Source organism: Actinophytocola sediminis (assembly GCF_054779715.1).
This window is the reverse complement of the sequence record NZ_BAAGXS010000091.1, coordinates 57,672-113,371: the sequence shown is the minus strand read 5'-3', so window position 1 is coordinate 113,371 and position 55,700 is coordinate 57,672. Positions and strand designations below refer to the sequence as shown.

General features: G+C 71.1%; 53 protein-coding genes (1 of these 53 only partly in view). 20 read left to right on the top strand and 33 right to left on the bottom strand.

Going from position 1 to position 55,700, the window contains the following annotated elements:
- The 4 genes from ACYVIP_RS40710 to ACYVIP_RS40695 all read right to left on the bottom strand — a co-directional run.
- Window positions 1-2,412, bottom strand: a 2,412-nt coding sequence (locus ACYVIP_RS40710) for an ATP-binding protein (RefSeq protein WP_460406432.1), incomplete at its 3' end; no start/stop codon positions are given.
- An 11-nt stretch (window positions 2,413-2,423) separates the two neighbouring features.
- Window positions 2,424-2,609 (bottom strand): hypothetical protein, encoded by a 186-nt coding sequence (locus ACYVIP_RS40705; RefSeq protein WP_460406431.1) that lies wholly within the window; start codon window positions 2,607-2,609, stop codon window positions 2,424-2,426.
- A 255-nt stretch (window positions 2,610-2,864) separates the two neighbouring features.
- Window positions 2,865-3,068, bottom strand: a complete 204-nt coding sequence (locus ACYVIP_RS40700; RefSeq protein WP_460406430.1) for a DUF397 domain-containing protein — start codon at window positions 3,066-3,068, stop codon at window positions 2,865-2,867.
- Window positions 3,069-3,092: 24 nt separating this feature from the next.
- Window positions 3,093-3,941: a helix-turn-helix domain-containing protein gene (locus tag ACYVIP_RS40695; protein ID WP_460406429.1), complete on the bottom strand. Its 849-nt coding sequence runs from the start codon at window positions 3,939-3,941 to the stop codon at window positions 3,093-3,095.
- Window positions 3,942-4,232: 291 nt separating this feature from the next.
- Here ACYVIP_RS40695 and ACYVIP_RS40690 point away from each other — a divergent pair, with 291 nt between their 5' ends.
- Window positions 4,233-4,592: a hypothetical protein gene (locus tag ACYVIP_RS40690; RefSeq protein ID WP_460406428.1), complete on the top strand. Its 360-nt coding sequence runs from the start codon at window positions 4,233-4,235 to the stop codon at window positions 4,590-4,592.
- A 149-nt stretch (window positions 4,593-4,741) separates the two neighbouring features.
- Here the strand turns inward: ACYVIP_RS40690 and dacB are convergent, their stop codons facing one another.
- The 6 genes from dacB to ACYVIP_RS40660 form a co-directional block, all read right to left on the bottom strand.
- Window positions 4,742-6,268, bottom strand: a complete 1,527-nt coding sequence (gene dacB, locus ACYVIP_RS40685; RefSeq protein ID WP_460406427.1) for a D-alanyl-D-alanine carboxypeptidase/D-alanyl-D-alanine endopeptidase — start codon at window positions 6,266-6,268, stop codon at window positions 4,742-4,744.
- 101 nt (window positions 6,269-6,369) lie between these two features.
- A complete protein-coding gene (tesB, locus tag ACYVIP_RS40680; RefSeq protein ID WP_460406426.1) occupies window positions 6,370-7,293 on the bottom strand; it encodes an acyl-CoA thioesterase II in 924 nt (307 codons plus the stop codon).
- Between the two features lie 31 nt (window positions 7,294-7,324).
- Complete coding sequence (gene pyk, locus ACYVIP_RS40675; protein ID WP_460406425.1) at window positions 7,325-8,749, bottom strand: pyruvate kinase; 1,425 nt, start codon at window positions 8,747-8,749, stop codon at window positions 7,325-7,327.
- A gap of 74 nt (window positions 8,750-8,823) precedes the next feature.
- Window positions 8,824-9,498, bottom strand: a complete 675-nt coding sequence (locus ACYVIP_RS40670) for a DUF2461 domain-containing protein (RefSeq protein ID WP_460406424.1) — start codon at window positions 9,496-9,498, stop codon at window positions 8,824-8,826.
- 70 nt (window positions 9,499-9,568) lie between these two features.
- Entirely contained in the window at window positions 9,569-10,543 is a 975-nt protein-coding gene (locus tag ACYVIP_RS40665) for a trypsin-like serine peptidase (protein WP_460406423.1), read from the bottom strand.
- A gap of 88 nt (window positions 10,544-10,631) precedes the next feature.
- A complete protein-coding gene (locus ACYVIP_RS40660) occupies window positions 10,632-11,348 on the bottom strand; it encodes a hypothetical protein (protein WP_460406422.1) in 717 nt (238 codons plus the stop codon).
- Between the two features lie 67 nt (window positions 11,349-11,415).
- Between ACYVIP_RS40660 and ACYVIP_RS40655 the strand changes: the two genes are divergently transcribed.
- Window positions 11,416-12,867, top strand: a complete 1,452-nt coding sequence (locus tag ACYVIP_RS40655) for an aromatic amino acid ammonia-lyase (protein WP_460406421.1) — start codon at window positions 11,416-11,418, stop codon at window positions 12,865-12,867.
- A gap of 48 nt (window positions 12,868-12,915) precedes the next feature.
- On the opposite strand, the gene ACYVIP_RS40650 is transcribed toward ACYVIP_RS40655, so the two are convergent.
- Window positions 12,916-14,430, bottom strand: a complete 1,515-nt coding sequence (locus ACYVIP_RS40650) for a glutamate synthase subunit beta (protein WP_460406420.1) — start codon at window positions 14,428-14,430, stop codon at window positions 12,916-12,918.
- Window positions 14,423-18,991: a glutamate synthase large subunit gene (gene gltB / locus ACYVIP_RS40645; protein ID WP_460406419.1), complete on the bottom strand. Its 4,569-nt coding sequence runs from the start codon at window positions 18,989-18,991 to the stop codon at window positions 14,423-14,425. The genes ACYVIP_RS40650 and gltB overlap by 8 nt, the downstream gene beginning before the upstream one ends.
- 378 nt (window positions 18,992-19,369) lie before the next feature.
- On the opposite strand from gltB, the gene ACYVIP_RS40640 reads away from it, so the two are divergent.
- From ACYVIP_RS40640 to ACYVIP_RS40615, 6 genes are all read left to right on the top strand, one after another.
- A complete protein-coding gene (locus ACYVIP_RS40640; protein ID WP_460406418.1) occupies window positions 19,370-20,788 on the top strand; it encodes a carbohydrate-binding protein in 1,419 nt (472 codons plus the stop codon).
- 114 nt (window positions 20,789-20,902) lie between these two features.
- Window positions 20,903-22,189, top strand: a complete 1,287-nt coding sequence (locus ACYVIP_RS40635; RefSeq protein WP_460406417.1) for an ABC transporter substrate-binding protein — start codon at window positions 20,903-20,905, stop codon at window positions 22,187-22,189.
- Between the two features lie 7 nt (window positions 22,190-22,196).
- A complete protein-coding gene (locus ACYVIP_RS40630; RefSeq protein ID WP_460406416.1) occupies window positions 22,197-23,120 on the top strand; it encodes a carbohydrate ABC transporter permease in 924 nt (307 codons plus the stop codon).
- A gap of 1 nt (window position 23,121) precedes the next feature.
- Window positions 23,122-23,958 (top strand): carbohydrate ABC transporter permease, encoded by an 837-nt coding sequence (locus tag ACYVIP_RS40625; RefSeq protein WP_460406415.1) that lies wholly within the window; start codon window positions 23,122-23,124, stop codon window positions 23,956-23,958.
- On the top strand, window positions 23,955-25,325 hold the full coding sequence (locus tag ACYVIP_RS40620) for a GH1 family beta-glucosidase (protein WP_460406414.1): 1,371 nt from the start codon (window positions 23,955-23,957) through the stop codon (window positions 25,323-25,325). The genes ACYVIP_RS40625 and ACYVIP_RS40620 overlap by 4 nt, the downstream gene beginning before the upstream one ends.
- Window positions 25,322-26,344, top strand: a complete 1,023-nt coding sequence (locus tag ACYVIP_RS40615) for a LacI family DNA-binding transcriptional regulator (RefSeq protein WP_460406413.1) — start codon at window positions 25,322-25,324, stop codon at window positions 26,342-26,344. The genes ACYVIP_RS40620 and ACYVIP_RS40615 overlap by 4 nt, the downstream gene beginning before the upstream one ends.
- Before the next feature lie 117 nt (window positions 26,345-26,461).
- Here the strand turns inward: ACYVIP_RS40615 and ACYVIP_RS40610 are convergent, their stop codons facing one another.
- Both ACYVIP_RS40610 and ACYVIP_RS40605 read right to left on the bottom strand, forming a co-directional pair.
- The gene (locus ACYVIP_RS40610) at window positions 26,462-27,085 is read right to left on the bottom strand and encodes a DJ-1/PfpI family protein (RefSeq protein WP_460406412.1); all 624 of its coding nucleotides are present in this window, start codon (window positions 27,083-27,085) and stop codon (window positions 26,462-26,464) included.
- 9 nt (window positions 27,086-27,094) lie between these two features.
- A complete protein-coding gene (locus ACYVIP_RS40605) occupies window positions 27,095-28,051 on the bottom strand; it encodes a GlxA family transcriptional regulator (protein WP_460406411.1) in 957 nt (318 codons plus the stop codon).
- A gap of 345 nt (window positions 28,052-28,396) precedes the next feature.
- Between ACYVIP_RS40605 and ACYVIP_RS40600 the strand changes: the two genes are divergently transcribed.
- Genes ACYVIP_RS40600 through ACYVIP_RS40585 form a run of 4 tightly spaced genes read left to right on the top strand, consistent with a single transcriptional unit; the run spans window position 28,397 to window position 32,269 of the window.
- Window positions 28,397-29,350 carry an ABC transporter substrate-binding protein gene (locus ACYVIP_RS40600; protein WP_460406410.1) on the top strand — a complete coding sequence of 318 codons (954 nt, stop codon included), beginning with the start codon at window positions 28,397-28,399 and terminating at the stop codon, window positions 29,348-29,350.
- Complete coding sequence (locus tag ACYVIP_RS40595; RefSeq protein WP_460406409.1) at window positions 29,350-30,399, top strand: FecCD family ABC transporter permease; 1,050 nt, start codon at window positions 29,350-29,352, stop codon at window positions 30,397-30,399. Before ACYVIP_RS40600 ends, ACYVIP_RS40595 begins: the two co-directional genes overlap by 1 nt.
- Window positions 30,396-31,199 (top strand): ABC transporter ATP-binding protein, encoded by an 804-nt coding sequence (locus ACYVIP_RS40590; protein WP_460406408.1) that lies wholly within the window; start codon window positions 30,396-30,398, stop codon window positions 31,197-31,199. The genes ACYVIP_RS40595 and ACYVIP_RS40590 overlap by 4 nt, the downstream gene beginning before the upstream one ends.
- Complete coding sequence (locus tag ACYVIP_RS40585; protein ID WP_460406407.1) at window positions 31,196-32,269, top strand: NAD(P)H-dependent amine dehydrogenase family protein; 1,074 nt, start codon at window positions 31,196-31,198, stop codon at window positions 32,267-32,269. The genes ACYVIP_RS40590 and ACYVIP_RS40585 overlap by 4 nt, the downstream gene beginning before the upstream one ends.
- A gap of 104 nt (window positions 32,270-32,373) precedes the next feature.
- Here the strand turns inward: ACYVIP_RS40585 and lgt are convergent, their stop codons facing one another.
- The 6 genes from lgt to ACYVIP_RS40555 form a co-directional block, all read right to left on the bottom strand.
- Window positions 32,374-33,597, bottom strand: coding sequence for a prolipoprotein diacylglyceryl transferase (gene lgt, locus ACYVIP_RS40580; RefSeq protein ID WP_460406405.1), 1,224 nt, complete (start codon window positions 33,595-33,597; stop codon window positions 32,374-32,376).
- Between the two features lie 83 nt (window positions 33,598-33,680).
- Complete coding sequence (gene trpA / locus ACYVIP_RS40575) at window positions 33,681-34,469, bottom strand: tryptophan synthase subunit alpha (RefSeq protein WP_460406404.1); 789 nt, start codon at window positions 34,467-34,469, stop codon at window positions 33,681-33,683.
- Window positions 34,469-35,746: a tryptophan synthase subunit beta gene (gene trpB, locus ACYVIP_RS40570; protein WP_460406436.1), complete on the bottom strand. Its 1,278-nt coding sequence runs from the start codon at window positions 35,744-35,746 to the stop codon at window positions 34,469-34,471. Before trpB ends, trpA begins: the two co-directional genes overlap by 1 nt.
- Window positions 35,725-36,534 (bottom strand): indole-3-glycerol phosphate synthase TrpC, encoded by an 810-nt coding sequence (gene trpC, locus ACYVIP_RS40565; protein ID WP_460406403.1) that lies wholly within the window; start codon window positions 36,532-36,534, stop codon window positions 35,725-35,727. Before trpC ends, trpB begins: the two co-directional genes overlap by 22 nt.
- Window positions 36,535-36,681: 147 nt before the next feature.
- On the bottom strand, window positions 36,682-37,134 hold the full coding sequence (locus tag ACYVIP_RS40560; protein ID WP_460406402.1) for a Trp biosynthesis-associated membrane protein: 453 nt from the start codon (window positions 37,132-37,134) through the stop codon (window positions 36,682-36,684).
- A complete protein-coding gene (locus ACYVIP_RS40555) occupies window positions 37,127-38,677 on the bottom strand; it encodes an anthranilate synthase component I (RefSeq protein WP_460406401.1) in 1,551 nt (516 codons plus the stop codon). The genes ACYVIP_RS40560 and ACYVIP_RS40555 overlap by 8 nt, the downstream gene beginning before the upstream one ends.
- Before the next feature lie 109 nt (window positions 38,678-38,786).
- Here ACYVIP_RS40555 and ACYVIP_RS40550 point away from each other — a divergent pair, with 109 nt between their 5' ends.
- Window positions 38,787-39,401, top strand: a complete 615-nt coding sequence (locus ACYVIP_RS40550) for a TetR/AcrR family transcriptional regulator (RefSeq protein ID WP_460406435.1) — start codon at window positions 38,787-38,789, stop codon at window positions 39,399-39,401.
- Here the strand turns inward: ACYVIP_RS40550 and hisI are convergent.
- Both hisI and hisF read right to left on the bottom strand, forming a co-directional pair.
- Complete coding sequence (gene hisI / locus ACYVIP_RS40545; RefSeq protein WP_460406400.1) at window positions 39,382-39,735, bottom strand: phosphoribosyl-AMP cyclohydrolase; 354 nt, start codon at window positions 39,733-39,735, stop codon at window positions 39,382-39,384. The two genes, ACYVIP_RS40550 and hisI, sit on opposite strands and share 20 nt — an antisense overlap.
- Entirely contained in the window at window positions 39,732-40,490 is a 759-nt protein-coding gene (gene hisF / locus ACYVIP_RS40540) for an imidazole glycerol phosphate synthase subunit HisF (RefSeq protein WP_460406399.1), read from the bottom strand. Before hisF ends, hisI begins: the two co-directional genes overlap by 4 nt.
- A 40-nt stretch (window positions 40,491-40,530) precedes the next feature.
- Here hisF and ACYVIP_RS40535 point away from each other — a divergent pair, with 40 nt between their 5' ends.
- The 4 genes from ACYVIP_RS40535 to ACYVIP_RS40520 all read left to right on the top strand — a co-directional run bounded on the left by ACYVIP_RS40535 (window position 40,531) and on the right by ACYVIP_RS40520 (window position 43,151).
- The gene (locus tag ACYVIP_RS40535; RefSeq protein ID WP_460406398.1) at window positions 40,531-41,103 is read left to right on the top strand and encodes a TetR/AcrR family transcriptional regulator; all 573 of its coding nucleotides are present in this window, start codon (window positions 40,531-40,533) and stop codon (window positions 41,101-41,103) included.
- Window positions 41,104-41,262: 159 nt separating this feature from the next.
- The gene (locus ACYVIP_RS40530) at window positions 41,263-41,982 is read left to right on the top strand and encodes an ABC transporter ATP-binding protein (RefSeq protein WP_460406397.1); all 720 of its coding nucleotides are present in this window, start codon (window positions 41,263-41,265) and stop codon (window positions 41,980-41,982) included.
- Window positions 41,979-42,710, top strand: coding sequence for an ABC transporter permease (locus tag ACYVIP_RS40525; protein WP_460406396.1), 732 nt, complete (start codon window positions 41,979-41,981; stop codon window positions 42,708-42,710). The genes ACYVIP_RS40530 and ACYVIP_RS40525 overlap by 4 nt, the downstream gene beginning before the upstream one ends.
- A 36-nt stretch (window positions 42,711-42,746) precedes the next feature.
- On the top strand, window positions 42,747-43,151 hold the full coding sequence (locus ACYVIP_RS40520; protein ID WP_460406395.1) for a PPOX class F420-dependent oxidoreductase: 405 nt from the start codon (window positions 42,747-42,749) through the stop codon (window positions 43,149-43,151).
- On the opposite strand, the gene priA is transcribed toward ACYVIP_RS40520, so the two are convergent.
- From priA to ACYVIP_RS40495, 5 genes are all read right to left on the bottom strand, one after another.
- On the bottom strand, window positions 43,114-43,854 hold the full coding sequence (gene priA / locus ACYVIP_RS40515) for a bifunctional 1-(5-phosphoribosyl)-5-((5-phosphoribosylamino)methylideneamino)imidazole-4-carboxamide isomerase/phosphoribosylanthranilate isomerase PriA (RefSeq protein WP_460406394.1): 741 nt from the start codon (window positions 43,852-43,854) through the stop codon (window positions 43,114-43,116). The genes ACYVIP_RS40520 and priA overlap by 38 nt on opposite strands.
- On the bottom strand, window positions 43,851-44,717 hold the full coding sequence (locus ACYVIP_RS40510; RefSeq protein ID WP_460406393.1) for a helix-turn-helix domain-containing protein: 867 nt from the start codon (window positions 44,715-44,717) through the stop codon (window positions 43,851-43,853). Before ACYVIP_RS40510 ends, priA begins: the two co-directional genes overlap by 4 nt.
- A 243-nt stretch (window positions 44,718-44,960) precedes the next feature.
- Complete coding sequence (gene hisH, locus ACYVIP_RS40505) at window positions 44,961-45,593, bottom strand: imidazole glycerol phosphate synthase subunit HisH (protein ID WP_460406392.1); 633 nt, start codon at window positions 45,591-45,593, stop codon at window positions 44,961-44,963.
- A gap of 134 nt (window positions 45,594-45,727) precedes the next feature.
- Window positions 45,728-46,636 (bottom strand): transketolase family protein, encoded by a 909-nt coding sequence (locus ACYVIP_RS40500; RefSeq protein WP_460406391.1) that lies wholly within the window; start codon window positions 46,634-46,636, stop codon window positions 45,728-45,730.
- Window positions 46,636-47,316, bottom strand: a complete 681-nt coding sequence (locus tag ACYVIP_RS40495; RefSeq protein ID WP_460406390.1) for a transketolase — start codon at window positions 47,314-47,316, stop codon at window positions 46,636-46,638. Before ACYVIP_RS40495 ends, ACYVIP_RS40500 begins: the two co-directional genes overlap by 1 nt.
- 94 nt (window positions 47,317-47,410) lie before the next feature.
- On the opposite strand from ACYVIP_RS40495, the gene soxR reads away from it, so the two are divergent.
- The gene (soxR, locus tag ACYVIP_RS40490) at window positions 47,411-47,875 is read left to right on the top strand and encodes a redox-sensitive transcriptional activator SoxR (RefSeq protein ID WP_460406389.1); all 465 of its coding nucleotides are present in this window, start codon (window positions 47,411-47,413) and stop codon (window positions 47,873-47,875) included.
- 129 nt (window positions 47,876-48,004) lie between these two features.
- On the opposite strand, the gene ACYVIP_RS40485 is transcribed toward soxR, so the two are convergent.
- Genes ACYVIP_RS40485 through hisD form a run of 4 tightly spaced genes read right to left on the bottom strand, consistent with a single transcriptional unit; the run spans window position 48,005 to window position 51,189 of the window.
- Window positions 48,005-48,163, bottom strand: a complete 159-nt coding sequence (locus tag ACYVIP_RS40485; RefSeq protein WP_460406388.1) for a hypothetical protein — start codon at window positions 48,161-48,163, stop codon at window positions 48,005-48,007.
- Window positions 48,164-48,173: 10 nt separating this feature from the next.
- The gene (gene hisB, locus ACYVIP_RS40480; RefSeq protein WP_460406387.1) at window positions 48,174-48,773 is read right to left on the bottom strand and encodes an imidazoleglycerol-phosphate dehydratase HisB; all 600 of its coding nucleotides are present in this window, start codon (window positions 48,771-48,773) and stop codon (window positions 48,174-48,176) included.
- On the bottom strand, window positions 48,770-49,870 hold the full coding sequence (locus tag ACYVIP_RS40475; protein WP_460406386.1) for a histidinol-phosphate transaminase: 1,101 nt from the start codon (window positions 49,868-49,870) through the stop codon (window positions 48,770-48,772). The genes hisB and ACYVIP_RS40475 overlap by 4 nt, the downstream gene beginning before the upstream one ends.
- Window positions 49,867-51,189 (bottom strand): histidinol dehydrogenase, encoded by a 1,323-nt coding sequence (hisD, locus tag ACYVIP_RS40470; RefSeq protein ID WP_460406385.1) that lies wholly within the window; start codon window positions 51,187-51,189, stop codon window positions 49,867-49,869. Before hisD ends, ACYVIP_RS40475 begins: the two co-directional genes overlap by 4 nt.
- 194 nt (window positions 51,190-51,383) lie before the next feature.
- Here hisD and ACYVIP_RS40465 point away from each other — a divergent pair, with 194 nt between their 5' ends.
- Complete coding sequence (locus ACYVIP_RS40465; RefSeq protein WP_460406384.1) at window positions 51,384-52,664, top strand: M14 family metallopeptidase; 1,281 nt, start codon at window positions 51,384-51,386, stop codon at window positions 52,662-52,664.
- Between the two features lie 110 nt (window positions 52,665-52,774).
- Here ACYVIP_RS40465 and ACYVIP_RS40460 read toward each other — a convergent pair whose 3' ends face one another.
- Entirely contained in the window at window positions 52,775-54,310 is a 1,536-nt protein-coding gene (locus ACYVIP_RS40460) for an ABC transporter substrate-binding protein (protein WP_460406383.1), read from the bottom strand.
- A 64-nt stretch (window positions 54,311-54,374) separates the two neighbouring features.
- Here ACYVIP_RS40460 and ACYVIP_RS40455 point away from each other — a divergent pair, with 64 nt between their 5' ends.
- Complete coding sequence (locus ACYVIP_RS40455; protein WP_460406382.1) at window positions 54,375-55,166, top strand: carbon-nitrogen hydrolase family protein; 792 nt, start codon at window positions 54,375-54,377, stop codon at window positions 55,164-55,166.
- Here the strand turns inward: ACYVIP_RS40455 and ACYVIP_RS40450 are convergent.
- Window positions 55,161-55,700, bottom strand: partial view of a cytochrome P450 gene (locus ACYVIP_RS40450; protein ID WP_460406381.1) — the end only. Its footprint extends 771 nt past the window's final position; the window shows 540 of its 1,311 coding nt (coding positions 772-1,311); the start codon falls outside the window, past its right edge — the gene reads right to left on this strand; its stop codon occupies window positions 55,161-55,163. The two genes, ACYVIP_RS40455 and ACYVIP_RS40450, sit on opposite strands and share 6 nt — an antisense overlap.

Sequence of the window (55,700 nt, the reverse complement as noted above, 5' to 3'; positions counted from 1 at the left end):
GGCCCGCCGCCGCCCGGCCGCCGCGGCCGCCTCGGCGCACAGCGCCACCCCGAGGGCGGCGATCCGGATGCCGACCAGCGTCCACTGCCCGCCGACCCGCTCCACCCACGCCAGCGCGTCCCGCACGTGCCGGATGCCATCCTGGTAACGCCCCTGCCACAGCGCCAGCTCGGCGCCGGCGGCACCCATGGTGGCGCCGAGCTGGAAGTCCCGGTCCCATTCGGGGCGCAGCTCGGCCGCCAGCCGGGCGGCGTCCGCCAGCCGGCCCCGGCCGATCATCACCGCGCTGCTGACCGCGGCGAGCCTGGCCGAGACCGTGCTGGACACCCGCTTGCCCGGCGGCTCGGCGGCCGCCTCGCTCTCGTCCCAGTCGCCGCGGGCGTACCGGGTGATCACCTTCATCACCCGTAGCTCGAGGCCGTAGGTTCCCCAGGTCAGGCCGGTGCTCCTGGCCCGGTCGATGCCCTCGTCGATGATCCGCACCGCGTCGTCGAGCTCGCCCCGCTCGTAGTGGTTGAACCCGAGGTAGTGCCAGGCGCGCAGCTCGACGGCGGGCACGTCGTCGGCCTGGGCGAGCCGTTGGGCGGCGTGCAGCCGGTCGCGGCTGCGCTCGACCAGCCCCTCGGCCTCGTCCAGCGCGCCGAGGGTGACCAGCGCGTCGGCCTCCACGCCGGACTCACCGACCTCCTGGGCGGTCCTCACCGCCAGCTCGGCGAACGTGCGGGCGTCGAGCGGCTCGCGCAGACCGCGCAGGATCCCCGCGTACACCGTGAGCACCCAGGCCTTCTCACAGCCCGCCGGCAGGTCGGCGACGCGCGCCCAGGCCCGTTCGATCATCTCGCGGGCCTCCTGCTCACGACCCTCGAGGACGAACAGCGCGGACGCGAGCCGCCGCATGGCCATGCCGGCGATCTCCGGGTCGCCCGCCGGGTCGAGCAGCTTGACCGACTGCCTGGCGAAGGCCGCCGCCCGCTCCGGCTCGCCCGCGCTGCCCGCCATGTGCGAGGCCTTGCGCAGCAGCTTTCCCTCGTTCAGGTCCGGGGGGCGCTGGTCGGCGGGCACCGCCTCCCACAGCTTCAGCGCCCGCTCGAAGTGGTGCAGCGCCTCGGTCGGCGCGCCGTACTGCCCGGCCTCCACCCCGGCGGCCACCGACGCGGTGAGCGCCTGGGGCAGTTGGTGGCTCTCCATGCTGTGGTGGGCCAGCGCGGCCGCGATGCCCCGCCGGTCGTGCCGGCCGACCAGCCTGGCGGCGTAGGCGCTGTGCAGCCGCACCCGCTCGCCGGGCAGCAGGTCGCCGTACACGGCCTCGCGCAGCAGCGCGTGCCGGAAGGCGTAGATGGCGATCCCCTGCTCCGACCTGGGGACCAGCACGTGGTGCTGCACCGCCTCGCGCAGGGCCTCCTCCAGGTCCGGCTCGGCGAGCTCGTCGACGTCGAGCAGCGTGCCGTGCGTGACCCGGCGGCCGCCGACCGAGGCCACCCGGATCACCTGCTGGGCCACCGGGGAGAGCCGCTCGACGCGGGAGAGCAGCACGTCGACCAGGGTCGCCGGCAGGCCACCGCCCGCGCTGCGGTCGGCGTAGGCGGCGACCAGCTCCTCGGCGAAGAACGCGTTGCCCTCCGACCGGCCGGCGACCTCGCGGACCACGTCCTCGGGCAGTACCTCGTCGGCGAGCGCGGCGACGAACGTGTGGGAGTCGGCGTCGCCGAACGGGGTCAGCTCCAGCCGCTCGGTGGCCGGCAGCCGGACGAGCTCGGCGAGCAGTTGGCGCAGCGGATGGCGGCGGTGCAGGTCGTCGCCGCGGTAGGTGCCGACGATGAACAGCCGCTGGTCGCGCAGCCGGGAGACCAGGAACGCCAGCAGCCAGCGGGTGGAGCCGTCCGCCCAGTGCAGGTCCTCCAGCACGAGCACGACGCACCGGTCGGCCGCCAGGTCGGTCAGCAACCCGTGCACGGCGTCGAACAGCTGCAGCTGGCCGATGTCCTGTTCGGACCGGCCGCCGCGGGCGCCGCGCCCGGCGAGCACCACACCGGTGCCCGGCATCTCGCCGACCGACTCGTCGCCGGCGGCCGGGAGCATCTGGTCGGGCAGCAGCCTGGTGAGCGCCGGGTGGGTGGCAACGGCCTGCGCCGGGTCCGGGAGCTGGGCCATCGCCTCGACGAAGGGCAGGTAGGGCAGGCCGGTCTCGCCGGCGTCCAGGCACCGGCCGGTGAGCACGACGGCGTCCTTGTCCCTGGCCAGCGCGGCCAGCTCCTCGGTCAGCCTGGTCTTGCCGACACCGGCGTCGCCGGAGATGAGTAAGGCCGCCGCGTTGCCGGCGGCGGCCTGTTCGAAGGTGGCGCGCAACCGGCCGAGCTCCCGGTCACGTGCCACCAGCGCGATACCGGAGCCAAGGCGTGCCACGCTCTGCATGCTCGCACACCTCAGAGGGCGGGCCGTACCTGATTAACCGGGCCGGGCGCCTCATCCGTCCGGTAGCCGAACACTCGCCGCCACCAGGGGCGCCGCCTGCTCCGGGCCGCACGCACGTGCGCCAGCTCGTCGCCGCTGAGCGCGTGCTCCAGTCGGTAGTCCATCTCGACCCTGATGAACTCGGGGGTGACCATCATCTCGACTCCTCGTCGCTGTGCAATCCGTGACGAGAGTCAGAGTCGTCCTGAGGTCGCCTGCCAGGCATCGGAGGTTCGCGCAGACCTCAGGTGCGGCTGGCTGTACCCGTGTGGGGGATGTCGTAAGGGGTGGGGTAAGGCGGGGTAAGGGGCGGCGCCGACGGTGCTCCAGGGTCCGGGGGGCACGTGGGCTGCCGATCGTCAAGGCTAGGCCTCGACGGGAACCATGCCGGCGGTGCCGGCGTAGTTCACTGGTCAGGCGTCGAGACGCCCCTCCTTCACCGCGCCCATGAAGGCGTTCCACTGTCCGCTGGCGAACTCGATGTGACCAGCCGCCGGCCGCTTCGAATCGCGCACCGCAGCGCCGATTCTGGCCACGACAAGCTCGACACAGTCGTTGCCCGCACCACTACGGCTGCTCTTGCGCCAGTCTGCACCCGTCAGGTCAGAAAAGGTCAACACTCTGCTCCTCTCAAGGATTACCTAGGTCAGCCGGTCGGCGACCTGAGCGACCAATGCCACGGTGTCGTCCGGCTTCAGCGCCGCCGCACGCAAATGATCGAACATCAACGTATACCGATAAACGTCCGATGGCTGTTCCAAGTAGACGCCAGTTGTGGTGTTCTCGACGTAGACCACGTCCGGATCGGCCTGCTCGGGGAAGCCGAGGATGAGGAAGGGGCCCTCCATGCCGGCGTGCGCGCCCGAGGAGAACGGGACGACCTGCAGGGTCACGTGCGGCAGCCCGGCCAGCTCGACCAGCCGGTTCAGCTGCTCGCGCATGATGTCCGCGCCGCCGACCGTGCGGTAGAGCACGGCCTCGTCGAGGACCGCCCAGTACTCCGGCGGGCTCTGGTCGGTGAGCAGCTTCTGTCTGGCCGACCTCGCCTTGACCCGCAGGTCGACCTCGCCCTCGGTCGCGTCCGGACGGATCGCCCGGTGCACGGCCCTGGCGTAGCCCTCGGTCTGGAGTAGACCGGGCACCAGCAGCGCCTGGTGGGTGCGCAGGGACGCGGCGTCGGACTCCAGGCCGACGAACGAACCGGTGAACACCTCGTTGTAGGCGTGCCACCACCCCTTCTTGCGGGCCTCGCGGGCCAACTGGACAAGCGCGTCGCGCTCGTCATTATCGATTCCGTACACCTCGAGCATGTCCCGGACGTCGCGCGGGGTGACCCCGACGTGACCGGTCTCGATGCGACTGATCTTGGAGGCCGAACACTCCAGTTTCTCGCCGACCTCGTCAATGGTCAGTTCGGCGGCATCGCGCAGCCTGCGCAGTTCGCTCGCAAGTCGCCGACGCCGAACCGTCGGACTTGGACCTCGCGCCAACCAGATCACCTCGTCTTTGTCATGGCCTTCACCAGATGGCCTTCACCAGGGTGCGTTTCCCCGATTTCTCGAAACCGGGGATTAATCCGAGAAACTCGGAACAGATTGCCTGCGCTGAGTAGACAACTCCACCCAGGACCGTTCCGCGTCACCCGATCGTGTACTGCAACTTGCAGAATGCGGGTCCCTCACCGCAAGCTGCTTATGCGACCGACTCGTTGTTCGGGAACACGCAAGGTCGATGCAGGCAAGGTTAAGCCCTTCGTAATCGTCGGTTCAACGGGAGTCACGGTGAGTAGCCCGATCTTTGGCCAGCTGGAGACGTCGCTGGCCGACTATCTGACCGATATATCCGGTCGCGCGCGGCACGGCGACGACCGCGCCGCGGCCGACGTGGCCCGCTCCGAACTGCCCAAACTGATCGAAGCCCTGCTCGGGGTGCTCGACGAGCACTCCCCGGACAGCACCGGGCGCTGCACGAACTGCCGGCCCGGCCGGTTCAGCCGCACCCCGGCACCCTGCCGTGCCTACCTGACCGCACACCTGTGCCTGGTGGACGTGACCGACGAGGCGCCAGAGGCCACCGTGCCGCTCCGCCGTCCGGCCATCGCCGGCCCCGGCCGGCACGCGGTCGTGCGCGTGTCCGGCTGACCCCTGATCCGCGAGCGCTCGGTTTTGCCCGAACCGCCGCTCGCCTCGGGTGACCCGCTCCCCTTTTCCCCCCGGGTCACCTGGCAAGGAGGCGGGTCCGGAGCCGTCCCACCGACCCTCCGGACCCGCCCCTCAGCAACTCCGCGGGGTCAGCAGGCTTTCTGCCAGCTGCACTCGATGGGGTGTTCAGTCCTGGCGGTGGGGGTGTGGGTGGGGGCGGTGGTCGTGCCGCCCTGCTCGGCCAGGCGGATGGCGATCTTGTCCTCGATGGCCTTCGCGTTCACGTCGATCGTGTTGTTGGTGATCATCGAGAAGATCCACCGCTCGCCGGCCGCCGTGTCGACGTAGCCGGACAGCCCGGAGACGCCGGTCAGCGAGCCGGTCTTCGCGTGCACCGTGCCCTCGGCCGCGGTCCCGGCCATCCGGCTGCGCAGCGTCCCGCCGGTCAGCCGGTCGGGGTTGCCGGCGATCGGCAGTGCCTCGTACCACGCGCCGAACCACGGCCGGTCCGCCGCGCCGGCCAGCAGCTGCGCCAGCTGGTCCGGGGAGATCTGGTCCATCCTGGACAATCCGGACCCGTCGGCCATGGACAGCCTGCCGGTGACGCCGAGGTCGGTCAGCGCGCCGGTCAGCGCGGTCCGGCCGGCGTGCCAGCTGCCGTCGCCGGCCACCGCCCGGCCCATCGACTTGACCAGGATCTCGGCGTGCAGGTTGTTCGACAGCTTGAGGAACGGCACCTGCAGCTCCCGCAACGGCATCGACTCCCGGCTGGCCACCGCCGTCGCGTCCGCCGGGGTCGCCGCCCGCACGGTCGGGCCGAGCACCCGCACCCCGTGCCGCGCGAGCGCCGACCGGAACAACGCGGCCGCGTAGTCGGTCGGCTCCCAGACCGCCATCCACTCGGTCGTGGCCGCGCCGCCGGCCGGGACGGAGCCGGTCACGGTGAACGTGTTCCCGCCGTGCTCCCGGTCGACGGTCACGGTGTTCGCCGACCCCGGCGCGCCGGTGGTCGCCCGGTTCACCACCCGCACGTAGTCGGTCGGCGGCTCGGTACTCACCACCGCCCGCGCCCCGGCCGCCCCCGGCGCCACCCGCACGATCACCGAGCCGGCGTCGAAGTCGGCGTCCGGCGACACGGTCAGCGCGGACACCTGCGCGTTGTAGTAGTACGGCTCGTCGTCCCACGCCCAGGACAGGCCGAGCCGCACGTCGTCGAACCAGGTGTCGTCGGCCGCCAGCCTGCCGGTGACCAGCCGGACCCCGCTACGCGCGACCCGTGCGGCCAGGTCGTCGTAGTCCTTGGCGAGCATCGTCGGGTCGCCGGTGCCCCTGAGGTACAGGTCGCCGTCGAGCACCGTGCCCCGCCGGCGGCCGCTGCTCGCGACCGACGTGGTGAAGGTGTGGTCCTCGCCGAGCACCTCCAGCGCGGCGGCCGACGTCGCGAGCTTCGCGTTCGACGCCGGCTGACGGCGGCGGTCGGCGGCACGCTGGTAGACGACCTCGCCGTCGAGCGTGGTCACCACCAGGCCGACGTCGGCGCCGGCGAGGCCGGGGTCGGCGAGGATGGTGTCCAGGTCGGCGCCGAGGCTGTCCTGGTCGTGTGCCTGGACCGGGGCGGCACCGACCAACAGGATCAGGCCGGCCAGCAGGGCGGTCAGGCGTAAGGGTCTGCGCACAGGGGCTCCTGAGGTGGTCAGGGAAGGTCAAGGTGAAGAATCCTCCTACTCGAAGGACTCCCTGACAATCACCAACAAGAGGCAACCACCAACAAGGAGGGTCAGTCGAAGACCCGCAGCAGCCCCTCCTGCACCACGGTGGCGATCAACGTGCCGTCCTGCGCGAAGAACCGGCCGGTCGCGAGCCCCCGCGCGTTCGACGCGCTCGGCGAGGTGCTGTCGTAGAGGAACCACTCGTCCGCGCGGAAGGGCCGGTGGAACCACAGCGCGTGGTCCAGGCTCGCGCCGACGACGTTGTCATAACCCCAGTACAGCCCGTGCCGCACCAGGATCGAGTCGAGCAGGGTCATGTCCGAGGCGTAGGTCAGCACGCACACGTGCAGCAGCTCGTCGTCGGGCAGCGTGCCGTCGGCGCGCATCCACACCCGGTTGCCGCCCTCGCCCCGGCCGTGCTCCCTGGCCGTCCACGGCGGCTCGGTGACGTAGCGGATGTCGATCGGCCGCGGCAGGGTGGCGAGCACGCCGAGCTTGTCGACCAGCTCGGCCATGCCCGCCGCCCGGTTGGGCAGCGTCTCCGGGTGCGGCACGTCCGGCATCAGGTCCGCGTGGTCCAGACCGTCCTCCCGCAGGTGGAACGACGCGGACAGGGAGAAGATCGCCTTGCCGCGCTGGACCGCGACCACCCGCCGGGTGGTGAACGACCGACCATCCCGGATCCGGTCGACTTCGTACACGATCGGGATGTTCGGGTCCCCTGGCCGGATGAAGTACGCGTGCAGCGAGTGGACCTTCCGCTCCGCCGGCACGGTCCGGCCGGCGGCCACCAGCGCCTGCCCGGCGACCTGCCCGCCGAAGACCCGCACCGGGGACTCCGCCGGGCTGACGCCGCGGAAGATGTTCTCCTCGATCCGCTCCAGGTCGAGCAGCGCGACCAGATGGTCCAGCACCGGCTGACCGGTCGCCACCTCGCGCCCGGCACGCAGCTCCGCCAGATCGGCGGCCGCCTGTCGCGCCGCTTCGGTCATTCGCCGCTCCTCTGGCCAGGCGTACGCGGCCTCAGGCGTGGTCCTCCTCGCCGAGCCGGTGCACCCGGATGAGGTTAGTGGAGCCGACCGTCCCCGGTGGGGAGCCTGCGACGACCACCACAAGATCCCCTGGCTGGTAGCGCCCGATGGACAGCATCGAGGTGTCCACCTGGCGGACCATGAGGTCGGTCGAGTCCACCTCGGGCACCATGAACGTCTCCACCCCCCAGGTCAGCGCCAGCGCGCTGCGCACGGCGGGCTCGGGAGTGAAGGCCAGCAACGGCAGGTGGGTGTGCAGCCGCGCCAGGCGGCGCACGGTGTCCCCGGACTGGGTGAACGCGACCAGCGCCTTGGCGTTGAGCCGCTCGCCGATGTCCCGCGCCGCGTAGGACAGCACGCCCCGCTTGGTGCGCGGCACGTGGGTCAGCGGCGGCACCACCGTCGACTCGCTCTCCACGGCCTCGACGATCCGGCTCATGGTCTCCACGGTCTCGATCGGGTACCGGCCGACGCTGGTCTCGCCGGAGAGCATCACCGCGTCCGCGCCGTCGAGCACCGCGTTGGCCACGTCGGAGGCCTCGGCCCTGGTCGGCCGGGAGTTGTTGATCATGGACTCCAGCATCTGGGTCGCCACGATCACCGGCTTCGCGTTCTCCCGCGCGATCTGGATGGTGCGCTTCTGCACCAGCGGCACCTGCTCGAGCGGCAGCTCGACGCCGAGGTCGCCCCGGGCCACCATGACCCCGTCGAAGGCGAGCACGATCGCCTCGAGGTTGGACACCGCCTCCGGCTTCTCCAGCTTGGCGATCACCGGCACCCGGCCGCGGCCGACCCGGTCCATCACCTGGTGCACCAGGTCGATGTCGGCCGGGGACCGCACGAACGACAACGCGACGAAGTCCACCCCGAGCTGGAGCGCGAACTCCAGGTCCTCGATGTCCTTCTCCGACATCGCCGGCACGGAGACGTCCATACCCGGCAACGAGATGCCCTTGTTGTTGCTGACCTTGCCGCCCTCGGTGACCTCGCAGACCACGTCCGGCCCGTCCACCTCGGTCACCGTCAGCCCGACGTTGCCGTCGTCCACCAGCAGCCGGTCGCCGGGACGCGCGTCCCTGGCCAGGCCCTTGTAGGTGGTGGAGACCCGGTCGTGGGTGCCGGCGACGTCCTCGACGGTGATCCGCACGACGTCACCGACCCGCCATTCGGCCTTGCCGTTGGCGAACGTGCCGAGGCGGATCTTGGGACCCTGCAGGTCGCCCATGATGCCTACGGCTCGTCCCGACTCGTCGGAAGCGGCGCGCACCAGGTCGTAGACCTGCTTGTGGTCACCGTGGCTACCGTGGCTGAAGTTCATCCTGGCGACGTCCATGCCGGCCGCGACCAGGTCGCGCACCTTCTCCGGGGTCGCCGTCGCCGGTCCCAGAGTGCATACAATCTTCGCTCGTCGACTCACAGGTACGCAGCCTAGCGCCCAATCCTGGAACGATCCCGAAGAACCCAGCAATAATCGGCGGATCGATACAGAAATTACCTCGCCGTTCGCTTTTCGGTGACCCCGACGTGGTCCCGTGCCCACTCGTTGAACGGCCGCAGGGCCCGGAAGGCCCTGCGCACCCGGTCCAGCAGCACCCGCTCGTGCAGCACGTCGTCCGGCTCCCAGGTGCGCACCGCGTAGACCGAGCGGTACCGGAGCAGGTCGATGCGCGGGTGGTCGGGATCGACACCGCGCGGCCGGGTGCGCAGCCGGTCGCCCTTGAGCTCCCAGCCCGCCTTGGTCAGCTTGGCCAGGATCCTCGCCAGGGCCTCGCCGTGGATCTGCTCGGCGACCGCGGCGCGGAAGCGGGCCAGCTGGTCGGACTCGAGGTGGAAGCACCCGCCGCCGGTGCGCACGCCGTCGGGCCCGAGCTCGACGTAGTACGCGCCCGCGCCCCGGCCGGCCTCGATGACGCCGCCGCAGTGGGTCTTGTACGGGGTCTTGTCCTTGGCGAACCGCACGTCCCGGAAGGGCCGGAACACGGTCACCCTGGAGTCGTCGGCGGCGAACTCACCGGTCAGCTCCGCGAGCAGCGCCGTCATCGGCTCCCGCACGTCGGCCTGGTAGATGTGCTTGTTGTCGGTCCAGTAGGACTTGGAGTTGTCCGCTACCAGGCCGTCGTAGAAGTCGATCGCATGCTCGCCGAAGCCGGTGAATCGCGTGCTCATCGTGGCGAGAATAGGCCGGTGGCGGGGACGACTCGACAACGACTCCGGGCCACCCGCCACCGGCCCCGCCTCAGGCCGCCTGCGCGGCGTTGTACACGCCCTGGGCGTCGGCGCCGAAGTACGGGCCGAACATCCACAGCGAGATGAGGTTGATCTTGTAGCTGTTCACCGAGTTCTGGATCCCGGTGCCGGTGTCCTCGTTGAAGTCGAGGAACCACGGGCCGCCGCTGGAGCCGCCCGTCATGTCACAGGTCATGCCGATGCCGTCGCTGATCAGCGCGTCGAAGGTGGCGCCGCTGCAGTAGATCATCCGGGTGCCGTCGTAGGGATCGGCGGCCGGCCAGCCGAAGGCGTACATGTCCTGGCCGCGCTCCTGGTTGAACGCGACGCCCTGACCGCCGACGACGTCGGTGAGGTTGCGGCCGTTCAACGGGTTGACCACCGCCGCGCCGACGTCGTAGTTGATGTCCTCGGTGGCCGTCCACTGCGGGGTGGCCAGCGTGGCACGCGCGGTCCAGGTGCCGTGCGGGGCGTCGCCGTTGTCGTAGGCCGGGACGAACACCCAGTCGGTGTGCCAGGCGCCGTCCAGCTTCACGCAGTGCCCAGCGGTGAGCACGACGCTCTTGTTCCCGCTGGTCACGGCGTTTCCGCTGCACGATGCCTGCTGGCCGCCGTAGCTGAAGAAGACCCGGCCCGCGGTGGCCTGCACCGCGCCGCCGCCCGGCCATTCCCCGCCGCCCTCCGGGAACACCATCGGCAGCAGGTCGTTGAGCAGCGACGAGGTCGGCCCGACGACCTGGGGAGCGCCCTGCCGGACGTCCTGGGTCAGCTTCGACGTGTCGGTCCTCGGCAGCAGCCGGTCGAGCGGGATCGCCGCGCGCATCGCCGCCGGCGTCCAGGTCTCGGCGGCCGAGGCCGCGCTGGTCGTCAGGTGGTGCACCCCGACAGCCGGTGCCGCGGCCGCCGAACTCACCGGCGCCACGAACACCGTCACCGCAAGCCCGCTCGCCACCACTGCTACGGCGGACCGCCAGTTACTCCTCATTGGTACCTACCTTTCGGACCACCCATTCAGGTGTCATCCATACAGGGGATAGGTGGTCACCAAGGTCAACGAGGAGGTGCGGCGGAGGTTACCCAAACAGCCGTGGCAGATAACGCAGCGTCGCGTGCAGCGTCACCAGCAGGTCCAGGTCGAGAAAGCACTGCTGGCCAAGCAGTTTCGGGTGTTCGGTGGTATCCAGGACGCGGAGCTCGCACCGGTCGCCGAACATCGGCAGCAGCGCCAGCGGTCCGATCCGGACCGGTTCGCGGGCCAGTTCGCCGCCGCTGGCCAACCACAGAGCGTGTGCGAACTCCGTCGCCTGATCAGGGGTCAGATCGAGTTCCCAGTGCGCGTCCCGATCAGCCGCGATCGAGTCCCAGATGGTCGCGAACAGCTGCTCGTCGAAGTAGTTGTGCGCCACCTCGAGCACCAGCAGGCCGGGCTGGCGCGGAGCACCCTCGGTGACCGCGTCCCACCAGCAGACCTCGACCAGATGGCGGTGATCCAGACCACGGGCCGCTCTGGCGAAGGCGGGCAGGCCGGCCGCGGCGACCGCGGCCGCACAGGCCTCCTCGAAGGTCCGCGCCGGCCGGCCGGGCACCCGCCCGGCGATGGCCGAGGCGACCACGGCGGCGTCCACCCAGTGATCGCGCAGCACCAGCACCTGCGCCGACCAGCCACCGAGGGTGTGTCGCAGCCGCACTCCCCGACCGTCCACAGTGCACAACGTGTTCACGCTGGGTCCCGGCCGGAATCCCAGGGGGGCAAGGCGATCGACGAGATCAGCTGGCAGGTCGGCGAGCATCGCGGGAATGCTAGTAAGGGGGAAGTCCACAATGGCGCATGGTGATGCGATTGGTATGGGAGCGCCGATGAGTGATCGAACAGAGCTGGTGGTCGACGGCCGGACCCTGAGCTGCGCGGACGTGGAACGCGTCGCCGACAACGAGGTGACCGTCCTGGTGGCCCCGGCCGCCGCCGAGACCGCCGAGGCGGCCTGGCGCCTGGTCACCGAGCTGTCCGCGCGCCGGGAGATCTACGGCCGCACGACCGGGGTCGGCGCCAACCGCGACCTGACCGTCGACGAGGACGCCGGCCCCGAGCACGGCCGGCGGCTGTTACGCAGCCACGCGGGCGGCACCGGCGAGTTCCTGCCCGCCCGCACCCTGCGCGCGATGCTGCTGATCAGGCTCAACCAGCTGGCCACCGGCGGCTCCGGCGCCCACCCTCGGCTGCTGACCGCGCTGGCCGACGCCCTCACCACCGGTGCCGTGCCGCGGATCCACCGCACCGGCGCGATCGGCACCGGCGACCTCACCGCACTCGCCGAGACCGCGCTGGCGCTGATCGGCGAGGCGCCGTGGTGGCTCGGCGACCTGGCGCCGGTGTCGCTGGACACGTCCGACGCGCTGGCGTTCATGTCCAGCAACGCCGCCACCCTCGCCGAGGCCGTGCTGGCGACCCTGGAGCTGGACCGCCTGCTGCGCGCGAGCCACGCGGTGGCCGCGCTGTCCTACGTGGTCCTCGGCGGCTCGGCGGAGGCCTACGCGACGCCGGTGCACGCCGCCCGGCCGCACCCCGGCCAGGTCCGCTGCGCGGCCGAGATGCGGCGGCTGCTCGGCATGACCGGCCTGCCCCAGCCGGGCCGCCGCATCCAGGACCCGTACGGCCTGCGGGCGTTTCCCCAGGTCCAGGGACCGGCACTGGACGCGCTCGGCTACCTCAGGGAGGTGCTCAGCGTGGAGATCAACGCCGCCACCGAGAACCCGATGGTCTCCCTGTCGGCCGGCGACGTCTTCCACCACGCGCACTTCCACACCGCCTACGTCGCGGTGGCCCTCGACCAGGCGCGCGCGACCATCCACCACGTGGCGGAGCTGTCGGCGACCCGGCTCGGTGACCTGGTGGAGCCCTCGTTCACCGACCTGCCGGCGTTCCTGGCGGTCGGGCCGCCCGGCAGCTCGGGGGTGATGATCCTGGAGTACGTCACGCACGACGCGCTGGCCGCGCTGCGCCAGGCCGCGCTGCCGGTCACGCTCGGCACGGCCGTGGTGTCCCGCGGGGTGGAGGACCACGCCAGCTTCGCCACCCAGGCCGCGCGCCAGGCCGGTGCGGTGGCCACCGCCTACCGGCACGTGCTGGCCTGCGAGCTGGTGGCCGCGGTCCGCGCGCTGCGCATGCGCCCGGCCGACCTGATGGACCTGCCGATCCGGGACGCCTTCGCCATCGCCGACGCCGTGCTCGACCCCAGCCTGGCCGACCGCCCACTCTCGGCCGACATCGAAGCCGCCGCCGCCGTACTCGACCAGCTCGCGGAGATCTGAAAGCCCTGAATGCCTCATTCGGGACGCTCAACGTCCGCAATGAGGCATTCAGACGACCGCCAGCGGCAGGGCGGTCGGGTGCACCGGGGACGGCAGGTCGGACGCGCCGGTCAGGTAGGCGTCGACCGCGCTGGCCACCGAACGGCCCTCCGCGATCGCCCACACCACGAGCGAGGCGCCGCGGTGCGCGTCACCGCAGACGAACACGCTCTCGGCCGCGGTCTGCCAGTCGGTGCCGCAGGAGATGGTGCCGCGCGGGGTCAGCTCGATGCCCAGCGCGGGCAGCAGCGGCAGGTGCTCGACACCCTCGAACCCGATCGCCAGCAGGATCAGCTCGGCCGGCACCTGCTCGACCTGGTCGCCGACCGGGGCGACCTCGCGGCGCCCGGTCTCCGGGTCCCTGCGGACCACGACCTCCCGCAGGCGCACCGACTCGGCGGCGTCCGTGCCGACGACCTGCTCGACCGCGACCGCGAACCGCCGCTCCCCGGCCTCCTCGTGCACCGGGTAGTTCCGCAGGATCCACGGCCACACCGGCCACGGCGAGACCTCGTCGTCGCGCGCGGCCGGTGGCCGCGGGTACTGGTCGAGCTGGGTGACCGACAGCGCGCCCTGCCGGGTGGCCGTGCCGTAGCAGTCGGCCGCGGTGTCGCCGCCGCCGATGATCAGCACGTGCCTGCCCTCGGCGGAGATCGACGTCGGCCCGTCGCCCGCGCACTCCCGGTTCGCCGCCACCAGGTACTCCATCGCCAGGTGCACGCCGTCGAGCTGGCGGCCGGCCAGCTCCGGCGCGTCCCGCCCGCGCAGCGCGCCGACGGCGAGCACCACGGCGTCGTAGGAGCCGCGCAGCGTGTCCACCGACAGGTCGCCCGGCTGGTCACCGCCGACCTCGCAGCCGGTGACGAACCGGGTGCCCTCCTCCCGCAGCTGCGCCAGCCGCCGGTCGAGGGACTTCTTCTCCATCTTGAACTCGGGAATGCCGTAGCGCAGCAGGCCACCGAGCCGGTCGTCGCGCTCGTAGACGGTGACCTCGTGGCCGGCGCGGGTCAGCTGCTGGGCGGCGGCGAGCCCGGCCGGGCCGGAGCCGACCACCGCGACCCGCTTGCCGGAGGACACCGCGGCCTGCCTGGCCCACACCAGGTCGCGCTCCCACGACACGTCCGCGATCGCCTCTTCCACCCGCTTGATCGTCACCGACCCGCCGGACAGCGGCGAGATCGACAGCACGCAGCCCGCCTCGCACGGCGCAGGGCACAGCCGGCCGGTGAACTCCGGGAAGTTGTTGGTGGCGTGCAGCCGCTCGCTGGCCGATGCCCAGTCGCCGACCCGGACCAGGTCGTTCCACTCCGGGATCAGGTTCCCGAGTGGACACCCGGCCGATCCCGAGTGGCAGAACGGGATCCCGCAGTCCATGCAGCGACCGGCCTGGGTGCGGACCTCCTGGTCGCGCTCGGCCGGCTCCTGGTCGCGGTAGACCTCGCGCCAGTCCGCCAGCCGGTCGCCGACCGGGCGCTTCGGCGCGTCCTTCTTGGTGTACTTGAGAAAGCCCTTGGGGTCAGCCACGCGATGCCTCCATGACCGCCTCGTCGATGTCCCGGCCCTCGGCGGCGGCCAGCCGCATCGCGTCCAGCACCCGTTGGTAGTCGCGCGGCATCACCTTGGTGAACGACGCCGCCCGCCTGGTCCAGTCACCCAGCAGCGACGCGGCCACCGCCGAGCCGGTGTCGCGCTGGTGTGCGGTCACGACCTCGCGCAACCACCGCAGGTCCTCACCGTTGGGGCGCTGCAGGTCGACCATCGCCGGGTTGACCAGTTTCTCGTCCAGGTCGAGCACGTAGGCGATGCCGCCGGACATGCCGGCCGCGAGGTTGCGCCCGGTCGGCCCGAGCACCACCGCCCGGCCGCCGGTCATGTACTCGAACGCGTGGTCGCCGACACCCTCGGCGACGGCCACCGCGCCGGAGTTGCGTACACAGAACCGTTCGCCGACCCGGCCGCGCAGGAAGATCACGCCGGCGGTCGCGCCGTAGCCGATCACGTTGCCGGCGATCACCTGCTGCTCGGCGGCGAAGGCCGAGTCCGGGTGCGGACGCACGATGATCCGCCCGCCGGACAGGCCCTTGCCGACGTAGTCGTTGGCGTCCCCGACCAGGTCCAGCGTGATGCCGGCCGGCAGGAACGCGCCGAGCGACTGCCCGGCGGAGCCCTCGAGTCCGATGTGGATGGTGCCGTCCGGCAGCCCGTCCCCGCCGTAGCGCCGGGTGACCTCCGAGCCGAGCAACGTGCCGACGGTCCGGTTCACGTTGCGCACCGGGAGATCAAGGCGCATCGGGTGCGCGTCCTCCAGCGCCGCCTCGGCGAGCTGGATGAGCGTGCGGTCCAGTGCCTGTTCCAGCCCGTGCTCCTGGCCGCGGACCCGCCGCCGGGCACCGGCGTAGGTGGTGGCCGGCACCTCGAAGATCGGCGAGAGGTCCAGCCCCTGTGCCTTCCAGTGCTCGACCGCCTCGACGGTGTCCAACAGCTCGGCGTGCCCGATCGCCTCGTCGATCGTGCGGAAACCGAGCTCTGCCAACAGTTCCCGCACCTCGTTGGCGACGAAGTGGAAGAAGTTGACCACGTGCTCGGCCTGGCCGGTGTAGCGCTCACGCAGCGCCGGGTTCTGGGTCGCCACGCCGACCGGGCAGGTGTCCAGGTGGCACACCCGCATCATCACGCAGCCGGCCACGATCAGCGGCGCGGTGGCGAAGCCGTACTCCTCCGCGCCGAGCAGCGCCGCGACCACCACGTCCCGGCCGGTCTTGAGCGCACCGTCGACCTGCACGGTGATCCGGTCCCGCAGACCGTTGAGCATCAACGTCTGCTGGGTCTCGGCGAGGCCGACCTCCCACGGGGTGCCGGCGTGTTTGAGCGAGTTGAGCGGCGACGCGCCGGTGCCGCCGTCGTGGCCGGAGATGAGCACGACGTCCGCGTGGGCCTTGGAGACCCCGGCGGCGACCGTGCCGACCCCGAGCTCACTGACCAGCTTCACGTGCACCCTGGCGTGCTCGTTGGCGTTCTTCAGGTCGTGGATGAGCTGCGCGAGGTCCTCAATGGAGTAGATGTCGTGGTGTGGTGGCGGGGAGATCAGCCCGACGCCAGCGGTGGAGTGCCTGGTGCGCGCGATCCACGGCCACACCTTGTTCGGCGGCAGTTGGCCGCCCTCCCCCGGCTTCGCGCCCTGGGCCATCTTGATCTGCAGGTCGGTGGCGTTCACCAGGTACTCGCTGGTGACGCCGAACCGCCCGCTGGCGATCTGCTTGATGGCCGAGCGGCGTTCCAGGTCGTAGAGGCGGTCGGTGTCCTCGCCGCCCTCGCCGGTGTTGGACCGGCCGCCGATCCGGTTCATCGCGATGGCCAGCGTCTCGTGCGCCTCCGCGCTGATCGAGCCGTAGGACATGGCGCCGGTGTTGAACCGCCGCAGGATCGACTCGACCGGCTCGACCTCGTCGAGCGGAATGGCCGTGCGCTTCTCGGCGCGGAACCGGAACAGCCCGCGCAGTGCCCCGCCCTCGCGGTTGAGCCGCTCGACCTCGTCGACATAGCGGCGATAGACCTGCTCCTCGCGGGTCTTGGTCGCGTGCTGCAACAGGAAGACGGTCTCCGGGGTGAACAGGTGCAGTTCGCCCTCGCGCCGGTAGGCGTACTCGCCGCCGGACTCCAGGCGCCGGTGTACCCGGTCGGTCGGGTTGTCCGGATGGGCGCGGCGGTGCCGGGTGGCGACCTCCTCGGCGATCACGTCGAGGCCGACGCCGCCGAGCTTGGACACCGTGCCGCTGAAGTACTCGTCCAGCACGTCGCGGGCGAGGCCGAACGCCTCGAACACCTGCGCCGCGGTGTAGGCGCCGACGGTCGAGATGCCCATCTTGGACATGATCTTGAGGACGCCCTTGACCAGCGCGGTCACGTAGTTGCGGATCGCCTGGGCCGGGTCGAGGCCGGTGATCGTGCCGCGCCGGATCTCGTTCTCGATGGTCTCGAACGCCAGGTACGGGTTGACCGCGGCGGCGCCGTAGCCGAGCAGCAGCGCGACGTGGTGCACCTCGCGGGCGTCCCCGGTCTCCACCACCAGCGCGACCCGCAGCCGCTCCTTGGTGCGCACCAGGTGGTGGTGCACCGCGGAGACCAGCAGCAGCGACGGGATCGGCGCCATCCGGTGGTCGGAGTCGCGATCGGACAGCACCAGGATCCGCGCGCCGCCGGCGATCGCCTCGGACGCCTCCCGGCGCACCCTGGAGATGGCCTCGACCAGCGCCTCCCCTCCACCGTCCACTTCATACAGTCCGGGGACCACCGTGCAGGCGTAGCCCGGCATGTCGCCGTCGTCGTTGACGTGGATGAGCTTGGCCAGCTCGTCGTTGTCGATCACCGGGTAGGGCAGCTGGATGTGCCGGCAGGACGCCGGGCTCGGCTCGAGCAGGTTCTGCTCCGGGCCCATGATGCGCTGCACGGAGGTGACGATCTCCTCGCGGATCGCGTCCAGCGGCGGGTTGGTCACCTGGGCGAAGTTCTGCTTGAAGTACTCGTAGAGCAGCCGGGAACGCTTGGACAGCGCGGCGGGCGGGGTGTCCGAGCCCATCGAGCCGATCGGCTCCGCGCCGGCCAGTGCCATCGGCGCCAGCAGGATCCGCAGCTCCTCCTCGGTGTAGCCGAAGGAGAGCTGGCGGCGCAGCACGGACTCGTTGGTCTGCACGACGTGTTCGCGGTCGGGCAGGTGGGCGATCTTGAGCAGCCCGGCGTGCAGCCACTCGCCGTAGGGCAGCTCGGCGGCCAGGTCGGCCTTGATCTCGTCGTCGTCGACGATCGTGCCGGCCGCGGTGTCCACAAGGAACATCCGGCCCGGCTGCAACCTGCCCTTGGCCACGATCTTCTCCGGTGGCACGTCGAGCACCCCGGTCTCGCTGGCGAGCACGACGCGGTCGTCGGTGGTGCGCCACCAGCGTGCCGGGCGCAGGCCGTTGCGGTCGAGCACCGCGCCGACGAGGGTGCCGTCGGAGAAGGTGACGCTCGCCGGCCCGTCCCACGGTTCCATCAGGCTGGAGTGGAATTTGTAGAAGGCCTTGCGCCTCGGGTCCATCGTGGCGTTGTTCTCCCAGGCCTCCGGGATCATCATCAACACCGAGTGCGGCAGCGAGCGGCCGCCGAGGTGCAGCAGCTCCAGCACCTCGTCGAAGGACGCCGAGTCCGAGCCGTCGGGGTCGCAGATGGGGTAGAGCCGGGTGAGGTCGCCCGGGATCAGGTCGGAGGCCAGCAGCGCCTCGCGGGCGCGCATCCGGTTGCGGTTGCCGCGGATCGTGTTGATCTCGCCGTTGTGCGCGACGAACCGGAACGGGTGGGCCAGCGGCCAGGACGGGAAGGTGTTGGTGGAGAAGCGACTGTGTACCAACGCGATCGCGCTGGCGAGCCGCTCGTCGGTCAGGTCGGAGAAGAACACCGGCAGCTGCGCGGTGGTCAACATTCCCTTGTAGACCATCGTGCGCGCGGACAGTGACGGGAAGTACACCCCGCAGCCGGCCGCGCCGCTCTCGTGCTCGGCGCGCTTGCGCAGACAGAAGGTCAGCCGGTCGAGCGCGATGCCGGCGACCCGGTCGCCGGCGGCGTCCGGCACGGCGGCCAGGAACGGCATCGCGAAGTGGGGCATCACCGACCGCGCGGTCGGGCCGACGTTGGCCTGTTCCGGCGCGATCGGCACCTCCCGCCAGCCGAGCACCTCCAGCCCCTCCTCCTCGGCGATGCGCTCGATCAGCGAGACCGCGGTGGCCCGCTCGTCGAGGCCCTGAGGCAGGAAGGCGAGGCCGGTGGCGTAGCTGTGGTCGCCGTTCTCGGCCGGGTCCGGCAGGTCGAAGTCGATCGCCGCACGCAGCAGCGCGTCCGGCAGTTGGAGCAGGATGCCCGCGCCGTCGCCGCTGGTCGGCTCGGCCCCGGCCGCCCCGCGATGCTCGAGGTTGGCCAGCGCCACCAGGGCGTCGGTGACGATCTGATGTGAACGTCGCCCCTGGATATCGGCGACCATGGCCACGCCACACGCGTCATGCTCGGCACTGGGGTCATACAGTCCCCGCGCAGTGGGAATGGCAGAAAAAATCACGCGTCGACCTCCCTCGTCGTCCTCGCGCTCAGTGGTGATACCTGGGCGCGGGACGGCGGTGGCCCGCGTGTTGACGTGAGCTTAACAGTCCCGAAACCCCTGAGCTACGCACAGAACGTGGATTATCGGCGTTGGGTGTAACGATTTGCGTGATCCACGCGATTCGCACGAGCGCCCTTCGTCCCTGGTGAGGACGTCCAGGCACCCGGCTCCGGCCTACTCCAGGGTAACCGAGCCTGCGCGAAAGGGAAGAGCGACCGTCCGTCATCAGCTGTTGACAACCCGCCGTGAGAGCGCTTCCATAGCAGACGGCAATATCTGCGGCTTGATTTCAGGCACTCGGAACCCTGCCCGAGCGTGACAAGGAGGTCACCGCCCATGCCCAGTACCCGTCCCCCGGCTCCCCCAGGCCGACCAGCCGGCCGGTCCCGCAGGCTGATCGCCGCGGGCGCCGCGGCCGCGGCCGTGCTCGCCGTGTTCCCGCCGACCAGTCCGGCACTGGCCACGGTCCCCCCACCCGACTCCGGCTGGACCCAGGTCTGGGCCGACGACTTCGACGGCTCGGCCGGCACCCTGCCGTCCTCGTCGAACTGGATCTACGACATCGGCCACGGCTACCCCGGCGGTCCGGCCAACTGGGGCACCGGCGAAATCGCTTACCACACAGACAATCCCGCGAACCTGAGCGTCGACGGGTCGGGCAACCTGCGGATCACGCCGCTGCGTGACGGCGCGGGCAACTGGACCTCGGCCCGCATCGAGACCAGGCGCGGGGACTTCCGCCCGCCATCCGGTGGCGTGCTGCGCATCGAGGGCCGGGTGCAGATGCCCAACATCACCGGCACCGAGGCACTCGGCTACTGGCCGGCGTTCTGGGCGCTCGGCTCGCCCTACCGGGGCAACTACTGGAACTGGCCGGGCATCGGCGAGTTCGACATCATGGAGAACGTCAACGGGATCAACTCCGTGTGGGCGGTGCTCCACTGTGGAGTCGCGCCGGGCGGCCCGTGCAACGAGAACAACGGCCTCGGCGCCAGCCGCGCCTGCCCCGGCTCGAGCTGTCAGTCGGCGTTCCACACCTACCGGTTCGAGTGGGACCAGAGCGTCTCGCCCAACCAGCTGCGCTGGTATGTCGACGGCCAGCAGTTCCACTCGATCAGCCAGAGCCAGCTGCCGGCCGACACGTGGAACCAGATGACCACCCACGCCGGGTACTTCATCCTGCTCAACCTCGCGATCGGCGGCGCGTTCCCCGACGGCGTGGCCGGGCGGGCGACGCCGGTGACCGAGACCGTGCCCGGCAGGCCGATGCTGGTCGACTACGTCGCGGTGTGGAGCCGGGGCGGTGGCGGCACCGACCCCGAGGAGCCGCCGCCGGGTGACGGCGGCAGCGCCTACGACCGCCTCGAGGCGGAGAACTTCCAGCAGCAGAGCGGACTCCAGACCGGCGGCACGACCGACGCCGGCGGTGGCAGCTATGTCGGCTGGGCGGCCAACGGCGACTGGGCCCGCTACGACGACATCGACTTCGGCTCCACCCCGGCACGCCAGTTCGTGGCCAGAGTGGCCTCCGGCGCGACGGGCGGGGTGAGCGGCCTGGTCGAGGTCCGGCTCGGCTCGCGCACCGCGACCCCGATCGGCAGCTTCTCGGTCGGCAACACCGGCGGCTGGGAGACCTGGCGCTCGGTGCCGGCCAACATCAGCCCGACCACCGGGGTGCACGACGTGTTCCTGACCTTCACCAGCGGCCAACCGGCCGACTTCGTCAACCTCAACTGGTTCACCTTCGCCCGCTGACCACAGCAGCGGCGCGCCCGCGCCGGCTCCTCGCACCCCATCGTCCCGGGTGCGAGGAGCCGGCCAGATTATTCAGGCCCCAATGAGAGCGCTCTCACGCAGGAGGACCCACCCATGCGGACATTACGACGACCCGGCGGCAGGCTGGCGGTGCTGGCCGCGGTGAGCGCCACCGTGCTCGCCGGGTGCGGCGGCGAGGACGCCGCGAGCCAGAACGGTGAGATCACGCTGACGATCAACGTCTTCGGCGACAACTTCTCGCTGCCGGACAACCGCGAGCTGTACGACGCCTACGAACGCACGCACGACAACATCACCATCGTGGAGAACCGGGGCGACTTCGGTACCCACCACCAGAACCTGCAGGCGCGGCTGACCGCCGGCTCCGGCACCGCAGACCTCGAGTTGGTCGAGGTCGGCCAGGTCTCCGGCTACATCGGCCAGCCGGACAAGTTCGTCAACCTCAACGAGCACGGCGTGGACACCGCGCAGTGGACCGACTCGACCGTGCAGCGAGCGTCCACTCCCGACGGTGGCACGCTGATCGGCCTGCCGACCGACATCGGCGGCCTGGCGATGTGTTACCGCAGCGACCTGTTCGCCGCCGCCGGCCTGCCGACCGACCGCGACGAGGTCTCCGCGCTCTGGCCGACCTGGGAGGACTACGTGGCCACCGGCGACCGGTTCCGCGCGAAGTCGCCGAAGGTCAAGTGGTTCGACGCGGGCGGGCACGTGTTCACCGGCGTGCTCGGCAACGAGGAGGAGACCTACTACAACGCCGACGGTGAGCTGATCGTCGAGCGGAACGAGACCGTGCGCGACGCGTGGGACCTGACCGTCGGGGCGATCGAGAAGGACCAGTCGGCCGCGCTCGCGGAGTTCTCCCCGGAGTGGAACACCGGCTTCCAGCAGGGCCAGTTCGCCACGATCACCTGCCCGGCCTGGATGATGGGCTACATCCAGGCCAACGCCGCGGACACCAAGGGCAAGTGGGACATCGCGAAGATCCCCGGCGGCTCCGGCAACTGGGGCGGCTCGTATGTGACCGTGCCGGCGCAGGGCGCGAACACCGACGCCGCGGTCGAGTTGGCCACCTGGCTGACCGCCCCGGAGCAGAACATCGAGCTGTTCAAGATGATCGGCAACTTCCCCAGCCAGACGAGCACCTGGACCGAGCCCGAGGTCGCGGAGTTCACCTCGGAGTTCTTCTCCGGCGCGCCCGCCGGCAAGATCTTCCCCGAGTCGTTGGCCGACGCGCCGGTGCAGATCTACGGACCGCAGAGCGGCGTCATCGGCAACACCTTCGCCGGCGCGCTGAACAGCGTGGAACAGGGCACCGATCCCGACAAGGCCTGGGAGTCGGCGATGAAGGACATCGAGGCCGCCGCTGGTGAGGGATGACGGCTGAATGAGGACCGACCGCCTCCGGTCGCGGCTGTATCGCCTTGACCTCAAGGGTTCGCCGTACCTGTACGTGTTCCCGTTCTTCGCGCTGTTCGCGGTGTTCGGCCTGTTTCCCCTGGTGTACACCGCGTTCATCTCCACGACCTCGTGGAGCCCGCGACGGCCGGGCAGTGAGGACGTCTCGGTCGGTCTTTCGAACTACCAGAACCTGTTGGGGGACGAGAACTTCCACAACGCGCTGCTCAACACCTTCGGCATCGGACTGGTGTCCACCGTGCCGCAGTTGGTGCTGGCGCTGGGGATCGCGCACCTGTTGAACTACCGGCTGCGCGGTCGGCTGCTGTTGCGGATGGGCGTTCTCGTCCCCTACATCACCTCGGTCGCCGCGGTCGCGCTGATCTTCAACCAGATCTTCGCCCGCGACTTCGGCCTGCTGAACTGGGTTCTCGCGCCGTTCACGGAGAACCCGATCGACTGGCGGGCGGAGAAGTGGGCCTCCTGGCTCGCGGTGTCGGCGATGGTTACCTGGCACTGGACCGGGTACAACGCGCTGATCTACCTGGCCGCCATGCAGACCATCCCCTACGAGCGCTACGAGTCCGCGTCGATCGACGGCGCGAGCAAGTGGCAGCAGTTCTGGTACATCACCATCCCGAGCCTGCGGCCGACGATCATCTTCACCGTCGTGGTGTCCACCATCGGCGCGCTGCAGCTGTTCGCCGAGCCGTTCCTGTTCGACACCACCAGAAACAACAACGGCGGCGCGGAACGGCAGTTCCAGACGGTCGTGCTTTACCTGTACCAACAGTTCTGGACCAACGGTCGCTACGGCTACGCGGCCGCGATCGCCTGGACGCTGTTCCTGATCACGGTGGTGATCGCGTTGGTCAACTTCCTGCTGGCCCGCCGGATCCGGTCGGAGGACTGAGATGGCCCCTCGACGCGCACCCGACCAGGCCCGCTGGGGCACCTACGCGATCCTGTTCGCCATCGTGGTGTTCTCGATCTTCCCGCTGTACTGGTCGATCGTGGTCTCCTCGCGGGACCAGTCCGCGATCGGCCGCTACCCACCGCCGCTGGTGCCCGGCGGGAACCTGCTGGAGAACATCTCCGCCGCGTTCGAGCAGGGCAACTTCGGGCTGGCGCTGGCCAACTCGGTGATCGTGGCCGGCACGATCACCGTGTCGGTGGTGTTCACCTCGACGCTGGCGGGGTTCGCCTTCGCCAAGCTGACCTTCCGCGGCAGAAGCGCGCTGTTCACCTCGGTGGTCGCGACCATGCTGGTGCCGACCCAGCTCGCGATCATCCCGCTGTACATCATGATCACCCAGTGGTTCGGCTGGTCCAACGACCTGCGCGGGGTGATCGTGCCGGCGTTGATGAGCGCGTTCGGCGTGTTCTTCATGCGCCAGTACCTGTACACGGCGATGCCGACCGAGCTGCTCGAGGCCGGCCGGGTGGACGGCGCGTCGACGATCCGCATCTACTGGAGCGTGGTGCTTCCGGTGGCCAGACCGGGTGCGGCGGTACTCGGTCTGCTCACGTTCATCACCTACTGGAACGACCTGTTCTGGCCGCTGATCCTGCTCAACACCCAGAACCCGACCGTTCAGGTGGCGATCGCGAACACGGCCAGCGGCATCGAGGTGGATTACTCGCTCGTGCTGGCGGGCACGGTGATCGCCACCTTCCCGATGCTGATCGTGTTCCTGCTACTCGGCCGACAGATCATCGGAGGAATCATGCAAGGGGCGGTGAAGGGATGACCAGGCTGACATTCCCGACCGGGTTCATGTGGGGTGCGGCCACGGCCGCGTACCAGATCGAGGGTTCGACCACTGTGGACGGTCGCGGACCGTCCATCTGGGACACCTTCGCGCACACCCCGGGACGGGTGGCCAACGGCGACACCGGCGACGAGGCCGCCGACCACTACCGCAGATTCGGCCAGGACGTGGCGCTGATGGCCGACCTCGGCCTGCCGGCCTACCGGTTCTCGGTGTCCTGGCCGCGCATCCAGCCAAGCGGCAAGGGCCCGGCCAACGCGGCCGGCCTCGACCACTACGACCGGCTGGTGGACGAGCTGGTGGCCAAGGGCATCACGCCGGTGCTCACGCTCTACCACTGGGACCTGCCCCAGGAGCTGGCGGACTCCGGTGGGTGGGCGGCGCGGGACACCGCGGCCAGGTTCGCCGAGTACGCCACGCTGGTCGGCGACCGGCTCGGCGACCGGGTGCCGTCCTGGACCACGCTCAACGAGCCGTGGTGCTCGGCGTTCCTCGGCTACAGCTCCGGCGAGCACGCGCCCGGCCACACCGATCCGGCGATGTCCCTGCGGGTCGCGCACCACCTGCTGCTGGCCCACGGCTACGGCACCCAGGCGCTGCGCGGCGTGCTGCCGGCCGACGCCCAGGTGTCGATCACGCTGAACCTGTCGGCGGTCTTCCCCGGCGCGACCTCGCCCGAGGCCACCAACGCGGTGCGCCGGATCGACGGGCTGGCCAACCGGCTGTTCCTGGACCCGTTGCTGCGCGGGGACTATCCGGCCGACGTGCGGCACGACACCGCCGGGTTGACCGACTGGTCGTTCGTGGTGGGCGGCGACCTGGCGGTGATCTCCACGCCCATCGACCTGCTCGGCATCAACTACTACTCCCCCACGCTGGTGGACTCCGGCGAGCCACGGCCGGGCCCGTCGCCGTGGCCGGGCTGTGCGGATGTCCGGTTCGTCACCCAGCCGGGGCCGACGACCGCGATGGGCTGGGCGATCGACGCGCAGGGCCTGCGGGCGGTGGTGCACCGGGTGCACGAGGAGTACGCGCCGGTGCCGCTGATGATCACCGAGAACGGCGCCGCGTTCGACGACGAGCTCGGCGTCGACGGGGTCCGTGACCAGGAGCGCATCTCCTATCTGCGGGACCATCTCGCGGTGGTGCACGAGGCGATCGAGGCGGGTGTGGACCTTCGGGGATACTTCGTGTGGTCGTTGCTGGACAATTTCGAGTGGGCCTACGGCTATTCGAAACGGTTCGGCATCGTGCATGTCGACTACCCGACCCAGCGCCGGGTGTGGAAGGACAGCGCGTACTGGTATCGCGAGGTGATCACGACGAACGGCATCGATCTTGAATGAGTGAGGTCTTCCTGCGGCGGCAGAAGCCGACCCTGGACACGGTCGCGGCGGCGGCCGGTGTCTCCCGCGCGACGGTGTCCAGGGTGATCAACGGCTCTCCGAGGGTCTCCTCGGAGGTCAAGGACGCGGTGGAGATCGCGATCAACCGCCTCGGCTACGTCCCCAACCGGGCCGCCCGCAGCCTGGCCATGCGCCGGACCGACTCGATCGCGCTGGTGATGCGCGAGCCGGACGCCACCGTGCTCGCCGACCCCTACCTCGGCAACATCATCATCGCCACCAGCCAGGCGCTGGTCGGCACCGGTGTGCAGCTGGTGCTGGTGAACGCGCAGAACGACGCCGAGCACGCCCGGCTCGCCGACTACGTCCGCAGTGGACACGTGGACGGCGTGCTGCTGGCGTCGATGCACGACGACGACCCGCTGCCAAGGCTGCTGCTCGACGCCGGCATCCCGACCGTGGTCGGCGGGCGGCCGCAGCGACACCTGCCCGGGCTGTCCTACGTCGACGTCGACAACGTCGGCGGCGCCCAACTGGCCGCCGAGCACCTGCTGGCCAGCGGCCGGCGGCGGATCGCGACGATCGCCGGGCCGCCGGACATGACCGCGGGCAAGGACCGGCTCGCGGGCTACCGACGGGCGCTGGCCGCGGCCGGGCGCAAGGCCGACCGGGTGGCCTACGGCGATTTCACCAGGGAGTCCGGCGAGCAGGCGATGGCCGCGCTGCTGTCGCGCCACCCCGACCTGGACGGCGTGTTCGCGGCCAACGACCTGATGGCGGTTGGCGCGCTGCGGGCGTTGCGGGCGGCCGGCCGGGTGGTGCCGGCCGACGTGGCGGTGATCGGCTACGACGACATCGAGCTGGCCAGGCACACCGAGCCCCCGCTGACCACGATCCACCAGCCGATCATCGACCAGGCCCGCACGATGACCGAGCTCCTGCTGACCCAGATCGGCGGCGACCCCACCGGCGACCCGGTGGTCCTCCCCACCGAACTGGTCCGCCGCGAATCCACCTGACCAACCATCGCCCCAGCGCGCCCCGAGGCCCAACGCGAGCGCAGCGAAGGGTCCCTTCACTGCGGTCGGCGCAGCGAAGGGACCCTTCGCTGCGGTTGGGGCGGCGGCGGGGGGCCGTTAGCGCGTGAGGATGGCGGTGGCGGTGGCCAGTTGGGTGGGGGTGGCCTTTTCCGGGGAGCCGGTGTCGAAGGGGGGCCTCGGGTCGTACTCGAGCATGAGCTGTACGACCCGGGCCACCTCCGCCCCCCACAACTCGGCGGCCAGGGTCAGCCCGAGGTCGATCCCCGCCGACACCCCGGCGCCGGTGATCACCGAGCCGTCCCGCACCACCCGCTCGTGGCTCACCTGCGCCCCGAGCTCGGCCAGCGTCGCCCGCACCCCCCAGTGCGTGGTCGCCGGGCGGCCGGTGAGAATCCCGGCCTTGGCCAGCAGCGTCGACCCCGAGCACACCGACGCGGTCCAGGTCGCCGTCGGGTGCGCGGCCGCCAGCCAGTCGAGCAGCGCGGTGTCCGTCAGCGCCGCCGCCCACCGGGAACTGCCGGGCACGACGATCACGTCCGGCCGGGGCAGCTCGGCGAACGTGACGTCCGCGTACACGGTCAGCCCGTTGTCCGCGCGCACCGGCCCGGTCCGCTCCGCCACGAACCTCGGCGACACCGACGGGTGCCCGCTGAGCGTCTCGTAGGGCCCGACCAGGTCCAGTGCGGTGAAGCTGTCGTAGAGCACAAACGCGATGTCCATGAAATCTCCTCAGCCGGCCTGGTCCATCGTCCGGCGGAACCGCTGCCGGTAGTCGGCCGGCCCCACCCCGAGCTGCCGGTGGAACGCCCGGCGCATCGTCTCCGCGGTGCCGAACCCACACCGGGCCGCCACCCCCTCCACCCCGTCCGCCTGGTCGAGCAGCGCCTGCCTGGCCGCCTCGACCCGCGCCCGCTCCACGTAGACCCCCGGCGTGACGCCCACCTCCCGCCGGAACGTCCGCGCGAAGTTGCGCGCGCTCATGTGCGCCCGCTCGGCCAGCGCCTCCACCCGCAGGTCCGCGGCGAGGTTGTCCAGGATCCACTCCTGCACCCCGCGCAGCGACCCACTCGGCGCCGCCACCAGCGGCCCACTGAACTGCCGCTGGCCACCAGGTCGGTGCACGAACCACACCAGCCACCTGGCGACCTCCAGCGCGACCTCAGGCCCGAGATCGTCCTCGACCAGCGCGAGCGCCAGGTCCATCCCGGTGGTGACCCCCGCCGAGGTCCACACGTTGCCGTCGCGCACGTACACCTGGTCTTCCCGCACGCTCACCTTCGGGAACAGCTTGGCCATGGTGGCGCTGACCACCCAGTGCGTGGTCGCCTGCCGGCCGTCGAGCACACCGATCCGGCCAAGCAGCAACGCCCCGCTGCACACCGACGCGACCCGCCGCGCCCTCGGCGCCATCTCGGCCAGCCAGCCGACGAGCCGCTCGTCGAACATCGCCTGCCGTACCCCCGGGCCGCCGGCGACGATCAGCGTGTCGACCTCCCGGTCGGTCAGCGGGCCGTCCATGGCCAGCGGCAGGCCGCTGGTGGTGGTCACCGGCTCGTTGGCGACCAGGTCGACCGTGTACGAGCCGGGCACCAGGTCGGCCGCGACCTGGAAGACCTCGAGCGGACCCGCGACATCGAGCAGCTGCACGCCGGAGTACGCGACGAGCACGACGGAACGGGGAGCCATGGCCCAATCCTGTTGATCCGACGCCGTGTCCGCAATGCCAAAGACCCCTCGCATCCGGCCAGCCCCCTCGGCGGTATCCGAGGTGGTAGCGTCCTGCTGCTGGTCAGGGAGCTGACCAGCGACGCGCACAGTCCGCGGCCCATCCGGGGCCCCGGCAGGTGGTAGCGAAGTCCGGTGCGAACCCGGCGCTGTCCCGCAACTGTGGAGGCCCCGCGCACAGCGGCGCCCGAGCCAGGTCGCCTACCACTCCCCGCGTCGACGCCAACCGCCCCCGGTGCAGGGATGCGGCGTCCGCCACCGCGATGGCGCGCCGTCCGGCGCCGGGCCGATCTCGAAGGTGGACCGATGACTCTCCCCCGCGGGCGCGTACGACGCCTGACGGCCATCACCCTCACCGGCGCGCTGCTGCTCGCCGGCTGCGCCGAACGCGCCGAGGAGGACCCGCCGGCCGAGGAGTCCGCGCGCGCGGACTTCCCGGTCACGCTCACCCCGGCGGAGGGCGAGCCGGTCACCCTCGACGACCGGCCGGAGAAGATCGTGTCGCTGTCGGCGAGCAACACCGAGACCCTCTACGCCATCGGCGCCGGCGAGCAGGTGGTCGCGGTCGACGACCAGTCCAACCACCCGGCCGAGGCGCCGCGCACCGACCTGTCCGGGCTGACGCCGAACGTCGAGGCGATCGCCGAGTACGACCCGGATCTGGTGGTGCTCTCCGACGACACCGACGGGGTCGCGGCCGCGCTCACCAAGCTCGACCGCGACGTGCTGATCGTGCCCGCCGCGGCGACCCTGGACGACCTCTACGCCAGCATCGAGCTGCTCGGCAAGGCCACCGGCCACGCGGCCGAGGCGGCCGACATCGCCGAGCGCACGCGCACCGACCTGGACAAGATCGTCGAGGAGACGCCGAAGCCGAGCGAACCGCTGACCTACTACCACGAGCTGGACACCACCTACTTCAGCGCGACGTCCAAGACGTTCATCGGTCAGGTGTACGGCCTGTTCGGGCTGGCCAACATCGCCGACCCGGCCGACATCGACCAGGGCGGCTACCCGCAGCTGACCGTCGAGCACATCCTCAAGTCCAACCCGGACCTGGTCTTCCTCGCCGACGTGAAGTGCTGCGGCCAGAACGCGGAGACGGTGGCCGCCCGGCCAGGCTGGAGCACGCTGACCGCGGTCCGCGACGGCAACGTGGTCGCCCTCGACGACGACCTGGCCTCGCGCTGGGGTCCTCGGGTGGTCGACCTCGCCAGGGACATCGCCGAGGCGGTCGAGAAGGCGGGCGCGGGCAGCTGATGGTCAGGCGGGCGAACCAGGGGATCCGTCCGACCAGGCTCGCACCGGGGGTGCTCGTCGTCGCGGTTCTCGGGCTCGTCGTGGTGATCTCGGTGTCGGTGCTGCTCGGGGCGGCGAACCTGGGCTGGACGCGGGTGGTGCGCGAGGTGTTCGCGCAGGTCACCGGCGGCCTGTCGCCGCTGTCGGCCTCGGAGGCGGCGATCGTGTGGGACGTGCGGCTGCCCAGGATCGTGCTCGCCGGGCTGGTGGGCGCGGCGCTGGCGATGGCGGGCGCGGCCTTCCAGGGTGTGTTCCGCAACCCGCTGGCCGACCCGTTCCTGCTCGGCGCGGCGGCCGGTGCCGGCATGGCGGCCACCATCGTGGTGGTGGCCGCGCCGTCGGTGACCGGCTGGGTGATCGGGCCGCTGCCGCTGGCGGCCTTCGCCGGCGCGATCGGTGGGGTGTCGCTGACCTGGCTGCTCGGCCGCTCGGCCGGCGGCGGGACCGCGGTGCTGCTGCTGGCCGGGATCGCGGTGGCGTCGTTCCTGACCGCGATCCAGACGTTCGTCCAGCAGCTGAACACCGACACCATCAAGCAGGTCTACAGCTGGATGCTCGGCGGGCTGAACACGACCGGCTGGCGGGAGGTGCTGATCACCGTGCCCTACATCGGGCTGGCCGGGGTGGTGCTGTGCGTGTGCGCGCGGCTGTTGGACGTGCTGGCACTTGGCGACGACGAGGCGGCGTCGCTGGGCGTGCACCCCGGCCGGGTGCGCGTGGTGGTGTTGCTGGCGGCGTCGCTGGCCACGGCGGCGGCGGTGTCGGTGAGCGGGCTGATCGGGTTCGTGGGGATCGTGGTGCCGCACGTGGTGCGGCTGCTGGCGGGGGCGAGCTATCGGGTGGTGGTCCCGCTGTCGCTGGTCGGCGGGGCGGCGTTCCTGATCGTCGCCGACCACATCGCGCGCACCGCGTTCGCCCCGGCCGAGCTGCCCATCGGGGTGATCACCGCGTTCACCGGTGCGCCGTTCTTCCTGTTGGTACTGCGGATGAACCGCCAGGAGGTCCGGTGACTGCGCTGACGCTGCGGGGGGTGAGTGCGCGGTACGGCTCCCGGGTCGTGGCCGCCGATGTCGACCTCGAGCTGCCGACCGGCAGCTGGCTCGCGATCATCGGGCCGAACGGTGCCGGGAAGTCCTCCCTGCTCAAGGCCATCCTCGGCGCGGTCGACCACGACGGCGAGATCCTGCTGGGCGGCAGGCCCGCCACCGACCTCAACGCCCGGCAGCGCGCCCGCGCGCTGGCCTACGCCCCACAGAACCCGCAGCTGCCCGAACGCCTGACGGTGACCGACTACGTCCTGCTCGGCCGCACCCCGCACCTGGCGCCGCTGGCCCGCGAGCGCCGTGCCGACCTGGCGATCGTCGAGGAGTCGTTGCACCGGCTCGATCTCGGTGAGCTGGCCGGCCGGGCGCTGCACACGCTGTCGGGTGGGGAGCGGCAGCGGGCGGTGCTGGCCAGGGTGCTCGCCCAGCAGGCAGGCGTGCTGCTGCTCGACGAGCCGACCACCGGCCTGGACATCGGGCACGCGCAGGCCCTGCTGGAGCTGGTCGACCGGCTGCGGGCCGAGGACGGCGCGACGGTGGTCAGCACCCTGCACGACCTCACGCTGTCGGCCCAGTACGCCGATCGGGTGCTGTTGCTGCACGGCGGCACGGTGGTCGGCTACGGCACGCCGGAGGAGGTGCTCACCCGCGAGACCGTCGAGCTGCGCTACGCCGCCGACGTCGAGATCCTCACGACGGACAACGGAAACCTCGTCGTCACGCCGACCCGGATCAGGCCGGCCGCCCATAGACTTCCTGAGCTATGACCTACCGCGTGGTGCAGTGGAGCACCGGAAACGTCGGCCGGCACGCGCTCGCCGGGATCGACGCCCGGCCGGACCTGACGCTCACCGGCGTCTGGGTGTCCTCAATGGACAAAGTGGGCGTCGACGCCGGCCGGCTCGCCGGACTCGGCCGCGACCTCGGCGTGCTGGCCACCCACGACGCCGACGCGCTCATCGCCAGCAAGCCAGACTGCGTGGTGCACACCGCGATGGCCGACGACCGTCTCGGCGAGGCGCTCGAGGACCTGGCGCGGTTCCTGCGCGCCGGGATCAACGTGGTGTCCAGCGGCCCGGTGTTCCTGCAGTTCCCGGACGGGGTGCTGCCGGCCGAGCTGATCGACCCGGTGCGCCAGGCCGCGGTCGACGGCGGCGCGTCGTTGTGGGTCAACGGGATCGACCCCGGGTTCGCCAACGACTGGCTGCCGCTGGTGCTCACGTCGATCTGCCAGCGGGTCGACCAGGTGCGGTGCCTGGAGATCCTGGACTACTCGACCTACCACAACCCCAAGGTGCTGTTCGACATCATGGGTTTCGGCGGGCCGATGGACCAGACGCCGATCCTGCTCCAGCCCGGGGTGCTCACGCTCGGCTGGGGCAGCGTCGTGCAGCAGCTGGCCGCCGGGCTCGGGATCGTGCTCGACGAGGTCGAGCAGGAGGTCACCCGGCTGCCGGCGCCGGAGACGTTCGAGATCGCGGCCGGCACCATCGAGGCCGGCACGGCGGCGGCCCTGCGGTTCGAGGTGCGCGGCATGGTCGGCGGCCGGGCGATCTGCGTGCTCGAACACGTCACCCGGCTGCGGGCAGACCTCGGCGACGACTGGCCGCAGCCGACCGGACAGGGCGGCTACCGGGTCGAGCTGACCGGGGAGCCCAACTGCGTGCTGGACCTCCAGCTGCGCGCCAGCGACGGCGACCACAACACCGGCGGACTCAAGGCGACGGCGATGCGCCTGGTCAACGCGATCCCGGCGGTCGTGGCCGCCCCGCCGGGCCTGCTGACGTCGTTGGACCTGCCGCTGGTGACCGCCCGCGGCCTGGTGTCCCGCACCTAGGTCAACTGCCCTGAATGCCTCATTCGGGACGTTGAGCGTCGCCAATGCCTCATTCAGGGCATCGCGGCCGGAGCCGCACCGCGGCGAAGCGTTCCGGTGCTGGGTCAGGACTCCTTGCCGCCGGCGGAACTCGGCTCCTTGGCCGGCTCGGCGTCGGCCTTCTCCGCGTCCGCCTCGTCGCCTGTGTCGTCGACCGTGTCCGACTTCGCCACGTCCGACTTCGCCACGTCCGACTTCTCGGCGTCCGTTTCCTCAGTCACGTCCGACTTCTCGGCGTCCGCGTTCTCCACCGGGTCCGACTTCTTGGCCGGCTCGCCCTCGGCTGGCTTGTCCTCGGCCTTGTCGGCCGACTTCTCGGCGTCGGTGTCCTCGGCGTCCGAGGTGTCCTTGGCGTCGGTGTCCTTGGCCTCGTCCGGATCAGCGGCGGTCGCGGCGTCCGCGTCGGTGTCCGGCGGGGTCTGCTGGATGGCCGCCAGATCCTCCCGTGGACCACGGGACTTGGCCAGTATCAGGTAGGCGATCGCGCCGAGGAACACCAGGATCGACACCCACACGTTGATCCGCATCCCGAAGACCTGCGTGGCCTCGTCGGTGCGCATCAGCTCGATCCACCCACGGCCCAGGGTGTAGCCAGCGACGTAGACCGCGAACGCGCGCCCGTGCCCGAGCCGGAACCGCCGGTCGGCCCACACCACCAACGCGGCGACCGCGAGGTTCCACAGCAGCTCGTAGAGGAACGTCGGGTGCACGACCTCGATCGGGATGTGGTTCTCCGCGACACCGTTGAGGTTGTCCTCGATGGCGCCGTTCATCCGCCGGTAGATCTCCAGGCCCCACGGCAGGTCGGTCGGCCCGCCGTAGAGCTCCTGGTTGAAGTAGTTGCCGACCCGGCCGATGGCCTGCGCGACCACGATGCCGGGCGCCACCGCGTCCGCGAACACCGGCAGCGGCACCTTCTTGACCCGGCAGCCGATCCACGCGCCGACCGCGCCGAGCGCGATCGCGCCCCAGATGCCGAGGCCGCCGTCCCAGATGCGCAACGCGTCCAGCGGGTTGCGGCCCTCGCCGAAGTACCGGTGGTAGTCGGTCGCCACGTGGTAGAGACGCCCACCGACCAGGCCGAACGGCACCGCGAACACCGCGATGTCCACGATCGTGCCTGGCTGGCCGCCGCGGGCGGCCCACCGCCGCTCGCCCCACCAGATCGCCACGATGATGCCCGCGATGATGCACAGCGCGTAGGCCCGCAACGGGATGGGCCCGAGCTCCCAGACACCGCGGTCGGGGCTCGGGATGTTCGCCAGGAAGACACTGGACGCCACGTTCACGCGCGTCACCGTAACGGTCGGCCGTGACGCCGTACACAATGGGTCGCCCTAGCGGCGTCCGTCCCGGCGGGTGCCGGGACGAGTCAGCTGGTGACCACCGGGCGCCGCACGCCGGCGGCGAGTTCCTCGGCGAGCTCGCGCACCCCGGCCACCTCGGTGGCCTTGGACACGAACGCCGAGCCGACCACGACCGCGTCGGCGAACCCGGCGACCTCGGCCGCCTGCTCCCCCGACCGCACCCCGAGCCCGACGGCGATCGGCAGGTCGGTGCACTCGCGGGCGCGGGACACGAGATCAGCGGCCGCGTCGTCGACCTGGTCGCGGGCGCCGGTCACGCCCATCACGGCGGTGGCGTACAGGAAGCCGGTGGTCGCGGCGGCGGTGACGGCGATCCGCTCGGCGCTGGAGGACGGCGCGACCAGGAAGATCCGGTCCAGGTCGTGGGTCTGCGCGGCGGCGATCCAGTCGGCCGCCTCGTCCGGGATGAGGTCGGGGGTGATGATGCCCAGCCCACCCGCGGCGGCGAGGTCCCTGGCGAACCGGTCCACCCCGTAGCGGTGCACCGGGTTCCAGTAGGTCATCACGACCGCCTGCCCGCCGGCCGAGGACACGTGCTCGACCACGCGGAAGACGTCCCGCAGCCGGAAACCGCCACGCAACGCCTGGTCGGCGGCCGCCTGGATGGTCGGGCCGTCCATCACCGGGTCGGAGTAGGGCACGCCCACCTCGACGACGTCGCAGCCGGAGTCGATCATCGCGGCGAGCCGCTCTGCCGAGCCGTCCACGGTCGGGTACCCGGCCGGCAGGTAGCCGATCAGGGCCGCGCGGTTCTCCGCGCGGGTACGGGCGAACACCGGATCGAGGCGAGACATCAACTCTCCATGAAGCCGAAGTACTTGGCCGCGGTGTCCATGTCCTTGTCCCCACGCCCGGACAGGCACACCACGATCAACCCGTCCGGCCCCAGCTCCCTGCCCAGCCGCAGGGTGCCGGCCAGCGCGTGCGCGGACTCGATCGCCGGGATGATGCCCTCGGTCCTGGACAGCAGCTGGAACGCGTCCATCGCCTCGGCGTCGGTGACCGGGAAGTACTCCGCGCGGCCGGTGTCCTTGAGCCAGGCGTGTTCCGGGCCGACGCCGGGGTAGTCCAGGCCGGCGGAGATCGAGTACGCCTCGATGGTCTGGCCGTCCTCGTCCTGCAGCAGGTAGGACAGCGCGCCGTGCAGCATGCCGGGGCTGCCCTCACTGAGCGTGGCGCCGTGCTCACCGGGCTCGACACCCCGGCCGCCCGGCTCAAGGCCGACCAGGCGCACCGACGGGTCGTCGAGGAAGCCGTGGAAGATGCCGATGGCGTTGGATCCGCCGCCGACACACGCGGTGACCACGTCGGGCAGCCGGCCTGCCTGCTCGAGGATCTGCGCGCGGGCCTCCTGGCCGATGATCTTGTGGAAGTTGCGCACCATCATCGGGAACGGGTGTGCGCCCGCGGCGGTGCCCAGCAGGTAGTGGGTGGTCGCGACGTTGGCGACCCAGTCGCGCAGCGCCTCGTTGATGGCGTCCTTGAGGGTGCGTGAGCCGGCGGTCACCGGGATGACCTCGGCGCCGAGCAGCCGCATCCTGGCGACGTTGAGTGCCTGGCGCTGGGTGTCGACCTCGCCCATGTAGACGACGCACTCCAGGCCCATCAGCGCGCACGCGGTCGCGGTGGCCACGCCGTGCTGGCCGGCGCCGGTCTCGGCGATGACCCGCTTCTTGCCCATCCGTTTGGTGAGCAACGCCTGCCCGAGGACGTTGTTGATCTTGTGGGAGCCGGTGTGGTTGAGGTCCTCGCGCTTGAGGAACACCCGCGCGCCGCCCGCGTGCTCGGCGAACCGGGGCGCCTCGGTGAGCAGCGACGGCCGGCCGGCGTAGTCGCGCAGCAGCCGGTTGAGCTCGTCGATGAAGTCCGGGTCCAGCCGGGCCTTCTCGTACACGGCGGCCAGCTCGTCCATGGCGCCGATGAGCGCCTCGGGGAGGAACCGGCCGCCGTACGGGCCGAAGTGACCGTGGTCGGGGTCGTGCTCGCTGTGCTCGTGCTGGTCGGGCTCCGGACTCTCGCCGTCCTTACCCGAGCCCGTGTCGTCCGAGGTCACCGGCTCGGCCTCGGGCAGGCCGGGTGCGAGCCGGCGGTGACCAGCTGGATCAGCGCGGCCTTGGGGTCCGGGCTCGCGACCAGGCTCTCGCCGACCAGGACGGCGTCGGCGCCGGCGCCGGCGTGGGTCATCAGGTCGCCGGGGCCGCGGATGCCGGACTCGGCGATCTTGAGCACCTCGAAGGGCAGCCCGGGGGCCAGCCGGCCGAAGGCCTCGCGGTCGACCTCGAGGGTGTGCAGGTCACGGGCGTTGATGCCGATGACCGACGCGCCGGCCTCCAGCGCCCGGTCGGCCTCCTCGGCGGTGTGCACCTCGACCAGCGCGGTCATGCCGAGCGACTCGACCCGGTCCAGCAGCGACACCAGGGCGTTCTGCTCCAGGGCGGCCACGATCAGCAGCACCAGGTCGGCGCCGTGCATCCTGGCCTCGTGTACCTGGTAGGGCCCGACCACGAAGTCCTTGCGCAGCAACGGAACGTCGACCACGGCCCGCACCGCGTCGAAGTCGGCCAACGAGCCGCCGAAGCGCCGCTGCTCGGTGAGCACACTGATCACCCGGGCGCCGGCGTCGGCGTAGTCCTTGGCCAGCGCGGCCGGGTCGGCGATCGACGCGAGGTCGCCCTTGGACGGGCTGCGCCGCTTGACCTCGGCGATCACCCCGATGCCCGAGCCGCGCAGCGCGGCGATGGCATCCCTCGGCGGCGCCGCCTTGGCGGCCCGCTCCTTCACGGTGTCGAACGGGAGCTCGGCCTCGCGCACCGCGAGGTCGGCGCGCACGCCCTCGATGATCGACTCGAGAACACTCACCACTGGCCACACTCGCCGGCGTTGCTCGGCCGTGGCGCGAACGTCACGTCCGATGTGTCGCAGGTGCTATCAGTCACCAGCTTTACCCCTTCCCGCCAAAGGGATGCTAACCCCGCACCGGGCGACGACTCGTTACCGGGTCCACGCTCAGTGTTCATTCTCCGCCTTGCCCATGGTCGGGTCTCGGCCGTCGCTCAAACCGTCCCACATGTCCTTGTCCGGATCGCTGGACACGGTGCGCGCGTTAGCCGACCGATACCTCGCCCCCAGCGTGGGTAGCCTGGCCGTGAACCGGATCACCAGCGATCCGGCCGCCACCAGCGACAGCGCGCCGAGCAACGCCACCCAGCGGCCGAGCCCGCCACCGGAGGCGGCCAACGCCTGCCAGCCGGCCAGCAGGCCGGCCAGCACGACCAGCGCGCCGACCACGCGCCGTGCCCAGCCGCTGGCCGCGATCGTGCCGCCCGCGCCGGCGAGCGCGACCAGCGCGAGTCCGCCGCCGGAGTCCGGTCCGTCGGCCAGACCGGTCGAGGCCAGGAACGCCACCGCCGCGGCGAGCAGCAGCGGCCAGACGATCCACTGTGGACGACGGTCAGCCATCTGCCGGGCCGTCGGCGGGGCGGATGGTGCGCGCGGTCGCGATGGCACTGAGCACGGCCAGAGCCTTGTGCACGCACTCGGTGTCCTCGGCGGCGGGGTTCGAGTCGGCCACGATGCCCGCGCCGGCCTGCACGTAGGCCACCCCGTCGCGGATGAGCGCGGTGCGGATGGCGATGGCGGTGTCCGCGTCGCCGGCGAAGTCGAGGTAGCCCACGACGCCGCCGTAGAGCCCTCGGCGGGTGGGCTCGAGCTCCTCGATGAGCTCCATGGCCCTGGGCTTGGGCGCGCCGGACAGGGTGCCGGCGGGGAAGCACGCGGTGACCGCGTCGAAGGCCGTCCGCCCGTCGATGAGCGTGCCGGTCACGGTGGACACGATGTGCATGACGTGGCTGTAGCGCTCGACCCGGAAGAAGTCGACCACGTGCACGCTGCCGGGGCGGCAGACCCGGCCGAGGTCGTTGCGCCCGAGGTCGACGAGCATGACGTGCTCCGCGCGTTCCTTGTCGTCGTTGAGCATGTCCTTCTCGAGGATGGCGTCCTCGTCGGGGTCGACGCCCCGCCACCGGGTGCCGGCGATCGGGTGGGTGGTGGCCACCCCGTCGCGCACCGTGACCAGCGACTCCGGGCTGGACCCGACGATGTCGAAGCCGTCCAGGCGCAGCAGGTACATGTACGGGCTGGGGTTGGTGGTGCGCAGCACGCGGTAGACGTCGAGCGGGTCGGCCTCGGTCGGCATCTCGAAGCGCTGGGACAGCACGACCTGGAAGCCCTCGCCCGCGCGGATGGCCTCCTTGGCGGTGCGCACGGCGGCGGTGTAGTCGTCGGTGGACCGCCTGCGGGTGAACTCGGGCGCCGGCTGCTCGAACACCGCGACGGTGGGTGGCGCCGGCTGCTGGAGCTGCTCGGTCATCCGGCCGAGGCGGGCGACCGCGTCGTCGTAGGCGGCGTCCACCCGCTCCGGGCTGTCGTCCCAGTTGACGGCGTTGGAGATGAGCGTGATGGTGCCCTCGTGGTGGTCGAGCGCGGCCAGGTCGGTGGACAACAGCATCGCCAGCTCGGGCAGCCGCAGGTCGTCCTCGGTGAGGGTGGGCAGCCGTTCCAGCCTGCGGACGGCGTCGTAGCCGACGTAGCCGACCATGCCGCCGGTGAGCGGCGGCAGGCCGGGCAGCGGCTCGGTGCGCAGGATCTCGACGGTCTCCCGGAGCGCGGCCAGCGGGTCGCCGGTCTCGGGCAGGCCGACCGGCCGGGTGCCCGCCCAGTGGGCCTTGCCGTCACGTTCGGTGAGCACGGCGGTACTGCGCACGCCGATGAACGACCAGCGCGACCAGGAGCGCCCGTTCTCGGCGGACTCGAGGATGTAGGTGTTGGGACGGCCCTGAGCGAGTTTGCGGTACACGCCGACCGGGGTCTCGGCGTCGGCGAGCAGCCGCCGGACGACGGGAATGACGCGGTGATCGGCGGCCAGCCGGTGGAACTCCTCGCGGGTCGGGCTGACCACCCCCAGTCCACGCGGCGCGGTTCTTGACTCGATCACACTGGACATAGCGGCTATTGTCCCGCCGATGCCCAGCCACGAACGCGTGGGTGCCGAACCCGACGAGGCAAATTCACCATATGTTGAAAACATTGACACGGTGTCCGATGATGATGCCGTGAGCAAGGCCGCCAACAGCGATGCCCCGCGCCGGCGCGGCCGCCGGCCGGGCGGGGCCGACACCCGCGCCGCCTTGGTCACCGCGGCGCGCGAGGTCTTCATCGAGCAGGGCTACGACGGGGCCACCGTCCGGGCGATCGCCGCGCGGGCGCAGGTCGACGCGGCCATGGTCAACCACTGGTTCGGCGGCAAGGAGGGCCTGTTCGCCGAGTCGGTGCTCAAGCTGCCGTTCAACCCGCAGGACGTCGTCGAGCAGGTGCTCGACGGCGAGGTCGACCTGCTCGGCGAACGCATCGTGCGCGCGTTCCTGACCAACTGGGACCGTTCCGGCGGCGGCATGTTCACCGCGCTGGTGCGCAGCATCACCAGCCACGAGCAGGCCTCCATGGCGCTGCGGGACTTCATCGTCAAGCACGTGGTCGCGCGGATCCTGGTCAAGGTCGCCCCCGACCAGCTCGACTTCCGGGCCACGCTGGTCGCCACCCAGCTGATCGGCATGGGCATGGTGCGCTACGTCGCGCAGTTCCCGCCGCTCGCGACGGCCGACATCGAGACCATGGTGAGCGCCGTCGCGCCGACGCTGCAGCGCTACATCAACGGCCGGATCGACTGAGCAGGACGTCCTCGTCGAAGCAGGTGGCCGCGCCGGTGTGGCAGGCGGCGCCCCGCTGGTCGACCACCAGCAGCACGGTGTCGCCGTCGCAGTCGAGCCGGACCTCGTGCACGTACTGGGTGTGCCCGGAGGTCTCCCCCTTCACCCACAGGCGTCCCCGGCTGCGGGAGAAGTAGGTCGCCTCGCGGGTGGTGAGCGTGCGGTGCAGCGCCTCGTCGTTCATCCAGGCGACCATCAGCACCTCGCCGGTGCCCCGCCGCTGCGCGACCGCGCACACCAGCCCGTCGGCGGTGCGCTTGAGCCGGGCGGCGATCGCCGGGTCCAATGTGGTCATCGCACGACCACCCCGGCCGCGCGCAGACCGTCCTTGACCTCACCGATGCGCAACTGTCCGAAGTGGAACACGCTGGCGGCCAGGACCGCGTTGGCGCCGGCGGCCACCGCGGGCGGGAAGTGGTCGACCGCGCCCGCGCCCCCGCTGGCGATCAGCGGGACGTCCACCACCGCGCGCACCAGCTTGATCAGCTCCAGGTCGAAGCCCGCCTTGGTGCCGTCGGCGTCCATGGAGTTGAGCAGGATCTCGCCGACACCGAGCTCCTGGCCGCGTGCGGCCCACTCGACCGCGTCGATGCCGGTGCCCTCCCGACCGCCGTGGGTGGTCACCTCGAACCCGGACGGGGTACGCGCCCGGCGCGCGTCGACCGACAGCACCACGCACTGCGCGCCGAAGCGCTGGGAGCACTCCCGCAACAGCTCCGGGCGCAGGATCGCGGCGGTGTTCACCGAGACCTTGTCCGCGCCCGCCCGCAGTAGACGGTCCACATCGGACGGCGCGCGCACGCCGCCGCCGACGGTCAGCGGGATGAACACCTGCTCGGCGGTGCGCCGGACGACGTCGAACGTGGTCTCCCGGTCGGCCGAGGAGGCGGTGACGTCCAGAAAGGTCAGTTCGTCCGCGCCCTCGGCGTCGTAGGCGGCGGCCAGCTCGACCGGATCGCCGGCGTCGACGAGGTTGGTGAAGTTGACCCCTTTCACGACCCGACCCGCGTCGACGTCCAGACAGGGGATCACACGCACCGCGACCGACATGCCGTCGAGGATACTGGCGGGGTGAACGAGAGGAGCCGAGGTGGCGCGAACCGGTAGACGGCCGGGCCAGACCCAGACCCGCGAGGAGATCCTGGCGGCCGCGCGCAACCAGTTCGCGGCGAAGGGCTACACCGCCACGACGATCCGGGGCATCGCGGCCGAGGCCGGGGTGAACCCGGCGCTGGTGCACCATTTCTTCGGCGCGAAGGACCAGATCTTCGTGGCCGCGCTGAACCTGCCGTTCAACCCGACGACGCTGGTGGACACCGTGCTGCACGGTCCCCGGGCGGAGATCGGCGAGCGGATCGTGCGGCTGTTCCTCGGCCTGTGGCGCGAGCAGTCGACGCGGTTGCCGTTCTTCGCGCTGATCCGTTCGGTGGCCAGCAGCCAGGAGGTGGCCGCCCAGCTGCGCCAGTTCATGGAGAACGCGGTGTTGGCGAAGGTGGCCGCCGCGCTGGACGTGCCGCCGGTCCGGGTGACCGGCGCGGCGTCGCAGATGATCGGGCTGGTGATGATGCGGCACATCATCGGCGCCGAGCCCATCGCCTCGGCCAGCGAGGACGAGGTCATCGCCCTGGTAGCCCCCGTAATCCAGTATTACTTCGACGCCTGACCCCACCCACCCCGAAAGCCCTGAATGCCTCATTGCGGACGTTGAGCGTCCCGAATGGGGCATTCAGGGCTTTCCTCGGCGCGTTCCCACCTGCCCAGATCGGGTCAATCCGCCCGTCCGGCTTGACGCGCGGATCTCAGCGGGCGCAGAATTAAACACGTGACTAATTTTGCCATCGTTGCCGCCGGGCTGCGGGTCCGGCGTGGACCACGAGTGGTCCTGCACGACGTGGGTTTCTCCGTGCCGAGCGGCACGATCACCGGGCTGCTCGGCCCGTCCGGCTGCGGCAAGACGACGCTCATGCGCGCCGTGGTCGGGGTCCAGCTCGTCGAGGCGGGCGAGGTGACCGTGCTCGGTGAACCGGCCGGCAGCCCGCAGTTGCGCGACCGGATCGGCTACGCCACCCAGAACCCCTCGGTCTACGCCGACCTCACGGTCCGCGAGAGCCTCCGTTACTTCGCCGCGATCCTGCGTGCCCCCAAGGACGACGTCGAGCGGGTCATCGACGAGGTCGGTCTCGGCACCCACGCCGACCACCTGGTCGGCGAGCTGTCCGGCGGCCAGCTCAACCGGGCGAGCCTCGCGGTCGCGCTGCTGGGCCGGCCGCGGCTGCTGGTGCTCGACGAGCCGACCGTCGGGCTCGACCCGGTGCTGCGGGAGGAGCTGTGGGCGCTGTTCCGCTCACTGGCCGACCAGGGCGTCACGCTGCTGGTCTCCAGCCATGTGATGGACGAGGCCGCCCGCTGCGAGCGCCTGCTGCTGATGCGCGAGGGCCACATCCTCGCCGACGACACCCCGGCGGCACTGCGCGCGCGCACCGACGCCGACGATCTCGAGCAGGCGTTCCTGCGCCTGGTCCGGGAACAGGAGGCGGCGTGAACACCTTCGCTCTGGCCACCGCGCGGCGCATCCTCACCCAGCTGCGGCACGACCGGCGGACCGTGGCACTGATGATCCTGCTGCCGTCGCTGCTGATGATCCTGCTTCGGTACGTCTTCAACTCCGAGCAGGCGTTCAGCGCGGCCGCGCCGGCGCTGCTCGCGGTCTTCCCGTTCGCGATCATGTTCATCGTCACCTCGATCACCACGCTGCGGGAACGCACCACGGCCACGCTCGAGCGGCTGATGACCATGCCGATCGGCAAGTTCGACCTGCTGCTCGGCTACGCGATCGCGTTCGGGCTGGTCGCGGTGCTGCAGGTACTGGTGGCCGCGGTCATCTCGCTGACCTGGCTCGGCCTGGAGATCACCGGCTCGGTGTGGCTGCTGCTGGTGATCGCCGTGCTCGACGCGCTGCTCGGCACCGCGCTCGGCCTGCTGGCCAGCGCGTTCGCCCGCACCGAGTTCCAGGCGGTCCAGTTCATGCCGGCGATCGTCATGCCGCAGGTACTGCTGTGCGGGCTGTTCGCGCCCAGGGAGTCGATGACGCCGGTGCTGGAGTGGCTGTCGAACGTCATGCCGCTGTCCTACGCGGTGGACGCGCTCGACTCCGTCACTCGATCGAGTGATATCGACGGCACGCTCGTGCGCAACCTGCTCATCGTCGCCTGCTGCGTGGCGCTGGCACTTGTGCTCGGCGCGGCGACCCTGCGCCGCCGCACGCCCTGAGAACACTCACAGCAACCGAGCTCTAGCGTTAACGACATGACAACCGACATCGACCGGCTCGGCCGCAGCAGCTATGTGCTGGTCACCACGTTCCGCCGGGACGGCACGCCCATGCCGACCCCGGTCTGGGTAGCCCGCGACGGCGACGAGCTGATCATCTGGACACAGTCGACGGCCGGCAAGGTCAAGCGGGTGCGCAACAACCCGCGGGTCGAGCTCACCGAGTGCGACGCGCGCGGGCGCACCCGCGGCGCCTCGGTGACGGGGACCGCGCGGATCCTCGACGCCGAGGGCACCGAGCACGGCCGTCGGGTGCTGAAGAAGAAGTACGGCCTCACCGGCCGGATCGTGATCGGCAGCAGCAAACGCTTCCGCGGCGCGGACGGCTCCCTGTGCCTGGCGGTCACTGTTCCCGCACGGTCGCCAGCGCCTCAGGCATAGTGAACGCCCTGGTGTACAGCGCTTTCCCGATGATCGTGCCCTCGACGCCGATGTCGGCGAGGCCGGCGAGTGCCCGCAGATCGTCCACACTGGACACCCCACCGGACGCGATCACCGGCGCGCTCGACCTGGCGCACACGTCGCGCAGCAGCGCCAGGTTGGGACCGTCCAGCGTGCCGTCCTTGGTGACGTCGGTGACCACGTAGCGGGAGCACCCGTCCCGCTCGAGCCGGGCGAGGACGTCCCAGAGCAGGCCGCCGTCCTCGGTCCAGCCGCGGGCGGCCAGCCGGTGCTCACCGGTGTCGCCGATGCGCACGTCCAGCCCGACGGCCACCCGGTCGCCGAACTCACCGATGACCCTCCCGCACCACTCCGGGTTCTCCAGCGCAGCGGTGCCGAGGTTCACCCGCGCGCACCCGGTGGCCAGCGCGGCCGCCAGCGAGTCGTCGTCCCGGATGCCGCCGGACAGCTCGACCTTGACGTCCAGGCGCCCGACGATGTCGGCGAGCTGGGCCCGGTTGTCGCCGGTGCCGAACGCGGCGTCGAGGTCGACCAGGTGGATCCACTCGGCGCCGTCCTGTTGCCAGGTGAGCGCGGCGTCCCACGGGTCGCCGTACCCGGTCTCGGTGCCGGAACGGCCCTGGAGCAGGCGAACGGCCTTGCCGTCGCGGACATCGACGGCGGGAAGGAGCGTGAACGTCACCGTGGCAGGGTATCGAGGACGCCGTAGAGCTTGGTCGCCAGCTTGGCGATCAGCTCCCGCGAGCGGACCTCGTCCAGGGCGACGACACCGAGCTGGCGCAGCACGGTGCGGTAGGCGTTGACCTCGCCGGGCGCTTCCAGGAAGTGGCTCGCGACCTCCCCGTCGAGGAACACGATCCGCTTGAAGTCCCGCACGTTGAGCAGGGTGAACGCGCCCGCCATGGCGGCGTGCGCGCCGGCGGTGCGGGGCACGATCCGCAGCGAGACCGTCGGCCGGACCGACCGGCGGAGCAGCGAGTACAGCTGCTCGGACATCACCGCGGCGCCGCCGACGGGCGTGTGCAGCACGAACTCGTGCACGTAGAAGGTGCAGTCCGGCACGTCGTCGGCGTCGAAGATCCGCTGCCGCTCGAGCGTGCCGGCCACCCGGTCGGCGACGTCCCAGCGCAGCACGTTCGGGTTGGCGTCGAGCAGGGCGGTCGCGTAGTTCCTGGTCTGCAGCAGGTCGGGCAGGGTGCTCCCGTGGAACGCGTCGACGCTCAGCGCCCGGCGTTCGTGGTCGACGAGCGTGCGCAGCCGGCGGGGCAGCGCGGGGTGGTGGTGGATGTGCCACCCCGGCCCGTGGTCGACGCTCAGCCCCATGAGCCGTTCCCGCTCGTCGCCCCGCACCCCACAGACGGCGATGAACGAGGCGACGTCGTGGCTGGACCCACCGCGCTTCCCGGACAGGATGCGCGAGACGCGGCTGGGACTCCAGCCCAGCTCACGCGCGACCCCACTGGCATGAAACCCGCCACACTCCATCGCCCGGCGAAGGCCTTCGCCCAGCTCCCGACTACGTACCGTTGGTTCCCGATCCTCCATGGCCGGAACGCTATTTGCTTGCACCCACAGCACAACACCCGAAGTCCCACATCGAGCGATTTCCCCCAACCGACCTGTCCTATCGCCGAACGGCACCTATCCGATCAGTCCCTCTGATCAGTCGCGCTATCAGTCCCGCTAGCGCACCCGCACCGCTCACCGAGAACTGTCGGTCCCATCCGGTAAGCTGGTCACCGGGGGCCGGAGGCCAGGCCAACACCGATTCCCGATTCGAAAAAACAATCAATCGAGGCTTTTAAGCCAGTTCGTCAACAATTGCGCGCCGGCGTCCCCGGACTTCTCCGGGTGAAACTGCGTGGCCGACAACGCACCGTTCTCCGCCGCCGCGACGAAATCGGCACCGTGCGTCGCCCAGGTCACCATCGGCGCCGGCATCGGCGGCTCCGGAACGAGATCCCACGTCAACGCCGCATACGAGTGCACGAAATAGAACCGGGCGTCGTCGTCCATCCCGTCGAACAACACCGACCCCGCCGGCGCGCGCACGGTGTTCCACCCCATGTGCGGCACGACCTCGGCCTCCAGCCGGGCCACGGTCCCCGGCCACTGACCGCAGCCGGCCGTCTCGACCCCGTGCTCGATGCCCCGCTCGAACAGGATCTGCATCCCGACACACACGCCGAGCACCGGTCGCCCACCGGCCAGCCGCTGACCGATGACCCGCTCCCCGTGCACCGAGCTCAGCCCCGCCATGCACGCGGCGAAGGCCCCCACCCCCGGCACCACCAGCCCGGCGCACTTCAGCGCCGCCCGATGGTCGGCCGTGACCTCGACCTCCGCCCCGACCCGACGCAGCGCGCGCTCCGCCGACCGAAGGTTGCCGGATCCATAGTCCAGTACGACGACTCGTGTCACGCCCCCAGGCTACGAGATCCCCGGCGCCCGATGCCCCACGGCCAACAGGCGGGCGGCCAGCCCCCGCTCGTCACCCTCCACAGTCGACGCACCCGCCCCCACCATCCGTGGTCGGGTGACCACGGATGGCCAACTCAGCCAAGGAACCCGCGCACCGCCGCCGCGATCCCGACCGCGTCCAGCCCGTGCACCGCGTCGTGGTCGGCCGCCTCGCCGTACGCGCGCACCTCGATGTCCCGGCGCACCCCGAGCGACCGCACCCGGTGCGGCAGGTCGACCAACGCCTCCCCCACCGCATGCGCGGACGTCCCGGCCAGGTAGGGCTCGACCAGCACGACGTCGGCCGTGGCCCCGGCGACCGCCGCGCGCAGTCCATCGTGGTCGAACGGCCGCACCGTGCTGGCATAGAGCACCGAGACGTCCATAGTGGACGTCGCGGCGAGCACCGGGTCCAGCATCGGCCCGACCGCGAGCACGACCCCCCGGCTTCCCTTGCGCACCATGGTGAACCGCCCGGTCGGATACGCGGTCGCGTTCTCCCTGGTGGACAGTCGCAAGTACACCCTCCCGGAACCGGCGAGCGCGGCACGCAGCAGCGGCTCGACCTCGTCCGGATGCCCCGGCACGTGCACGGTCCAGCCGGGCAACGTGTCCAGCAGCGCGACGTCCCCCGGTCCCTGGTGAGTCCGCCCCATGGCCGGGGTGTCGTAGGAGCCGCCGATGCTGGCCAGCACCGCGCCGACGCCCTGGTGTCCGAGGTCCAGCTTGAGCTGCTCGAACGGCCGCTCGATCAGGAACGGCGTGTAGCTGTGCGCCACCGGCCGCAGCCCGCTGAGCGCGAGCCCACCGGCGACGCCGATCATCGCCTGCTCCCGGATGCCGACGTTGATCACCCGATCGGGGTGCCGCTCCCGCGCCTGTGCGAACGCGCCGGCGGTGATGTCGGCGGTGACCACGGCGAGCCTCGGGTCCTCGTCGAGCGCGGCCGACACCACGTCGACGAACACGGTCCGCATGAGCTTGTCGGTCTGTTGGCTGGTCATCACCACTCCTCGGCGAGGATCGTGGCCACCACGACGGACGGGCGGCCGGGGTGGGTGTCGGTGAACGCGCGGTGGAGCGCGTCGTGGTCGCGGCCGTCGACGGTGGCGGTGTGCCAGCCCTCGACCGCGAACCGGCGGGCGATGCCGCCCGGCCAACCGTGGCTGGCCGACCCGTTGTCGATCGCGGCGACGGTCAGCCGCTCGAGCCCGAGTCGACCGGCGAGCGCGATGGCCTCGTGGTTGCTGCCCTCGTCGAGCTCGCCGTCGCCGACGAGCACGACCACGCGGCTGTCCCGCCGCTGCGCGCGCAGGCCGAGCGCGGTGCCGACGCCGAGACCGAGGCCGTGGCCCAGCGAGCCGGAGCCGATCTCCACGCCGGGGACCAGCACGCGGTCGGGGTGCTGGCCCAGCGGGGAGTCGACGGCGGACCAGTTGTCGAGCAGCGTGGGGTCCAGGAAACCCTTGGCCGCCAGCACGGCGTAGTAGGCCATCGGGCCGTGTCCCTTGGAGAGCAGGAACCTGTCCCGGTCTGGATCGTCGACGGTGTCCGGGCTGATGTTCAGCACCCGGTCGTAGAGCACCCACAGGACATCCACAGTGGATGCGGCGGCCCAGGTGTGTTTCTCGTCGCCGGTCATGCGTTCGAACAGACCCGCCAGGTCGTGTGTCGTTCGTGTCATGTCACCGAGCATGCAACCTTGAGCGAACTGGAGGTCAAGTCGTCGAGTGCACGACTTCTCCACCTTTGTCTAGGTTTTCGGTTAGGGTCGGGACGTGCCGAAACTGCCGGATATGTTGTCGATCGGTGATGTGGTCAGGCGTAGTGGTGTGCCCCACACCGCGCTGCGTTTCTACGAGGAACGCGGCCTGATCGCCTCCGAGCGCACCACCGGCAACCAGCGGAAATACGCCCGTGCGGTATTGCGCAGGCTGGCATTCATCCGCACCGCGCAGCGCGTCGGCCTGTCCCTGGAGGAGATCCGCGACGCGCTGTCCACCCTGCCGGAGGGCCGCACCCCGACCAAGGCCGACTGGTCGCGGCTGTCCAACGTGTGGCGCCGGGAGTTGGACGCGCGGATCGACGCGATGCAACGCCTGCGCGACCGCCTGTCGGCCTGCATCGGCTGCGGCTGCCTGTCGCTGAAGTCCTGCCACCTGATGAACAAGGACGACGCGCTGGCCGCCATGGGCCCCGGCGCGCCCCGGCTACGCGCGGCCTCCGAGGGCGGCATCGCCTGACGTTCGCCCCCGAAACTGTCGGTCCCTCCTGGTAGCGTTGAATCCAGGGGACCCCCTGCCGGACCGCGCGAATGGTCCATTCGCTCGGGTTCGTTCTTGCCAAACTGGAGCGCTTGCGCTAATAGCGCGTCAGCTGGCCATCCACAGGATCGCGCCGCCCACCGCGACCGCGGCGGCCACGCCGAGCAGGATCGCCAGGCCCCTGGCCGTCCGGTACGTCGAGTAGACACCGCCGAGCAGGAACCCGGCGACCGCGAGCAGGCCGATGACGACAACTTCCTTGGACACGACGCGCAGCCTAGAGCACGCCCTTGGTACTGGGGACTCCGGTGAGCCGGGGGTCCGGCTCGGCCGCGGCCCGCAGCGCCCTGGCCAACGCCTTGTACTGCGCCTCGGTGATGTGGTGCGGGTCCCGCCCGTGCAACACCCGCAGGTGCAGCGCGATCCGCGCGTGGAAGGCCAGCGACTCGAACACGTGCCGGTTCAACACCGTCGGGTAGTTGCCGCCGACGGTGAAGCCGGTCATCGACTCCGGCTCTCCCAAGTGGACACAGTACGGCCTGCCGGACACGTCGACCGCGGCGTGCGCCAGGGTCTCGTCCATCGGGATCCACGCGTCGCCGAAGCGGCGGATGCCGTGCTTGTCCCCCAACGCCTTGCCGATCGCCTCACCGAGCACGATCGCCACGTCCTCGACCGTGTGGTGCGCGTCGATCTCGATGTCGCCGGTCGCGTTGACCGACAGGTCGAACGCGCCGTGCACACCGAACGCGGTGAGCATGTGGTCGTAGAACGGCACGCCGGTCGACACGTCGACCTTGCCGGCCCCGTCGAGGTCGATCTCGACCACGACCGACGACTCCTTCGTGGTCCGCTCGATCCTGCCGACCCGATTCACCTGACGATCTCCTTACTGGCGGCCAAGAACGCGTCGTTCTCGGCCGGGGTGCCGATGGTAACCCGCAGATACGCCGGGACGCCGACGTCGCGAATCAGCACCCCTTGGTCCAAATAGGACTTCCACGTGGTGTGCGCGTCCGTGAATCGTCCGAAGAGGACGAAATTGGCGTCACTGTGGACAACGTCAAACTCCTGGTCCCGCAACGACTCCATCACCCGGTCGCGTTCGGCGGACAGCGCGTGCACCGAACGCAGGGTGTCCTCCGCGTGCCGCAGCGCGGCCCGCGCGGCCGCCTGGGTGAGCGCGGAGAGGTGATAGGGCAACCGAACCAGCTGCAACGCGTCCACAACGGCCGGTGCGGCGGCGAGATATCCCAACCGGCCACCGGCGAACGCGAACGCCTTGCTCATCGTCCTGGACACGATCAACTTCGCCGGGAACTCCTCGATCAGCCCGACCGCGCTGGCCTGCGCGGAGAACTCGGCGTAGGCCTCGTCGACCACGATCAGGCCGGGTGCGGCGACGATCAGCTCACGCAGCCCGGCCACCGGGATCGACCCGCCGGTCGGGTTGTTCGGACTGGTCACGAACGCGACATCGGGCCGCCGGCGGACGAGCACCTCGGCGGCGCGGGCGGTGTCGAGCGTGAAGTCCGGCCGGCGCGGGGTCGGTGCCCACTCGGTGCGGGTGCCGGCGGCGATGATCGGGTGCATCGAGTACGACGGCTCGAACCCCAGTGCGGTGCGGCCAGGACCGCCGAACGCCTGCAGGATCTGCTGTAGCACCTCGTTGGATCCGTTGGCGGCCCACAGGTTCGCCACGCTCAGCGGCACCCCGGTGGCCGAGGTCAGGTAGTTCGCCAGGTCGACCCGCAGCGCGGTGGCATCGCGGTCCGGGTACCGGTGCAGCCCGCCGGCCGCCTCGGCCACCGCCTCGGTCACGTCGGCGACCAGCGCGGGTGGCGGCGGATAGGGGTTCTCGTTGGTGTTGAGCCGGATCGGGACGTCCAACTGCGGGGCGCCATAGGGGCTGGCGCCGCGCAGGTCGGCCCGCAGCGGTAGGTCGTCCAGCCCGACCTCGTCGCCGATGGTCATTCGGCGCCGCCGAACCGGGCGGTGACCGCCTGCCCGTGCGCCGGGAGGTCCTCGGCGTTGGCCAGCGCGACCACCTGCGGCGCGACGGCTTCGAGCGCGGCGCGGGAGTAGTCGATCACGTGGATGCCGCGCAGGAAGGTCTGCACCGACAACCCGGACGAGTGCCGCGCGCAGCCGCCGGTGGGCAGCACGTGGTTGGAGCCGGCGCAGTAGTCGCCGAGCGAGACCGGACTGTGCGCGCCGACGAAGATCGCGCCCGCCGCGCGGACCCTGGCCGCCACCCCGGCCGCGTCCCTGGTCTGCACCTCGAGGTGCTCCGCCGCGTAGGCGTCCACAACGGACAATCCATCCTCCACAGTGGACACCAGAACGCAGCCGGACTGCTTGCCGCGCAACGCGGCCGTGATCCGCTCGGTGTGCTTGGTGCGCCCGACCTGCCTGGCGAGCTCGACGTCCACCCGGTCGGCGAGCTCGGCGGAGTCGGTGACCAGCACGCTCGCGGCGAGCGTGTCGTGCTCGGCCTGGCTGATCAGGTCGGCGGCGACGTGCACCGGGTCGGCGGTGTCGTCGGCCAGGATCGCGATCTCGGTCGGCCCGGCCTCCGAGTCGATGCCGATCAGCCCGCGCAGCAGGCGCTTGGCGGCGGTCAGGTAGACGTTGCCGGGGCCGGTCACCATGTCCACCGGCTCGAGGTCGGCGCCGTTGGTGTCCTGCCCGCCGTGGGCCAGCAGCGCGACGGCCTGCGCACCGCCGACCGCCCACACCTCGGTGACCCCGAGCAGCGCGGCCGCGGCGAGGATCGTCGGGTGCGGCCGGCCGCCGAAGTCGGCCTGCGGCGGCGAGCAGACCACGAGCGACTCGACGCCCGCGGTCTGCGCGGGGACGACGTTCATCACCACGCTCGACGGGTAGACCGCGAGGCCGCCCGGCGCGTACAGCCCGACCCGCCGGACCGGCACCCACCGTTCGGTGACCGTGCCGCCCGGCACGACCTGGGTGGTGGTGTCCGTGCGCCGCTGGTCGGCATGAACCGCCCTGGCCCGCTTGACAGCTTCGTCGAGAGCGGCCCGCACGGCGGGGTCAAGCCCGTCGAGCGCCTCTTTCAGGGAATCGTCGGGCACCCGGATGGATGACGGCCGCACGTTGTCGAAACGTTCCGTGTAGTCGAGCGCCGCGGGTACGCCGCGCTCACGGACGTCGTCGACGATCGGGCGAACCCGATGCAGCACGGCGTCCACGTCGGTCTCGGCGCGCGGCATCATCGCGCGCAACGTGGCCGGGGAGGGGACTCGACCACGCAGGTCGGTACGGCTGAGCATCGGCTTCCTCTTGATCGGTCGGCGATCGGTCTGCCAGGGACTCCAGCCTAAGCCGTCGGGGCGCACGGCCGAACGGCCCAGTACCTTCGTCGGTGATCGACCATGCGCGATGTGTGCCCAACCATTGACGGGTTGTCACAGCCGACCGCGGTCAGCAGGCTCGGCCGTCACTGGACCCAGTCGGGGAGGGACACATGTCGAGCAAACGTCGGGTACTCGCGGCGGCGACCGCGGTCACGTTGGCCGTGGCCGCAGGCTGGTCGGCGACCGCAGCCCAGGAGACCACATCCGAGACCGCATCACCAGATCGTGGGCTCTATCGAGTGACGGACGCTACGGATGTCGAGGCGCGCACCGACGTCGCCCGGTCCGGAGTGGACGTCCTGGGCGTGCGGTCGGGCGTGATGGAGATCGTGGCCAGCCCGGAGCAGGCGGCGGCGTTACGCGCGCGGGGCTTCACCCCGGAGCTGACCGGTGACCTCGACGCCGAGCTGGCCAAGCGCAGCGGCGGCCCGTCGGCGACCGACGCGGCCGACTTCCCCGCGGGCGACGAGGGGTACCACACCTACGACGAGCTGGTCGCCGAGATCGAGGCGGCCGCGACCGAGCACGCGGCGGTCACCTCGGTGTCCAGTGTCGGCGCCTCGTACGAGGGGCGGGACCTGCCGCTGGTCAAGATCAGCGACAACGTGGCGACCGACGAGGCCGAGCCCGAGGTGCTGTTCACCTGCAACATGCACGCGCGGGAGCACCTGACGGTGGAGATGTGCCTGCGCATCATCAACCGGTTCACGGATGGTTACGGCAGCGACCCGACTGTCACCGGATTCGTGGATTCTCGGGAGATCTGGGTGATTCCGACGCTGAACCCGGACGGCGCCGAGTTCGACATCTCGGGCGGTGAGTACCAGGGCTGGCGCAAGAACCGCGAGCCGAACTCGGACGGCTCGGTGGGCACGGACATCAACCGCAACTTCGCGTACAAGTGGGGCTGCTGTGGCGGGTCCAGCGGGTCGCCGTCGTCGGAGACCTACCGGGGCGCCGCCGCCGCGTCCACACCCGAGGTGACGGCCGTGCAGAACTGGGTGAACTCGCGGGTGGTCGGCGACGCGCAGCAGATCACGGCGCACATCGACTTCCACACGTTCTCCGAGCTGGTGCTGTGGCCGTTCGGCCACACGTACGACCAGGTCACTGAGGGTATGACCCAGGAGGAGTACACCCGGTTCGAAACCATCGGCACCGAGATGGCCGAGTCGAACGGGTACACGCCCGACCAGTCCAGCGGCCTGTACATCACCGACGGTGACATCAATGACTGGATGTGGGGCAACCACAAGGTGCTGAGCTACTGCTTCGAGATGTACCCCTCCGGCGGCGGCCTCGACGGCTTCTACCCGCCCGACGAGGACATCGTCCCCCAGACCACCCGCAACGACGGCGCCGTCGACATCCTCCTGACCAACGCCGGCTAACCCCGCGAGTCCAACATTCGCGAGCACCCCAACCGACGGTTGGGGTGCTCGCGTCTGTGGCAGGAGGGTTGGACTCGCGCGGGGATGGGGGTTTGCCGAGGGGGTGTGGGTTACTGGGGGGTCCAGGTTTGGAGGTTCCACCAGGCGCCCCAGGTGGCGTCGGTGGTGGTGGCGTCGATGACCGGCTGGTAGCCGTCCCAGGACTCGCGGATCACGTAGGTGTGGTCGGGGGCGGCGATGACCACCATGCCGGGGGCGGTGACGTAGGCGCGTTGCAGGCGGCGGTAGGCGGTCGCGCGCTGGGCGGGGTCGGTGGATGTGCGGCCGACCTCCAGCGCCTCGTCGACGGTCTTGTCGGTGTAGCCGCCCAGCGCGTCTCCCCCGGAGTGCAGCAGCGGGTAGAGGAACGGGTCGGGGTCGAACGGGTTGCCGAAGGAGACCAGCGCGGCACCGGTGAGCGAGTCGCGGGCCACGGGCGCCAGGTCGACCTGGATGCCGATCGACCGCGCGTTCGTGGCGAACGCCTCCGCTAAGTCCGCGGACACCGTGTCGGTCGCCAGGTAGCTCAGGGTGAACTTGGCGACCTGACCACCACGCGTCCGGATGCCATCCGAACCGGTGACCCACCCGCTGGACTCCAGCTGGTCGAGCGCCCGGGTGATGTCGTGCTCGAACCCCGCGCCCGGCTCGACGAACTCGGCGAGCACCGCCGGCATCGGCGTGTGGGCGACCCGCCCGTGCCCGGCGAGCACGTCGTCCACCGCCGCCTGGCGGTTCATCGCGTGGTTGAGCGCCAGGCGCACCGCCGGGTCGCCGGTCACCGGGTCCCCGGTCGGCAGCACGACCGCGCGCAGGTCCGCCGAGCTGTGCGACACCATCCGCAGACCGTCGGTGTTCTCGAACTCCCGCGCGAGCCGCGGCGGCAACGCCGCGCCGTCGATCTTGCCGTCCCGCAGCCGGTCGGCCCTCGCCTCGTCCTCGGAGACGAACTCGACGGTCACCTTGGTGATCGACGGCGCGCCGTCCCAGTAGTTCTTGTTGCCGGACAACACCAGGCGCACGCCGCGCTCCCAGTCGGCCACCGTGTACGGCCCGGTGCCCACCGCCGGCCCGTCGGCCACCGACTCGCTGGACATGATGCCGAGCACCAACAGCTCCGGGAACGGCGCGTACGGCCCGGTCAGCTCGAAGCGGACCACCGACGAGCTCTCCGCGACCACCGCCCGCAGCATCGGAAACCGTTGGCGCACCGGGGATCCGTTGTCCGGGTCGAGCATCGCCTGGTAGGTGGCGACCACGTCCTGCGCCTCGAACGGGGTGCCGTCGGAGAACGTCACCCCCGGCCGGATCTGGACCGTCCACGTGCGACCGTCTGGCGACGGGGTCGGCGGCGCGACGGCCAGCGCGGGCCGCAGGGTCAGGTCGACGTCGCGTTCCACCAGGCCGTCGAAGATCTTGGCCGCGCCGTCCTGGCCGTAGCCGGCCAGCGGGCTCAGCTCGGTCGGCTCCTCGGCCACCGCGATCACCAGCGACGTGCCGTCGGGGTCGCCGGAGGCCGGGGGCGCCGGGTCGCCGGTGCAGCCGCCGACCAGTGGCACGACCGCCAGCAACGCCACGGCGACGCGACGGAGGGACAAGGTGGGCACGGGGTTGGACCCTAGTCTGGGCACCTATCCTCGTGTCGGTGGATTGGTCACTTCGGGAGGCGCTGTGCGGGTCGCGTTGAGCCAGATCACGTCGACCGGGTCACCGGCCGCCAATCTCGACCTCGTCCGGTCGTCGGTCGCCGCCGCGGCCGAGGCCGGCGCCGCGGTGGTGGTCTTCCCCGAGGCGACCATGGCCTGCTTCGGCACCCGGCTGGCGCCGCTGGCCGAACCGGTCGACGGGCCGTGGGCCGGCGCGGTCGCGGCGATCGCCGCCGAGCACGACGTGCTCGTGGTCGCCGGCATGTTCACCCCGGCCGCCGACGGCCGGGTGTACAACACGCTGCTGGCCACCGGCCGCGGCCAGCACGTCGGCTACCACAAGATCCACCTGTTCGACGCGTTCGGCTTCCGCGAGTCCACCACGGTGGCCCCCGGCGCCGACCTGGTCACGGTGACCGTCGACGACGTCACGTTCGGCCTGGCGACCTGCTACGACATCCGCTTCCCCGAGCTGTTCACCCGCCTGGCCGACCAGGGGGCGACCGCTGTGCTGCTCGGGGCGTCCTGGGGCGCGGGCGCGGGGAAACGGGCGCAGTGGGAGCTGCTGGTGCGGGCCAGGGCGCTGGACTCGACCTGCTGGGTGGTGGCCTGCGGTCAGGCGGATCCGGCGGCGGCCGGCCTGCCGGCGCACCCGAAGGCACCGACCGGCATCGGGTACAGCACGGTCGCCGGGCCAACCGGCGAGCTCGTCGCCCAGCTAGGCGCCGGCCAGGACCTGCTGGTCACCGACCTGGACCTGCCGCTGGTGAGCACGACCAGGCAGGCCATCCCGGTGCTGGCCAACCGCCGCCTATGACCGGCGCGGCGTCGCGATGACGCGGGCGCCGTCGGCCGGCACCAGGGTGATGTTGCGGACCTTGCGCCGCTCCGGCACCACCCGCTCGGCGCGCAGGTCGTACCTGGTCAACGCCGCCCGCAGGACCGCGCCCGCCTCCTGCAGCGAGAACCCGGCGCCAAGACAGCGCCGCACGCCGCCGCCGAAGGGGATCCACGTGCCCGCCTCCGGCGACTGCCCGACGAACCGCTCCGGCCGGAAGTCGCGCGGCTGTTCGTGCCACTCGGGATCCTTGTGCACCAACGAGATCGACGGCGCGACCACCGTGCCGGCCGGCAGCAGGTAGCCGGCGACCTCGGTCGGCTCGGTGAGCCTCCTGGCCACGTTCTGGATCACCGGCCGCCGGCGCATCGCCTCCTTGGCCACCGCCCGCAGGTAGTCCTCGTCGCCGTCGTCGGCCGCCTGCCGGGCCCTGGCCTGGATCTCCGGGCGGCGGGCGAGCTCGTGGAACGACCAGGCCAGGGCCGTCGCGGTGGTCTCGTGACCGGCGAGCAG

Coding starts and splice junctions, on each gene's coding strand:
- ACYVIP_RS40705 (WP_460406431.1), bottom strand. CDS start 2,609: ATGATGGTCACCCCCGAGTTCATCAGGGTCGAGATGGACTACCGACTG.
- tesB (WP_460406426.1), bottom strand. CDS start 7,293: ATGACCGAAGCGGCGCGACAGGCGGCCGCCGATCTGGCGGAGCTGCGT.
- ACYVIP_RS40670 (WP_460406424.1), bottom strand. CDS start 9,498: ATGAGCACGCGATTCACCGGCTTCGGCGAGCATGCGATCGACTTCTAC.
- ACYVIP_RS40665 (WP_460406423.1), bottom strand. CDS start 10,543: ATGAGGAGTAACTGGCGGTCCGCCGTAGCAGTGGTGGCGAGCGGGCTT.
- ACYVIP_RS40660 (WP_460406422.1), bottom strand. CDS start 11,348: ATGCTCGCCGACCTGCCAGCTGATCTCGTCGATCGCCTTGCCCCCCTG.
- ACYVIP_RS40655 (WP_460406421.1), top strand. CDS start 11,416: ATGAGTGATCGAACAGAGCTGGTGGTCGACGGCCGGACCCTGAGCTGC.
- ACYVIP_RS40640 (WP_460406418.1), top strand. CDS start 19,370: ATGCCCAGTACCCGTCCCCCGGCTCCCCCAGGCCGACCAGCCGGCCGG.
- ACYVIP_RS40635 (WP_460406417.1), top strand. CDS start 20,903: ATGCGGACATTACGACGACCCGGCGGCAGGCTGGCGGTGCTGGCCGCG.
- ACYVIP_RS40630 (WP_460406416.1), top strand. CDS start 22,197: ATGAGGACCGACCGCCTCCGGTCGCGGCTGTATCGCCTTGACCTCAAG.
- ACYVIP_RS40625 (WP_460406415.1), top strand. CDS start 23,122: ATGGCCCCTCGACGCGCACCCGACCAGGCCCGCTGGGGCACCTACGCG.
- ACYVIP_RS40620 (WP_460406414.1), top strand. CDS start 23,955: ATGACCAGGCTGACATTCCCGACCGGGTTCATGTGGGGTGCGGCCACG.
- ACYVIP_RS40615 (WP_460406413.1), top strand. CDS start 25,322: ATGAGTGAGGTCTTCCTGCGGCGGCAGAAGCCGACCCTGGACACGGTC.
- ACYVIP_RS40610 (WP_460406412.1), bottom strand. CDS start 27,085: ATGGACATCGCGTTTGTGCTCTACGACAGCTTCACCGCACTGGACCTG.
- ACYVIP_RS40605 (WP_460406411.1), bottom strand. CDS start 28,051: ATGGCTCCCCGTTCCGTCGTGCTCGTCGCGTACTCCGGCGTGCAGCTG.
- ACYVIP_RS40600 (WP_460406410.1), top strand. CDS start 28,397: ATGACTCTCCCCCGCGGGCGCGTACGACGCCTGACGGCCATCACCCTC.
- ACYVIP_RS40595 (WP_460406409.1), top strand. CDS start 29,350: ATGGTCAGGCGGGCGAACCAGGGGATCCGTCCGACCAGGCTCGCACCG.
- ACYVIP_RS40585 (WP_460406407.1), top strand. CDS start 31,196: ATGACCTACCGCGTGGTGCAGTGGAGCACCGGAAACGTCGGCCGGCAC.
- trpA (WP_460406404.1), bottom strand. CDS start 34,469: ATGTCTCGCCTCGATCCGGTGTTCGCCCGTACCCGCGCGGAGAACCGC.
- ACYVIP_RS40560 (WP_460406402.1), bottom strand. CDS start 37,134: ATGGCTGACCGTCGTCCACAGTGGATCGTCTGGCCGCTGCTGCTCGCC.
- ACYVIP_RS40555 (WP_460406401.1), bottom strand. CDS start 38,677: ATGTCCAGTGTGATCGAGTCAAGAACCGCGCCGCGTGGACTGGGGGTG.
- hisI (WP_460406400.1), bottom strand. CDS start 39,735: ATGACCACATTGGACCCGGCGATCGCCGCCCGGCTCAAGCGCACCGCC.
- hisF (WP_460406399.1), bottom strand. CDS start 40,490: ATGTCGGTCGCGGTGCGTGTGATCCCCTGTCTGGACGTCGACGCGGGT.
- ACYVIP_RS40520 (WP_460406395.1), top strand. CDS start 42,747: ATGACAACCGACATCGACCGGCTCGGCCGCAGCAGCTATGTGCTGGTC.
- ACYVIP_RS40510 (WP_460406393.1), bottom strand. CDS start 44,717: ATGGAGGATCGGGAACCAACGGTACGTAGTCGGGAGCTGGGCGAAGGC.
- ACYVIP_RS40500 (WP_460406391.1), bottom strand. CDS start 46,636: ATGACCAGCCAACAGACCGACAAGCTCATGCGGACCGTGTTCGTCGAC.
- ACYVIP_RS40495 (WP_460406390.1), bottom strand. CDS start 47,316: ATGACACGAACGACACACGACCTGGCGGGTCTGTTCGAACGCATGACC.
- ACYVIP_RS40475 (WP_460406386.1), bottom strand. CDS start 49,870: ATGACCATCGGCGACGAGGTCGGGCTGGACGACCTACCGCTGCGGGCC.
- hisD (WP_460406385.1), bottom strand. CDS start 51,189: ATGCTCAGCCGTACCGACCTGCGTGGTCGAGTCCCCTCCCCGGCCACG.
- ACYVIP_RS40465 (WP_460406384.1), top strand. CDS start 51,384: ATGTCGAGCAAACGTCGGGTACTCGCGGCGGCGACCGCGGTCACGTTG.